We start from the raw sequence: 57,671 nt of genomic DNA on the forward strand, positions 1-57,671 counted from the left end.
TCTTATTGCTCAAGATCTCTTCGTTCACTGGCAGTGATGTAAAACCATGGCCAGACTCTTCGGCACATTGCATTAACGCCGGCAGATCGGCTTCAGTAATAGGACGTATAACCAGCATCGAACTCCCTCCTGATGCAGGTAGCGGCCATCGCCGCTAGCTAATCGTTATCAAACTTAGGATCCCTGTCCCTCCTATCTTGCTCGGGGCCAGGCAATTGTTGGCGGCCAAGCTCCTGCCAGCCGCAATGTGATTTATTGGGACTGATGTAGCTTGGCAATCGCACGTTCAAGACGCGACATGCCTTCAGCAATTTCAGCTTTGTCGATCACCAGAGACGGAGTAAAGCGCACCACGTTAGGCCCCGCAACCAGCACCATCAGGCCTTCTTCGCCGGCAGCTAAAAGAATGTCGCGAGCACGCCCCTGCCATTGGTCATTCAAGGCAGCCCCGAGTAACAAGCCCTTACCACGAACTTCAGTAAAGGTCGGGTACTTGTCATTAATTCGATCCAGCGCTTCGCGGAACCACTGTTCTCGCTGCTTAACACCAGCCAGAACCTCTGGAGTGGTGACTTCGTCAACCACAGCTTCAGCCACGGCACAGGCCAACGGGTTACCGCCATACGTTGAACCATGAGTTCCCACTTTCAGGTGGGTAGCCAGCTCCGACGTCGTCAGCATAGCACCAATAGGAAAACCGCCACCGAGTGACTTCGCGGTACTGAGGATATCCGGTGTTACACCCAGCCCTTGGTAGGCATAGAAATCACCGGTTCGCCCATTACCTGTCTGGACCTCGTCGAAAATCAGCAAGGCATTGTGCTTGTCACACAGTTCCCTTACTCCTTGAATAAATTCCTGCGTTGGCGAAATTATCCCACCCTCACCCTGCAGCGGCTCCATCATCACCGCACAGGTACGCTCCGACATATTTTCGGCCAATCCGGCCAAATCATTGTAGGCAAGATGGGTCACATCTCCCGGTTTCGGACCGAAGCCATCAGAGTATGCCGCCTGCCCCCCGACCGTTACGGTAAAGAATGTCCGGCCATGGAAGCCTTGCTGGAATGAAATGATTTCCGATTTCTCCGGACCGAATTTATCGGCGGCATAGCGACGGGCAAGTTTCAACGCAGCCTCATTGGCTTCCGCGCCGGAGTTGGCAAAAAAGACTTTTTCCGCAAAGCTGTGCTCGGTCAGTTTTTTCGCCAGGCGCAAAGCCGGCTCATTGGTCATGACATTACTCAAATGCCATAACTTCTCGGCCTGCGCCTTCAGCGCACCAACCATCGCGGGATGACAATGACCCAGGCAGCTCACTGCAATACCGCCAGCAAAATCAATATATTCCCGGTCATCCTGATCCCACACGCGTGAGCCCTGGCCTCTGACCGGAATAATCTGCATTGGTGAATAACAAGGCACCATGACCTCATCAAACAACTGACGCCCTACTTTGTGCTCCTTCGTCATCATCGTTTCCTTCTGTGAATTTTACCTTAAGCATAGTATTTACATTTTATTAACCAATTCCAATAGCAGAATATTTTTTTATCCCGCCTTTCGTCTGATTAACTCTCTGAATTAAACATACTTATGCACTGTTTGGGAAAAATTATTAAGCAAAAAACAGAAAACATAGTCTTTCCACTTGGGAAACATAGGATCAAGCCATACAGGCATGCATAAAATTCCCACAATAAAGCTGCGATTAAAAACAAACAAAATGTTAAAAAAAGTGATAAAGATCGCGACAAACTCCCCAATCAATCAATCTGGAAAGCTCTTTTTATGAGGGAAATGTGTAATCTTGTGGGTAGACAAACCACTACTCAGCAGTTTGAAGCAGAATAAAACTCTGCAGAGGTAAGCCAAGTTAGGCTAGCGACGAAGAAAGTTGGCCAGAAGCTGATGTCCTTGCTCGGTCAAAATACTCTCTGGGTGAAATTGCACGCCTTCGATCGGCAGTGATTTATGAGCTATCCCCATGATTTCGTCAAACTCACCATTACGCTCCGTCCAGGCTGTGATCTCAAAACAATCCGGCAGAGTATCGGCTTTCACCACCAGGGAATGATAGCGGGTCACCGTCAACGGGTTATTCAATTCAGTAAAAACACTGCGGCTGGTATGGCTAACCGGTGATGTTTTACCATGCATCACTTGGCGGGCACGCACGACTTCAGCCCCGAAGACCTGAGCTATCGACTGGTGGCCAAGGCACACCCCCAGAATGGGCAGTTTACCGGCAAAATGTTCGATGGCTTGGAGGGAAATCCCCGCCTCATTCGGCGTACATGGACCCGGTGAAATCACCAGATGGGACGGTGACAAAGTTTCAATGCCTGCTATATCGATCTCGTCGTTACGTACGACTTTCACTTCCGCACCCAGCTCGCAAAAGTATTGATACAAGTTGTAAGTAAAAGAGTCGTAATTATCGATGATCAGCAGCATTTGAAACGTCAGCTCCAAGGATGGATTGGCGGTCTATTTTGCTACAGGGAAACAGAAAGGCAAGCAGAAACCATATTTTGTGTCCTGAGAACCGACACAAATAAGAAAGGCCAGCTAATTGCTGGCCTTGATGATTTACTGGTGAACTACATCAAAATCATGAGCGACGGCGACGTGTCCATCCAAAGCCCGCAAGAGCTAATAGAGCACCGAAACCGAAAGAGCCGCCTGAAGAGTTTTCTTCAATTGATTTTGTTGTTGGTGTTGGCGTTGGCGTTGGCGTTGATGAAGACACTGCTTTTTCAACAGAAATAGTGGCAGAACCTAGATCATCCGATTTCTGATCAGATATAGAGCGAGGATCCTGCTCATACAAGGCTAACTTGGCTTGGTAACCACCAACCGCCAGCTCTGCTGGTAGAGCAATGATTGCACTGCCGCTGTCAGCTTCAACCTGGGTCACCAGATGAGTAACCTGAACCGACTCTGTTTGCTCAGAGCCAGAAACATCTCCACTAAATGACTTTAGCTTGGCTGTTGGAGTAACATTTAAAGTAACCTCAAGATACTTACCAGCATCACTGCGTGATATGGCTACAGGTAGAGTTGCAGATTCACCGTCGCGAACAGGTTTCACCTTCACGCCGTCAGCAATACCTTTATAGTCCAATACAACAATAACTGGATCATGGTCGGAAGCGGAGAACGCGTTTTCGGACTTATCTAAATCACCGGTATATTTACCACCGTATTCAAACAGGTTACTTTCCAGCGAGTTGATGTGCCAATCAGTAATGCCTAGGCGTTTATTTACTACGGATACATTACCCAGCACATGGTCAAGGCTTCCTAATTCAGCACCATAATTATATGAGAAAGCGGTAGGATCGTTAAGATTAACCAGGCCAGCGCCTTTTTCCAGCACTCGTCCAACAACATCATATTCTTCCCCATTCAATGTTGTTGAAGATGCCGTTTTTACTTTCCCTTTTCGCGCTTCAGGAATAGTCGTCAACGCCAGCACCGGATCTTCCATACCGTAAGAATTCAAATCGCCAAGAACCAGTACATCGCCTTTTAACTTACTGACGGCCTGACCAACCACTTCTGCTGCTGAAACCCTGAATTCAGTACAGTTACCCTGCAGGTCGTCTGCAGCCTTAACATCTTCAATACAGCCAGATCCTTTTGATTTAAAGTGGTTAACAATCACATGCAACGGCTCTTTTTGGCCCGGCACATTAAAGCCCTGAACCAAACTATGACGCTGGTATTTTTTTAATGATTTTTTGCCGACCTTACCATGTTGTTCCGGGGTTGCGATAACCTGAGCATCGCCGGCTAATGATACGCTGGCAGGGCGATAGAACATGGCCACCATAATCGCATCGGAACCAAAGTATTTGATACCTTCAAAATCCGCACCATCTTTGGCATATTTCTTAGCATCTTCAGCAGAGATTTCAACATAAGTGTAAAAATCAGCAGGATCAGAGAACTCCGCATTCAAAGTATCAACAAGATTCTTAATGGCACTGCCGTCACCAAAGCCATTATTTTCCATCTCCATGATCCCGATAATGTCGGCATCCATGGCTTTCATCGCATTAACAATTTTGGCGCGCTGCAGCGGAAATTCAGCAGTATTTCTGGAACCACGGTTGCACCCTCTGTACTGATTATCTGCATCAGCCTGGTTTTTACAGCTCGCATTAAGCGGACCACCAATCTCACTGAAACTGGTAAAGAAGTTAAGCACGTTAAAGCTGGCAACTTTAATCCCAGATTCTGCTAATACAGGTGCATCCGTGCGCTCATGAGCAACCTCATCATCACGGACAAAATCTGCTTTACCTAGCTGGTTGGTTGCAACTAGGCGGTAGTTCTTATGGCTATAATCAATCACGCCCTCAAGGTTTTCAACCCGATCACCGATTCGGATATACCCATCTTCAGCGTTAAAATCGGCAAAGTAAGGCAGCTCACCATCTTTAGCTTTGTATTCTGATTCAATAAAGAGCTGGTTGGCTTTGTTGTTATCGCGCTCAGCATTAGCTTTGTCTGACTCAGCCGCATAAAGCTGGGTTGGCTTAATAAGAGGCGCCTTATGGGACACCACCATATTATTGCGGTAAGCATCGTAATCCCTACTGAAATTACGAGTGACACGAAGATCAGTCCCAGCATCCAATTCGACTTTCATCCCTTCGTAACGTTCAAGTGCATCACGTAAGGTTTCGCCTTCATTAATAATCAGTGGGTGAAGTGCCGGAACAGGCTCGGTAGATGTCGTCTTATAGCTATAGTAGTCTGAGGCTAGTTGAGTTCGGTTGAATAACTCCTGCACCTTACCTTTAACACAAACTACCGCCCCCGGCTTAATATCATCAGTTGGTGCATAACCGGTATGGATAAACAGACCATCCGAGGTGGAATCGTCATCATCAGCATCAAGAGCCTCAAGGTAGAACCCCTTGAATAAGCCGTCACCACGAGCAGTTACGACACCGCGAACAAAAAAGTCTTCGCTCGTAATAAATGGGTCGCCCTTAATAAATGGAGACGTGTCGCCGGAACCTTGAATTTCATTGATGGAAGTAAACTCAGGCACCTCACCGGATTCAGTTTCACAAACAAAAGCTAACGGTGGCTCCACACCATCCACAGAACCGAGTCCGTCCACATTATCTTTTGCTTCTATCTTCCACTCGTTAATATCAAAGCTAGTAGAAGGAGACAAACTGTTAGAATAACGCTTCAAGGTGACATCTTCACCCCATCCACCTTTAGCTGGAATATCACCAACCACATCAACCAGAACATCATTTAGGAACAATCCAACGGCATCACCACCATTAAAGTTAATATTGCTGTTTTTAACGGTTGTAACCCCTTCAGGTAACAATTCCTTTTTAAATTTTTTGTTAACCACCAGCATCACTTCACCGGCACCTAACGTACCAGTAAGGCTAACATTCTTGTAATACGGTGTATCGCTACCATCTTTATAATTAGCTAATGTATAACCTGCGAGGTCAATACTTCCTGTTTCAGCGTTATTATAAAGTTCAATCGCTTTGTTATTACTAGAACCTTCAACATATTCAGAGATGATGATCTCTGCCTGAGCACTCATAGAAATTACGGAACCGACAGCCAACGCCACCGCTGTACGCGATAAATGTCTCATTATTTAGCCTCTTTGCTTCAGTGCTATACATTATTCTTTGATATGCAACATTCTGGGCATTTGGGTTGCCACATCTAGTCATTCAATTGATAAATGTGACAAGAGGCTGAGTAAATAATCTAGAAAACGATTGCGTACTCGTTTTTCGCGTATTTTCCAACAGGATAGGTCATTTGAGTCAGAAAGAAGTAACTCGTGAGAAATCAAAAGATAAAAAAAAGCCGACATGTCGTCGGCTTTGGCATCATCACAAATAATGAATGTTACGGGCGGGCTACAAAACCCACGGCTTCGTAAGCTTTCTTCAGCGTTACCGCTGCACGCTCTGATGCTTTTTCAGCTCCGGCTTTCATCACAGCATCCATGTAAGCACGGTCTTCACGAATACGTCTGTATTCCGCTTGTACCGGCTCAAGCATTGCTACAATCGCTTCACCGACATCTTTCTTGAACGGGCCATACATCTCAACACCTTTATACTGTGCCTCGATTTCTTCAAACGACTTGCCTGTCGCAGCAGAGTACAGACCCATCAGGTTAGAGATACCCGCTTTGTTCTCGAAATCATGGGCGATACGCGGCGGGTTTTCCGGATCCGTTTGCGCTTTGTTAATCTTCTTGATGATTGACTTCGGCTCTTCCAGTAACGTGATCACGTTCTTACGGTTGTCATCCGACTTAGACATTTTCTTGGTCGCATCTTGCAGACTCATTACACGCGCACCAACTGTTGGGATATATGGCTCAGGTACCTGGAAGATAGCTTCTTCGTTACCGTAAATATTGTTGAAGCGCGTAGCAATATCACGAGCCAGCTCCAAGTGCTGCTTCTGATCACTGCCCACAGGCACTTGGTGAGCGCCGTATAGCAGAATATCTGCCGCCATCAGTACCGGGTAATCAAACAGGCCGACATTCACATCGTTGGCATGGCGCTGTGACTTATCCTTGAACTGGGTCATACGGCTCAGTTCGCCCATCTGGGTATAGCAGTTAAGCAACCAGCCAAGCTGCGCATGCTCCGGTACATGTGACTGAACAAACAGTGTGCTCTTCTTCGGGTCTACACCAACAGCTAGGCAGATAGCCAGTGCATCCAATGTCGCTTCATGTAGCGCTTTGGGATCTTGACGTACTGTGATGGCATGCAGGTCAACAACACAGTACTGGCAATCATAATCATCCTGCATCTGTTCCCACTGACGCAGCGCACCCAAATAGTTACCGATACTTAATTCGCCAGAAGGCTGGACGCCACTCAATACAATGGGTTTAGTCATGATGAGATTTTCCTATGTCACTCAAATAAGCAGCGGCTTTCGCCGCTGACAAAAATCAAAACTCGCTGTCAGCCTATTCGCGGCCGATCGTACTAGCTGCCTAGTTTAACCACTTCTGCCAACTGGCTAAAGTGATCCAGTACAATATCTGGGTCACTGGCACTGATTGGCTGGCCATAGTTGTAGCCATAAGTTAGTCCGACAACATAACATGTTGCCGCTTTACCCGCCAAGATATCATTACGCGAATCACCGACCATCAGCATCTCGGACGCCGCCAGCTGATGCTTTTCCATCAACCAGTGCAGGGCAAACGGATCCGGTTTTTTCTGCGGGAAAGTATCACCACCGATCACGTCAACGAAATAGTCAGCAATGTCATGCTGCTCCAACAAGTGCGGCACGAACTGTGATGGCTTGTTGGTCACAATCGCCATCGGTACACCAGCCTGATGATAAGCCGCGAGCGTCTCTTTTACGCCAGGGTATAGCTTACTTTGCTGATGACCACCTTCTTCGTAAAAACGGTCAAACAGCTGACGAGCTTCTCGGTGCAGCGCCGGGTCTAAACCCGGGTCAATCTCCTGGCTGCGGCTCAGTGCCCGGCCAATCAGGATATCAGCACCATTGCCGATCCAGGTTGTTACCTGCTCAACCGTCACCGCCGGCCTGCCCAATGCCTGCATCGCCTTGTCTGTTGCATCTGCCAGATCAGGAACGCTGTCGAGCAGCGTTCCATCAAGATCAAAGGCAATAAAACGGATACCTTCAAACTGCGCCATTAACGCTCAACCTTTGCCAACTCAGCACGCATTTCATCGATAACGGCTTTGTAGTCTGGCTGACTAAAGATCGCAGAACCGGCAACAAACATATCTGCCCCCGCTTCAGCGATTTCACGAATGTTGTCGACCTTCACGCCGCCATCAATTTCAAGACGAATTTGACGGCCGCTGGCTTCGATACGCTTACGTACTTCACGTAGTTTATCCAGAGTTGCCGGGATGAATGACTGGCCACCAAAGCCCGGGTTAACGGACATCAGCAGGATCAGATCCACTTTATCCATGATGTAGTCAAGGTAATGCAGCGGGGTTGCCGGGTTAAATACGACACCAGCCTGACAACCATGTTCCTTAATAAGCTGCAGGGAACGGTCAAGGTGCTCGGTCGCTTCGGCATGAATCGTGATCATGGTAGCGCCAGCCTTGGCGAAATCAGGGATAATGCGGTCAACGGGTTTGACCATCAAATGCACATCAATCGGCGCGGTAATACCGTAATCACGCAGTGCCTTACAAACCGGGGCACCAAATGTCAGGTTCGGCACATAGTGATTGTCCATCACATCAAAGTGCACGACATCGGCACCCGCAGCCAATACTTTCTCGACATCCTCGCCAAGACGAGCAAAATCTGCAGACAGGATAGATGGAGCGATCAAAAAGTCCTTCATGTTCAGCCTCTATACGGTACATACGAAAACGTTATCGAAATCGGCGCAATTCTACCCGATCCGGCTAATAATGTCTTATCCCAAACAGAATAATTACCTGAGCTGTCAGTAAGAAGGCTTTTAAACACGCTCTTCGTGAATGCGATAAATCAGAGCTATGCTTGAAGAAAATCGGGAGGTGAGATATGGCCAAGCCGCGGGAAGGACAACCACAAAACAGAAACAAGGGAAAGAAAAGCTCTCTCGCTCTCAGCGTTGCTGCTGCCCTGTTCGGTGTGCAGTCCGATCATAATCGTCGAGAGGATTTTAACCAGCAAAGTCCGTGGCCATTTATACTTGCTGGGATTATCGGGATAGGTGCGTTTGTCGGGTTGCTGCTCACCATCGTCATAACAGTCACAACAACCCGCTAGCATCAAGATAATGCCGGTTTAAACAGTGCCAGTAGCTCATCCACTTTGTTGCGGCCACTACCGTTTCGGCTAATCGTACGCTTAACCTTCACTACCGAAAGTTCCGCGCCATGGTACAGACGTCGGGTCAGCGTCGTATCATGGTTTGAAATCAACACCGGGATATCACGCTCTATTGCAGCTTTTTCTGCTACATCAGCCAGCGCCGCCTGATCATCCAGGCTAAAACCATTACCAGCATACGACGTAAAGTTTGCCGTCGTCGACAGCGGAGCATACGGTGGATCACAATAAATCACACACCCTTTTCGGGCGCGAGAGAATGTCTGCTGATACCCTTCACAAACAAAAGTCGCTCGCTTGGCTTTTTCTGCAAAAGCGAACATTTCCTCTTCAGGGAAGTACGGCTTTTTATAAGAGCCAAACGGCACATTAAAGCCACCTTTCTTGTTATAACGACACAGACCGTTAAAACCATGGCGGTTCATGTAAAGGAAATACAGCGAACGCTGATAAGGGTCACGAGTACTATTAAAGGCCTCGCGAATTTCCAGGTATGCCCCTTTTTGATTAAACTCAGGGGTGAACAATGCCTTGGCATCATTAACAAACTGCTCAGGCTGTTCCTTAAGAATATTGTATAGATTGATCAGATCCGGGTTGATATCAGCCAGCAGATACTGCTCAAAATCGGTATTAAGAAAAACCGACCCAGCCCCAACAAAAGGCTCAACTAATTTACGCGCGGGTGGCAGACGACGCTCGATTTCCTCGACCAGAGAGTACTTGCCTCCAGCCCACTTCAGGAATGCACGTTGCTTTTTCATTCAGCTAACCACCACCAATACCGATATTGTTACGAAAGGTGGCGGATTGTACCTCATTTCACACCCAGTCTGATACCAATTCACGTAAATATCTGCTAAGTGCCGAGATTATTTTACCCGATCAATTTCACGGTGAATTTGTGCATAAGATTTCACCCACGGCTGAACCGACTGAAGCTTTTGCGGCAAACGCGTTTCAGCTTTTCTCGCCGAGATCATATCCGGGTAATCACCGGTAATAATAATGAACCACGGCTCGTCATTGCGGCGAGTTTCGTAAATTGTAGCTATCTGGGCAATCTCATACTCAGTAATAAACTGATTGGCAGCTGACATCGACTTCAATGCTGCCAGTTGCAGCGCATAATGACGACGATCAATTGTTTTCAACTCAACTCCCGGTACGCGAGAACGTACTGTCGGTTGCGGTATTGTAGCAACTGGCGCAATAACCTCAGGCTCTTCACGCGGAGTCGATTGCACCGGAGCGGGTGAAGATTCTGGCTCTGCCGCCTCTTCCAGCACTTCAGTCAAGGCTGCATCGACATCAGGGCGCATCGCAATGGCTTGTTCACCGGTCCCACCCTGTTCCTGCTCTGTCAGCATGGCATCAACCACATCCGATGGCACGACAACCCGCTGGCTATCATCACTTCGGCCAACCGTCAGGCCTTCTTTCGACACCGGTGGTAGTAATAACTGTGTATCATCACTTACAGGCTTATCTTGCGATACGCTTTCCGGCAGTTCCGTCGGTTCCTGTAATGCTTGCTCATCAAAACGCCCGGTCGATAAAACCGGCTCAGGCAAGATCTCGAGACCTTGCTCACTTTCACTCTGATCTGTCGCTAGCTCTGCTGGCTCATCACCAGAAAAAAACAGGTATGAGGCCCCTGCGGCAACGAGGGTAAGCAAAACCACCAGCAATGCCATAGGAGATATTTTGCGTGAAGATGAACCAGCCATATTCGTCGGCTCCATTTGCTGTAGCTGCATCAACGCCCCCGGTGTCGGTAGCGATGCTACGGCTTTATCTTTAAGGGATCGTCTTTCTTGTGCATCCAGCCGGTCGCTGGCAAAAATCACTTCGACAAAAGTTTGCACTTCTTGTGCGGTAAGATCAGTAATATCAAGTTCTAGCGGAGCCAGACCCTGACCGTGAGATACCCGGCTCAAACACTTATCAAGCCGACCACTTTGGCTAAACAATAGCACATTGATCTGCCAACCCGGCTGGGTCTGGGCTTTTTGTACCAGAGCCCACAACTCGGCAATCAGCGCAGCGCTTAACAGGTGGGCATCATCAACCACAAGCAATAGATTTATCCTATCGCCAACAAAAAATCGCTCCACACTCTGCTGGAGCGGATCCTGCTCATTAAATACTGCCTTGGCAGCCAACTGCTTAAGAATAATGGAACGGTGTTGGCTGTCTGTCTGACTCGGGTGGCACAATAATAATGCCTGATTACTATTACCTGCCCATTGTTCCAGGTAACGTTGTGCCAACCAGGTTTTTCCAGCACCTTCACGGCCGGAGATCTGAACCAGGTTGGAACTAAAGCGGGTCAAAAATTGAATTCGGGAAAGAAGTTGGATCTGGCTGTCCAGATCCAACATGGCGACCTGCATGTCACGCGTCATAGTTATTCACAGCTTCAAGCATGAATCACACGGCGCAGGATATCATGTGGTACGTCGGCAACGACCTCGGCACTGCCGATAGCAGTTGGCAATACCAGCCTGAGCTGGCCAGACAATACTTTCTTATCCCGCATCATGTGCTTCATAAAACAATCAAAATCCATCGATGCCGGAGCCTCGACCGGCAAATTAGCCCGTTCCAGCAAGCGGGTAATACGCTGGACATCCTCTTCTGACAGCAAGCCGTTAAGACATGCCGTCTGTGCTGCCTGGACAGTTCCTGCTGCTACAGCTTCGCCATGCAGCCAGTTACCGTAGCCCATCTCTGCTTCAATAGCGTGACCAAATGTATGCCCCAGGTTCAACAATACTCGAACTCCGGATTCCTTCTCGTCTGCCGCCACAACATTAGCCTTGATCTGGCAGCAACGACCAATGGCATAAGAGAGAGCGTCATTATCTAACGCCTGCAATTTTTCGATATTCTGCTCCAGCCAGGTAAAGAAATCCGCATCGGCAATAATGCCGTACTTGATCACTTCAGCCATACCGGCAGCAAACTCGCGAGCAGGCAATGTTTTCAAACAGTGATTATCAATCATCACCGCCTTGGGTTGATAGAAGGCTCCTATCATATTTTTACCCAACGGGTGGTTCACTGCCGTTTTGCCGCCAACAGATGAATCCACCTGGGACAGCAAGGTTGTAGGTACCTGGATAAAATCGACACCACGCTGGTAGCTTGCAGCAGCAAACCCCACCACATCGCCAATGACCCCGCCGCCAAGCGCCACGATCACAACATCACGACCGTAATTGCCCTCAAGCAAAAACGTCATGATCTGATTAAATGTTTCCAGGGTTTTATACTGTTCGCCATCTGGCAGCGACAGTAGCGAGACATCACATTGGAGAGAACGGATGGTCGCCATTACCTGCGCAGCATACAATGGCGCCACCGTATCATTACTGACCACAACAACACGTCGTCCAGCACGGATGACAGAGGAAAACAACGCCGGGTCATTAAATAACTCGGCGCCGATTGAGATTGGGTAGCTTCTGTCACCTAAATTGACGTTGATCCGTTCCATGGTCAGCTTCTCTTTGTGATTAACGTTCTTCAAGCATCTTGATGATTTGGTTAGCCACTACTTTAGCACTCTGGTCATCAGTACGTACAACGTAGTCTGCCACTTCTTCATACAGAGGATTGCGTTCCTGTGCTAGAGCTTCCAGAACTTCACGTGGTTCATCTGTCTGCAGCAGAGGGCGCTTTTTGTCACGCTGAGTACGTGCAAGCTGCTTTTCAATAGTGGTTTCAAGGTACACCACAATACCACGAGCAGAAAGGCGGTTACGGTTCTCCTTACTTTTAACGGAGCCACCACCTGTCGCAAGAACAATACCTTGCTCTTGAGTCAGATCATTGATCACGTTCTCTTCGCGAACACGGAAACCATCTTCACCTTCGACATCAAATACCCAGCTAATATCAGCACCAGTACGGTCTTCGATGACTGAATCAGAGTCAAAGAATTCCATATGTAGCTGCTGTGCAAGATGTCGACCAATTGTGCTTTTGCCGGCACCCATCGGGCCGACTAGGAAAATATTTCGTTTTTCAGCCATTTTTAGCAATTTTACGCGCGGTTAATAAAACGACACCGCCCGCAGGCTATCAATAAATAAGCCCGAGGCGCCAACTTCCTCACTTTTAATTCGTGATAAGACCGAAAATTATCTCAGGACTCGATGTCATTTGGCAATAGCTAGTATGACTCATTGCCAATTTAATTCCCCGTCAAGATAAGATAAAGAGCCACAGCGCTGCCTTAACGTGTCATTCAAGATGCTCTCTATTCCTCTGAGTTATAATAAATTAACCGCATCAAACAGGGGTAATACAATGCGGTATACTATTTACGGTTCAAAATAAGAAACTACTGCAAAACGATCTTCGGCGTGACAAAAATCAGCAACTCACGCTTTTGTAACTGTTTCAATTTATGGCGAAACAATGCTCCTAACACTGGCAAATCACCCAAAAGAGGTACTTTTTTCACTGAATTTTTAAGCTCATTTTGGAAAATCCCCCCCAAAACTACTGTCTCACCATTATTAACCAATACCTGAGTCCCGATCCGCTGGGTCTTGATCGATACCGCTTCACCGGTGCCAGTGCTAACGGTGTCCCCTTTACTATCCTGAGTTACCACCAAATCCAGTACCAGCTTATCATCCGGGGTGATCTGCGGTGTTACCATCAAGCTCAACACCGCTTTTTTGAACCCAACGGATACCGCACCGCTCGATGATGCCTCCAGATAAGGGATCTCCGTTCCCTGCTCAATATAGGCCGTCTGTTTGTTCGTCGTTACTAAACGCGGCGTGGAGATAATCTCTGCTTTATCTTCTGCCTGTAGTGCAGACAGCTCCAAATCCAGCAACACATCCCCTAATTTAGCGACCTGGAAAGCAATACTGGATGCCCCCGGCTGAGTCGCGGCCAAGTTCACATTGAGAAAATCTGTCACATCAGCTTTCTTATCCAGCACCCCAATAGAATTCAGATTACTTTCAATTGAGCCGCCTACCGTCGTATTACCGCTGCTGCTGAGGATCCCCCAGCGCACCCCCAATTCTTCGACATCTTTGTCTTCAACCGATACAATCCGAGCCTCAATCTGCACCTGTTTTACCGGAATATCCAACACTTCGACAATATCCCGAACATTCGCCAGACTTTCAGGTATATCATTTATAATCAGAGAGTTAGTTCTTGGATCCACATGCAGTGAACCCCGGCAAGATAACATACTTACCCCATCCTCACTGCCCTGCAGTAAATCTGCCAGGTCCGTGGCTTTGGCATAATTCACCTGGATGATCTCCGAACGTAGCGATGCCAGCTCTTTTTCTTTCCTTTTGGCTTCCAGTGCCAATTGTTCACTCTGCGCCAACTCCTGTTTCGGGGCGATTAGCACCACAGAGCCCTGGACTCGCTTATCCAACCCCCTAACTTGCAAAATAATATCCAGTACCTGAGGCCACGGTACATCATCAAGGCGAAGCGTTACATTCCCTTGCACTGTATCTGATACCACAAGGTTGAAATCATTGTATTCGGCAATTAATTGCAAAACATTACGGACAGGCACATCCTGGAAGTTAATTGAAATGGGCTTACCTTTATAAACCACGGGTTCATCCTGGTTTGCGTGCTTACTATCTGGAGTACCCTCAACCATGATCGTCAGCAATGAACCTTTCAAGGTATAATCATAATTAAAGGCATCAGACATATTGAGGATCAGGCGGGTTCCCTTTTCTGTGCGGAAAGTTTCAACCGATATTACGCTGGTTGCAAAATCAGCGACATCCAATACATACAGCATCTCATCACTGAGTGTCGCGCCAACGATGTCAACATACAGCTGCTTACCGGATCTACGCATATCCACCAGAGACTGAGCTTTAGCCAGCTCGACATTCAACATTCCCTGGCCTTTGCTATTACGCTTGAAATCGATATTAGTTATTTGGTTATCCACCACGACCGCCGCCGTTGCAACAAAGGCTACCGGAAAAGCCAACAAGCAAAAAAACAATAGCCAAATCGCCTGCATTGTAATGGTTGCCGGAAAATTCCTTTTCATCGTTATATTTATTCCTATCTAAACTGCTAATTCTGTAGTAACCAATGACAAGCTCATCGGCCTTTTCAACCAACAGCCAGCACCATCAGGCAACGTTTCTTCAATCTCGATACTTTTCGGACTGACCCGCAACACCTTGCCGTGATTAAGACCGAGGTAATATCCTTCACATATCTTGACCAGTTTTCCCTCAGGGGTATAAATCACGGCCCATAGCTGTTTCCCGTCACCCAGTACTCCTTTCATACTCAGCTGCGTCAACGGATAGCGTTCAAGCGGCATTCGTTCCCGGTGTGTATCTGGCTGCCAACATGTCTTATCAGCCTCCGCTCCATTTCCCGTAGGTTCCGGTCGTGGCCTAAGGAAAGGGATCCTTTCATTAGTCATCACAAACTCATCGGCAACAAATGCATATTCTTCCCGCAAAGGCTCAACCTGAGCTTTTGCATCATCATGAGCTTGCAAAATAAAGTCCTGGATCGGCTCCTCATTTGCCCTGCACCCACACAACAGCATGCTTACTAACATCATGATCATGACTCCATATCGTTTCATGCTACTGTCCCTTGGCTTTCGGCGCTTTAAAACGGTAAGTATTGGCCTGCACTTTCAGCGAAAGCGCCTCTCTCTCTCCTTGCTGCCCTATTAACTTGAGCTCAAAGTCATTAAGCGTCACGATACGTGACAACTTCGCCACCGAGGCTGCAAACTTCCCTATATCTTGATAGCTGCCAGTCAACTCAATATTAATCGGTAACTCATAATAGAGGGGATGCTCGACCCGAGGAGCCCATTCTATTCGCTGAAAATCAAGCCCGTTACGTACACCAATATCATTCACCCCAGACAACAAACTAGCCAACTCCGACTCCTCAGGTAATTGTTTGATTACCTGCTGGTAACGCTCCTTAAGCGCCTCAACTTGCAGTCTCACTTCCGGCAGAGCTGCAACCTGGCTTGCCCGTCGAACCACTTGACTACAAAGCTCATATTCAGTCTGCTTCAACTGCTCTAATTCTCCCTGTTGTGGAATCAGCCAATACCAATAACCAGCCCCACCAAGGAGAATAGCCAACAGCATCGCCACCACACATTGCGGTAGCAACGGCCATTCCGTGATTTCATCTAATTCCAAATCCTGCCAGTCACTCACCCTTTCGCTCCTTCATTGGCGACAGCCACAACCTGTACAGACTCTTTCGGGTGGGTCATGGTAAAAGACGCACGAAACGTCGTAAGGTCCTGTTCTTTTTCCCCTTTAGTTGCCACAATTGAATGCATCGTCACATCTTTAAGCCAGAGCGATACTTCAGCATTAGATAACAGCGTCGCCAAACGACCATTAGAGTCACCAATACCTTTCACCGCAATACGATCCGAAGTCATTACGACATCGTCAAGGTAAACCCCTTGGGGGACCAGGCTGGGCAACATACTCAAAAGATGCGTTACCCGATTCCTCTCCTGCTGAATTTCCGCGATAACACCCAAGCGCTGTTTGAGTGCTTCCCGATTCCGGTCCAAATCCGGCAATAATTCTAACTTTTTCTCCAAGATCGAAATTTCCTGCCGCAGCTGTTGATTACGAATCACCTGCACCATTTTTTGCTGTTCGGTATACGTGGCTACGCCCCACTGCAATAGCGCCGATACCAGTAAAGCGCCCACTAACAAAGAAAAAAAACGCTGCCGGTGCAGCTTTCGCTTCTCGTCCCGCCAAGGAAGTAAATTGACTTTATCTATCATTCAGCAATCCCCCGGATAGCCAACCCTGTTGCGACGGCGTACTGGCTATAGAAGCTATTATCAGCAATCTCGCCCAGTTTTGTGCTGCAAGGGAAATAACGAAACGGATTCATCCACTGCACGTCGATATTCAGCAGCCGTCCCAGCAACTCATCCAGCACCACATGCTGGCTCCCTCCACATAACCAAATTCCTTTCATCGGGGAACGAGGATGAGTGGAATTATAAAGTTGCAACTGTCGCTTAAGCTGATCAGCCAACTGCTTGGTAAAAAACTCGGCCTGCGCCGGATCCGGTGAAAATACCTGCAGGTCATCAATCTCAGCACCATCTGCGATACCGATGTGACTGGTACCGAATGCCATTTCCCTATGGTAGGCAGCAGCCCCGGACGGCTTAATACAAAACTCAGTCTGTCGCTTGCCAACATCCACAATTCCCCACAATTCCTGCAATATTGCGTGCTCAGCGGTATGTTCGGCCAGCCACAACAAGGCATGGGTCTGCAGCTCAACCACTTTTGGCGTTAATCCGGCTTTTTTTATGGTATCCACACGGCTGTCAATGGCATCCTTCCGGGCTGCAATGATCTGGTAAGGGGCCGTCACCACCGCCCCTAAGGCCTCCGCTGATGGTGATAACGGGAAAAAGTCCAGCCGGAGTTCTTCGACCGGGAACGGAGAAGAAGCACTGAGTGCCTGAGCAACTGCAAATTCCGCCTCTTCATCACTCAGGTTTGTATCTAGCTGGATAACCTTGCTGATCACCGCACTATCAGGCAATGCCAGGGCAACTTTCCTGGCTCCGAAAGGCAAGTTCTTTTTTAATTTACGTATTACTGACAATAAAGCAGAGGTATTCACGCTATGCTGGTCATTAATCACCGAGGCTGGCAGCACAGCCTCAGTAAATGCAAACAGTTCTAATCGTTCTTTTTTTTGATTCAGCACGACCGCTTTAACGCTATGATGGCCAATATCAATCCCAATTATTGATGGGTTCCAAAACATACCGTGCTATGCTCCCTGGTAACGGAAAAACCTTTTCCTTTTCCAATAAACACCAATCTTTGGCGTTAATTTTCTTTAAGTTATCTTTATACTATTGGGCGGAACGTATTGAACGGTCGAATAATGGTGTAACAGGAAATCTCAAGTGAAGTTCATAAAGCGATTACTTATCCTTGCAATGATTTGCATAATTTTTGGAGTCAGTACAATCTTTGGCTTTTACCTCTACGTAAAGCCAGAACTGCCGGATGTTGCAACATTAAAAAATGTCGAGCTACAAACGCCGATGCAGGTTTTCAGTGCCGACGGCAAACTAATTTCGCAATTTGGTGAAAAACGCCGAATTCCTCTGGCACTCGACGATATTCCGCCGCAAATGATCAACGCCATCATTGCGACCGAAGACAGCCGTTATTACGATCACCCGGGTATCGACCCTATCGGTATTGCCCGCGCCGCCTTTGTCGTCGCTGTATCAGGCTCGGCTAAGCAAGGAGCCAGTACCATTACCCAACAGTTGGCACGAAACTTCTTTCTCTCTAACGAGAAAAAGATCATGCGAAAAGTCAAAGAGATTTTTATCGCTATCCATATCGAACAACTGCTGAGTAAAGAAGAGATCCTTGAACTTTACCTCAACAAAATTTACCTCGGCTACCGCTCGTACGGTGTCGGTGCCGCGGCACAGGTTTACTTCGGCAAAGAAGTCGGCCAACTGACTTTAAGTGAAATTGCCGTTATCGCTGGCCTACCGAAAGCCCCGTCGACGATGAACCCGCTCTACTCACTCAATCGTGCAACCACCCGTCGCAATGTTGTGTTAAGCCGGATGTTCGATGAAGGCTATATCACTCAATCAGAGCTGAACCAGGCCCGTTCCGAACCAATTGAATCTGATTATCATGGCGCAGAAATCGAACTTACTGCACCGTATTTCGCTGAACGAGCCCGTGCCTGGATGGTAGAACGCTACGGTGAAGACGCCTACACCTCCGGTATGCGAATCTACACGACTGTTAATCCGAAACTGCAACGTGCCGCGCAGCAAGCCGCCATCAACAACCTGCTTAACTATGACCAGCGCCACGGCTTCCGAGGAGCTATTGCAACCTTATGGCAACCAGGGGAAATTGCTTGGGATCTTGGCAAAATTACCGACCACCTGAACAAACAGCCAGGCTATGGTGAATTACAAGCTGCGGTTGTTACAGATGTCAGTGGCCAATCTGCCGAGGTAGTAGTCAAAGACGGTCAACAGCACACGATTAACTGGGAAGGCATGAAATGGGCCCGCCGCTTCATGACCGATGAGCGTCAGGGACCTGCCCCGGAAACAGCAGCTGATATTCTGACAGCAGGTCAGCTGGTCTGGGTCCAGCAAAAGGAACAGGAATGGGTACTGAGTCAGGTGCCAGATGCCAACACCGCCTTTGTAGCCGTTTCTCCGCAGAATGGTGCCGTCAAGGCAATGGTCGGTGGCTTCAACTTTGTTCATAGCAAATTTAACCGTGCGACCCAATCTGTGCGTCAGGTAGGCTCCAGTATCAAACCGTTCATCTACTCGGCAGCGCTCGACAATGGCATGACACTGGCCACACTGATCAACGACGCCCCAATTAACCGCTGGGATCAGAGCATGGGCACAGCATGGCGACCGAAAAATTCGCCACCAACTTACAACGGTCCGACCCGTCTGCGCCTAGGCTTAGCGCAATCGAAAAACGTAATGGCTGTGCGTGTTCTTCAAAGCGTTGGCCTAGACCAGACCATCAGCTACCTGACCCGCTTCGGCTTCAAACGTGAGGATTTGCCGCGCGCCGAAGCCATTGCCCTTGGTGCCGGTAACCTGACACCGCTGGAAATGGCACAAGGCTTCTCCGTTTTTGCCAACGGCGGCTACTATGTCGAGCCTTATTTTATTGAGCGAGTCGAAGACCCGTACGGCAACCTGGTGTATCAGGCCAACCCGAACACAGTCTGTAACACGGATTGCCAGCAGGAACAGCAACAAGCCGGTAATGTCGTTGCAGCCAGCCGCGCCGTCCTAAACGACATTGCCATCAGCGAACAAGAGCTGGGCACTGCCGGTAGCGCCAGTGAGCGGGATCTGCAGCCGACACACTATGCCCCACAAGTGATCTCTGAGCAGAATGCCTTTCTGATTCGCGAAATGATGACCAGTAATATCTGGGGTGGCGGTGACTGGCGCCACGGCAGCGGATGGAATGGTACAGGCTGGCGAGGCCAAGCACTCAAGCGCCGGGATATCGGTGGCAAAACAGGAACCACCAACGGTTCGAAAGATGCGTGGTATTCCGGTTTTGGCCCGAACATCGTCGCAACAGCCTGGGTCGGTTTTGATAATCACAGCCGCGCTCTGGGTAAATCCACCTGGAACAACAACCTGGGCAAAAACCAGATTTCTGGCGGTGAAGCCGGTGCGAAAACCGCACAACCAGCTTGGATCTCCTTTATGAAAAAGGCGCTGGAAGATGTACCGGTTCAACGTAAACAACTTCCGGTGGATATCGTAAAGGTACGTATTGACCGTGATACCGGCAAGCTCAGTAACCGCAACGACTACACCTCGATGTTTGAATACTTCGAGAAAGGGACGGAGCCTAACGAGCAAGTGGGTGAAGGCGCTTCAGAAAGTATCTTCGAAGCCGACAGTTCGGACGAGCTGTTCTAATCGCCTTACCCTTATTATTAACCCAAAGAGCGCCTCCTCGGCGCTCTTTTTTGTTTCACCTGAAGACTACTCCTGCTCCAAACGCCGAGCCACATGCTGATTGATGACCTCCGCAATTTTTTCGTAACGTCCCCGCAATGGTGAACCCGGACGATAGGCTAGCGTTATCAGCCTGGTCGGTACCGGCTCGCAAGCCTTGATATAACTGATCCCATCCCGACTCTTTTCTTTTGGTGTCGCCAACTTGGGTAATAAAGTGATCCCGCCACCTGCCGCTACCATATTACGTAAGGTCTCTAAACTCGTCGCTTTAAAGCTGCCATCTTCATGGGCACCGGCGGCAAAACAGAATCCCATAGCTTGATCCCGAAGGCAGTGCCCATCCCCCAGCATCAGCAAGGTTTCACCATTGAGCTTGGCCATATCCAACGTTTGTCGCCCGGCCCATGGATGCTCATCCGGTACGGCCAGCACCATTGGCTCACTATATAGTGGAATTTCCTTAAACTGCTCGGTCTCTTTGACTGCCGCCAGAATAATGCAGTCCAGCTTGCCACTTTCCAGCTGCTGTACCAGCTGATAAGTCTGAGTCTCATGGAGAAACAATTCAAGTTGGGGAAAAGTGTGCTTAAGAACCGGAATAATATGCGGCAACAGATACGGTCCAACCGTGGGGATAAACCCGATATGCAGTGGCCCAGCCATACTCTCCCCTTGCTGGCTTGCCAGCTCAGTGAGCACCTTGACCTCCAGCAGCACTTTTTGCACCTGGGCTACCAGACTCAGCCCGGCATCAGTAAACAGCACCCGGCGACTGGTTCGCTCAAGCAATGCAACACCCAGCTCTTCTTCCAGTTTACGGATCTGCCCGCTAAGTGTTGGCTGACTGACAAAACATGCTTCAGCAGCCTTTCTGAAATGCTGATGCTCGGACAGCGCCACCAGATATTCAAGATCTCGGATATTCATGCTCGGCAACTCATTTGATAGTTTTTAACTATCGAAACTATAGTTTCAAACGATTAGAGCTATCAAGCTAAAAACGACATAATCATCACATCAAAAGGGAGCAGTGAAGAGTAAGCTCCGGTTGACACAAACAACCTACTAAACATCAACAAGTTTATTAAAGGAAAAGATTATGTTCGCATCTAAAGAAGGTCAGGCAATTCCACAAGTTACATTCCACACTCGTCAGGGTGATCAGTGGGTAGACGTAACCACAGACGATCTGTTTGCCAATAAGACAGTCGTCGTATTCAGCCTGCCAGGCGCGTTTACTCCAACTTGTTCATCAAGCCACCTACCACGCTACAACGAGCTGGCAACAGTTTTCGCAGAGCACGGTGTCGATCACATCCTGTGTGTTTCAGTCAACGATACTTTCGTGATGAATGCATGGAAAGCCGATCAGGAAGCAGAAAACATCACCTTCATTCCGGACGGCAACGGTGAGTTCACCAAAGGCATGGACATGCTGGTCAACAAAGAAGATCTAGGCTTCGGTCCGCGTTCATGGCGCTACAGCATGCTGGTGAAAAACGGCGTGGTTGAAAAGATGTTCATCGAAAACGAAGAACCAGGCGACCCGTTCAAAGTCTCTGATGCCGACACTATGCTCAAGTACATTGCTCCAGAGCACAAACTACAGGAGTCCATCACTGTATTTACCAAGCCTGGCTGCCCATTCTGTGCCAAAGCGAAACAGAACCTAATCGACAAAAGCCTGCAGTTTGAAGAAGTGATTCTGGGCAAAGATGCAACAACCGTCAGCCTGCGCGCAGTATCTGGCCGCAGCACCGTACCTCAGGTATTCATCGGTGGTAAACACATCGGTGGTAGCGAAGAACTGGAAGCATACCTAGGCTAATCCACATAACTAAAAACGGCGGGGCGACATTGTCCCGCCAAATTAACCGGATAAACAGCCAACATAAAAAGACAAGACCTGACTGGAGAGAGTGAAATGAAAACCCTGAATGTTGATGTTGCCGTTATCGGCGGTGGTACAGCTGGCCTTGGTGCATACCGCGCAGCCAAAGCCCATACCGACAGCGTAGTGATGATTGAAGGCGGCCCTTACGGTACCACCTGCGCCCGCGTCGGCTGCATGCCATCCAAACTGTTAATTGCGGCAGCGGAAAGCGTTCACCAGATCGAAAAGGCACCGGGCTTTGGTGTTCACCCGCAAGGCGAAATCGTGATCAACGGTCGTGAAGTCATGGACCGTGTTAAACGCGAGCGCGACCGCTTTGTCGGCTTTGTTCTGGAAGGGGTAGACGAAATTCCGGCAGAAGACAAAATCGCCGGTTATGCCAAATTTGTTGAGAACAATACGATAATGGTTGATGACCATACTCAAATCAATGCCAAGCGCATCGTCATTGCTACCGGTTCACGTCCGGCCTACCCAGCCGTCTGGAACGAACTCGGAGACCGCCTGATCATCAATGACGATGTTTTCAGCTGGGACGATTTGCCTGAGTCCGTCGCGGTCTTCGGTCCAGGTGTCATTGGCCTGGAACTTGGTCAGGCACTGAAACGACTTGGCGTAGAAGTAGTAATGTTTGGCCTGGGCGGCCAAGTCGGCCCGTTAACCGACCCACAAATCATGGCCTACGCTGACAACGCCTTCAACGAGGAGTTCTACCTTGATGCCGACGTCAAGATTGAGAGCATGAAACGAAAAGGTGATGTAGTTGAGATTCAATACCTGGGTAAAGACGGCGAGCTGATAATCATCAGCGTTGATTATGTGCTTGCGGCGACTGGCCGACGCCCGAATGTCGATAAGCTGGCGATTGAAAATACATCCATAGAACTTGATACCCGTGGTGTACCGGTGGCCGATCACTTTACCCTGCAGACATCAGTTGAATCGATTTTCATTGCCGGTGATGCCAGCAATCAACTACCGCTACTACACGAGGCCGCCGATCAAGGTCGAATTGCCGGTGACAATGCAGGACGCTTCCCGGATATCCGCGCCGGACTACGCCGCTCGAAAATTTCGGCTGTCTTTTCCGATCCGCAAATTGCGATGGTTGGCGAAACTTACAAGGAAATCATTGAACGCCTTGGCAACTGCGGCTGTTTCGAAACCGGTGAAGTCTCGTTTGAAAACCAGGGACGCTCACGCGTTATGCTGCGCAACAAAGGGCTGTTGCATGTCTACGGCGAGCACGGCACCGGCCGCTTCCTGGGAGCTGAAATGATCGGTCCGAATGCAGAACACCTGGCGCACCTGCTTGCCTGGGCGCACCAGAACAAGATGACGGTGGCGGAGATGCTAGATATGCCTTTCTACCACCCGGTTATTGAAGAAGGTGTCCGTACCGCACTGCGTGACCTGAACGCCAAGCTGCACCTCGGCCCGGAAATGATCAAACACTGCCTAGACTGTGGCCCGGGCTGCTAAGCAGTATCCTAAATCGGGTAACTAACCAGACATTACAAAAATACAATTTATCACTCTCCTGCACTGCTTATGCCCTCCTCCCGGAGGGCTTTTTTCTGTACAATCCCCCTGTCATTGCCAATACCAAGCAATATCACAAGGAACTGCCATGGGCTGTCGCAACTGTAAAACCAGCAACCTCTTCAGGAAAAAACTTGGCCGTTGTCGCCAGTGTATGACCCAGCTGGCAATCTTGAGCCTGAGCAGCTGGTCGGCTTGGTTTTACTTTTATCTGCCCACCCCAAAAGCCGTTGAATCCATTACCCTGCTCTTTGCCGCCTCCGCCTTCAGCCTGCTACTTATAGCCCATGGCGGCGTTGCGACAATGAGATGGTTTAAGAAAAAAGACCGCCCCCAACAAGCAGCACCATAATACCCAGCGAAACAAAAAATCCGGCAGCAAGCTCCAGCCCACTACCGGTTCTCAATAGCCGGGTATCAATTGTTTCCCGATATTGCTTTACGCCACGTTCACCGTCGCAATCCGCTGCTCCTGATCCAGCCGCACTTCCAGAGCAACTTCATCACAGGCATGCTGACGCGGACAACGGTCGCAATCTTTCATCACTTTTTCCGGCAACAGCGACTTCGAGGTAGGAATAAAGCCCTGCTTCATAAAGAATTCCGGTACCCGAGTCAGAACAAAAACGGTCTTAATTGCCATCTGATCCGCTTTTTCAATCAAGTGCTCAACAATCGCCTTGCCCTGCCCCTGATGCTGCCAGCCAGCCTCAACACCCAGTGAACGGATTTCAGCCAGCCCAGAATCATAAACATACAACGATGCACACCCGGTCACCGTGCCGTGGTGTTCGGCTACCGCAAACGACCCAATATCCCGGACCAGTTCATTCCGAAGCCGAGGCAGGTTCTCGCCCAAGCCCGCCCAGTAAGCCACCATGCCTTCAATGGCATCGAGATCCGTCAGACGGGCACCACGCACCTTCACGCCCGGCGAATAACGTTTCTCTAGGCGCTTCTCAACCTGGCCAATCGCGTAATCAACTTGATTCGGAGCAACGCCCCCCAGCGCACAACGTTTTTCAAGGCAGGAATCAATGGTCAGGATAGAATAAACATCCTCATCAATTACGTCCGAGAATGCCTTCATCTCAGCCAGTGACAGTTCTTCCAGCGCACAGCCCTTATCAATAGCCGCGACCACCGCGACACCAACGATATGGTGGGCTTCACGGAACGGGATCCCTTTAGCAACCAGGTAATCGGCCAGTTCAGTTGCATTCGAGTAGCCCTGCATCGCCGCTTCCAGAGTACGCTCCTTGTTAACCTTGATACCGTCAAAACAAAGCGCCGCCATTTCCATGCAGTCATTCCAGCTGTCCATAGCATCGAACAGGCCTTCCTTGTCTTCCTGCATATCCTTGTTATAAGCCAGCGGCAGCGCTTTGACAGTCAACATCATCCCGGTCATGGCACCATATACCCGGCCACACTTACCCCGGATCAGCTCCAGTGCGTCAGGGTTTTTCTTCTGCGGCATCAACGACGACCCCGATGTCACGGTATCGGCCAGTTCAATAAAGTTCGATTCACCGGAATTGTAGAAAATCAAATCCTCAGCCATCCGCGAGAGGTGGAGCATCGAAATCGATGCCGTCGACAGCAGCTCCATCACATGATCCCGATCCGACACCGAATCGAGACTGTTGCGAGTCGCACGATGGAAACCCAAGCTATGAGCCAGCATTTCACGATCGATTGGATATGCCGTGCCGGCCAGCGCCCCAGAGCCGAGCGGGCAAGTATCAAGACGATGTAGCCCATCCTGCAAGCGAGAATAATCACGTTCGAACATTTCCACATAAGCCAGGCACCAATGGGCAAAGGTCACAGGCTGAGCCCGCTGCAAATGGGTATAGCCCGGCAGAACCGTTCCCTGGTGTTCACGAGCCACAGTCACCAATTGGTTCTGTAGCTTGTCCAGCATCAGCAATAACTGCTGCCCCTGCTGGCGACACCATAGCTTCAGATCCGTCGCCACCTGATCGTTACGGGAACGACCGGTGTGCAGTTTTTTGCCTAAATCACCGACCTTACTGATCAGCTGTTGCTCGACCCAGCTGTGAATATCCTCGGCATCAGAATGCAGGATCTGCTGCGGGTCTTCCATCACCGCCAGCTTGAGTTCATTCAGCGCCAGTTCCAGCCTCTGCTGCTCCTCGTCAGTCAGGACTTCAACCTGACGCAATGCCTTCGACCAGGCAATAGAGCCAACGATGTCTTGCTCCGCCAGGCGATAATCAAAACGTAGTGAATCATTGAACTGCTTGAACCGCGTATCTGCTGCCTGACTAAAACGTCCGCCCCATAATGCCATGGTACTTCTCCTATACTTCGCTACTCGACTTGCTCATCACTTTCTCGTTACTGTTTTTTCTTTTGCTCGTTTAACGCACGAATACGGCTGGCTAGCGAGTACAGGCGGATAAACCCTTCGGCATGGCTGTGGTCATAAACTTCGTCTTCGCCAAAGGTGGCAAACTCTTCCGAGTACAGGCTGTTAAGCGAGCGTTTCTGAACCACTGTAGCTTGTCCTTTATACAGCTTCACCACAACTTCACCGCTCACATCTTTGGCAAGCTCATCGGCAGCTGATAGCAATGATTTGCATAGCGGGGTAAACCAGCGACCATCATAAATAAGGTGCGACGCTTTCAGGCCAATCGTTTCACGGAATTCAAACGACTCTTTATCCAGAACCAGCTGCTCTACCGCTCGCAGCGCCTCATTCATAATCGTGCCACCCGGCGTTTCATAGCAGCCACGCGATTTCATTCCGACCAAGCGGTTCTCTACAATATCGATACGCCCGACGCCGTGCTCGGCTCCTTTTTCATTCAGATAAGTCAGGACATTGAACGGTGACATCGCCTCGCCATCAACTGCGACAATTTCCCCTTTATCAATCAAAAGAGATACGGTTTCAGGTTTTTCCGGCGCGTTTTCCGGATCTTTGGTCCATACCCAACACAACTCGTTCGGCTGATTCCAGGTATCTTCCAGCACGCCGCCCTCGGTTGATATATGCCAGGCGTTGGCGTCACGTGAATAAATTTTCTCCAGCGACGCCGTACACGGGATATTACGCTCTGCCAGATAATCCAACAGGGCCTCACGGCTGCGCAGATCCCACTCACGCCATGGGGCAATCACCGCCAGCTGTGGAGCCAGAGCGGCATAGGCACTTTCAAAACGTACCTGATCGTTTCCTTTACCGGTACAGCCGTGGCAGAGTGCATCGGCCCCCACTTCCAGCGCACACTCCACCTGCGCTTTGGCAATGATCGGACGGGCCATCGAGGTACCGAGCAGGTACTTACCTTCATAGACCGCGCCAGTCTTGAGGCTCGGGTAGATATAATCCGCCACCATCTCTTCTTTCAGATCCGCGATATAACAAGCAGATGCCCCGGAGGCCAATGCTTTTTCCTCAATACCTTCTAGCTCAGCTTCGCCCTGGCCAACATCGGCGACAAAGGCAACCACCTCACAGTCATAATTCTCTTTAAGCCACGGAATGATGGCTGATGTGTCCAGACCGCCGGAATAGGCTAATACAACTTTATTTACCTTGCTCATAATGCTCTCCTCATTGCCCTCTCGACAGTCATCCCGTTCAGGCGAAATATATAGTGAAAAATTGCTACTTCAGTCTTTATTGGTTTGGGCGGTACTGTTTTGCCCGCCTGATACGATTCAAACTGAACTTCAAACCGAAAACTTAGTGCCGATACTCTGGCCTTCGAACAGGCTCGCCAACTTGTCCGGATAACGCCAGCTCGCCACTTCAATCGAGCGCCCCAGGGCTTTTGCTGCTTCAAAAGCGGCGCGGACCTTAACCACCATCCCATCAGTGATCACAGCCTGGGTAATCAGCGCTTCAGCTTCCGCCTCCGTCAGACTGGCAATCAAATGGCCTTTCCCATCAAGGACACCGCTCACATCCGACAGCAATACCAGTTCGGCATCCAAGGCTGCAGCCACCGCCACCGCTGCCTGATCGGCATTGACATTCATCAGTTCGCCGTTGGCATCAAGTCCAATGGAGCTGACAATTGGCAGGTATCCTGCCGCCATAATCTGGCTAACCAGGGCACTGTTACCGGGTGTGGCCTTACCCACCGCCCCCAGTTCAGGATCCAGCTCGCTCACCTGACACAGCCCGCCATCAGCCAGGCTGAGACCAACAGCAGCGACACCCGACTTAATCGCCTGCCCCTGCAAAACCTTATTGGCAGTCCCGGCCAGCGCCCCGGCAACCAGCGGGATTTGTTCTTTCGGAGTCACACGGAGTCCCTCTTTTTTCACGGTTTCAAGCTGAAGCTGCTCCATCAACTGGTCAACCAGAGAACCACCGCCATGTACCAGCAACAACGGACGCTGGGCCTTGGCCTGATAGTCACTAATCGCGCTAAATAACTTCTCAAGCGTGTCCGTACAAGACAGCACAGCACCACCTAATTTAATAACCAAAGGAACCTGACTCATGGTGATATCTCCTAAACCAACGCCGTTAACGGCGAAAAACCATTTCGAATATTTATGCACTGAACAGCCTGAGCCGATGCACCTTTCAATAAGTTGTCAATTGCCACTGTTAAAATTATGTGCTGTTCCTGTATTAGCCAGCCAATGTCACAAAAGCAAGTATTAACAACATTTTGGATGCTCGCAGTCTGTCCGCCTAATAATCTGACCGCATTAGGTTCAATCTGGTTCTGGTAGGCCTGCTGCATCGCGGCAGCCACCTCAGCCTCGCTGATACCATCAGCTAACCGCGCTGTAATAGTGGCCAGAATACCGCGCTTGAAACTGCCAAGATGGGGGGTAAAAATCACATCACAATCCAAGTGGGTGGCAATTTCAGGTTGGTGCCGGTGGGAGAACACACCGTAAGCTTGCAAGCTGACTTCACAGAAACTATTGCCGAGTGTCGCCTTGCGTCCGGCTCCCGAAACACCGCTGACCGCATTAATCACAGGCCACTGTTCTTTGTCGATCAATCCGCCTTCTAACAATGGCTTAAGTGCCAACTGCGAGGCCGTCGGGTAACACCCAGGGACCGCTATAAGTTGGGCTTGTTTTATGGCCTCAGCATTCCACTCAGCCAGGCCATAAACAGCCTGCTCAAGCCATGCGTTGTGCTGATGCTCAAAGCCGTAATACTCGCTATAAAAGCTGTCACGCTGAACCCTGAAAGCACCTGACAGATCAAATACCTGACATCCTGCAGCCAGAAATACCGGTGCCAGATCGTGGCTGACTTCATGAGCGGTTGCCAACAATACGATATCAGCCCCCTCTGCTACCGACTCCGCATCAGCCAGTGGTTGCAACGGCAAATCGACAATGCCTTTTAACTGACCATGCAACTCACTGATCGGCTTATTCGCATCCAGGCTCTGCGCCGACACATACAAGCCAGAAAGGTGAAGATTTGGGTGTACGTGCACCATTTTTGCCAGCTCTGCGCCGGTATAACCGCTGGCACCGATAATCAAGGTGTTCAACATATTTAATTCCGTTTTGTGCTGTAAGTTTTGGGAACTTGCTTATTTAAAAGTGCGCTGCAGGTGCAGCAGTAGAAGGGGTGCACGAGTGCACCAGGCGAATGAGACTTAGCGTCGTCGAAGGGAATTCAGATTGTGAATGCTCGCCTGGTTCATGTTAATAACTTCCTACAATTACCGTCTTTAATCTATCATTTTGACTGACTGTATAACTTTAAATCCAAGATGACAACCAAATAAATTTATATTCACCCTGAATGCATTAATATGTTTACCGTTTGGTTTTTGTGCTGTCAACAATAAATGTAAAAAAAGTTGCTATGGCAGAGTGAGGATAAACAGAACCGAAGCGCGCATAAAGCACACAATGCGAGTGTTTTGCGTCTCATTTTTACGAAAATTTGTTACAAATCGGTTTTGATATCATGACAAAAATCAAGGTAGATTCGATTTTTTATCGGTAAATGTAATCAAAGTTGACCTGAAAGTGGGATCACGGATAGATTGTCACTAACATATAGTGAATTGGATGTAACAAAATTACGAGATGGAAGCGATATGAACGAAAAGTACAGCGCGTTAAGAAGCAATGTCAGTATGCTCGGCCACTTGCTGGGCAATACCATCAAAGATGCGCATGGCGAACCACTATTAGATAAAGTAGAAGCCATACGTAAGTTATCGAAATCTGCCCGCGCAGGAAATCAGGACGATCGCGAAAAGCTGATAGATGAACTACAGAATCTGCCAGATGATCAGCTACTGCCTGTTGCTCGTGCCTTCAGCCAGTTCCTCAACCTCACTAATATCGCCGAGCAGTATCATACCGTCTCCCGCCACTGTGAAGAGCATATCTGCAGTCCGGACTCCCTTGATACGCTGTTTGGCAAAATCAATAACAGCGACATCAGCCAGTTCGATTCTGTTCAGGCCGTCCGTGACCTTAAAATCGAGCTGGTATTGACCGCCCACCCGACAGAAATTGCCCGCCGGACCATGATCCACAAGCTGGTACAAATCAACAAATGCCTGTCGAAGCTGGAGCTGAGCGAGCTGTCCAACAGCGAACGCCAGCGTGTCGAACAACGTCTGGAACAACTTATTGCCCAGGCCTGGCATTCCGATGTGATCCGCAAGCAACGCCCGACTCCGCTAGATGAAGCCAAGTGGGGCTTTGCTGTTGTCGAAAATTCACTGTGGCAAGCCGTACCGGAATTCCTGCGCCAGTTTGACGAAAAACTCACAAACCACCTTAGCGAAGGGCTACCGATTGATGCTGCACCGGTTCAGTTCTCTTCCTGGATGGGTGGTGACCGTGACGGCAACCCGTTTGTCACATCCAATATCACCCGTGAAGTACTCCTGCTATCCCGCTGGAAAGCTGCTGACCTTTATCTTGGCGATATCCAGGAACTGGTGAGTGAGCTGTCGATGGTCAAGTGCAACGAGCAGGTTCGTGAGATGGCCGGCAACGAACACGAACCATACCGCGCCATTCTGAAAGATCTGCGCGCCAAGCTAACCAATACCCGCGATGTACTTGATGCCAAACTCAAAGGACTGAGCGTCCCGAACTTCGGTATCATCGAACATGTCGACCAACTTTGGACGCCACTCCATGCCTGCTACCAGTCACTACACGAATGCGGCATGGGCATCATCGCTGATGGCCTTCTGCTGGATGTACTACGCCGTATCAAATGTTTTGGCATCCACCTGGTACGCCTAGATATCCGCCAGGAAAGCACCCGTCACTCTAATGCAATTTCAGAGCTAACCCGCCACCTCGGCATCGGTGATTACGATCAGTGGAGTGAACAGGACAAAGTGGCTTTCCTGGTCCGCGAGCTGGCATCCAAGCGCCCGCTGCTGCCACGCGACTGGGAACCGTCTCCTGAAGTTAAGGAAGTTATCGAAACCTGCCAGGCCATTGCCGAGCAGCCCCGCGAGGCGCTGGGGGCTTATGTCATTTCCATGGCGCGGACAGCATCAGACGTACTGGCCGTCCACCTGCTACTAAAAGAAGCCGGCTGTACATTCAGAATGGACGTCTGCCCGCTGTTTGAAACCCTGGAAGATCTCAATAATGCCGAGTCAGTTATCCGTCAACTGATGAATATAGACTGGTACCGTGGCTTCATCCAGAACTTCCAGATGGTAATGATCGGCTACTCTGACTCAGCCAAAGACGCCGGAGTCATGGCTGCGGGCTGGGCCCAATACGCAGCGATGGAAGCGCTGGTTGATGTCTGCGAGGAAGCCGGCGTTAAACTGACTCTGTTCCATGGTCGCGGCGGTTCTATCGGCCGAGGCGGTGCACCAGCACACGCAGCCCTGCTATCCCAGCCGCCACGCAGCCTGAAAGGCGGCCTGCGTGTCACTGAGCAAGGCGAGATGATCCGCTTCAAACTTGGCCTTCCAGAAGTTGCAGTCAACAGCCTGAGCCTGTATGCCAGCGCGATCCTGGAAGCCAACCTGCTACCGCCACCGGCACCAAAGCAAGACTGGCGAGAGCTGATGGATGTATTGTCTGAAGTCTCCTGCGAAGCTTACCGCGATATTGTCCGTGGCAACGAGGAATTCGTACCGTACTTCCGTGCAGCAACACCGGAGCTGGAACTTGGCAAGCTGCCACTAGGCTCGCGTCCGGCTAAACGTAATCCGAAAGGCGGCGTAGAAAGCCTGCGTGCCATCCCATGGATTTTCGCCTGGAGTCAGAACCGCCTGCTGCTTCCTGCATGGTTAGGTGCCGGCGAAGCCATCCAGTACTCTATCGACAAGGGCCATGCCCAGCAACTGGAAGAAATGTGCCGTGAGTGGCCGTTCTTCTCGACCCGCCTGGGAATGCTGGAAATGGTGTATACCAAAACGAATGTCGGTATTGCGGAATACTATGACCAGCGCCTCACAGATAAATCGCTATGGCCACTGGGCCAACAGCTACGTGACCAGCTACAAAAAGACATCAAGGCTGTCCTGAATGTTGAAAACAGCGATCACCTGATGGAACAGGATCCATGGGGAGCAGAATCTATTCGCCTGCGTAACATCTACGTCGAACCGCTGAACATGCTACAGGCTGAATTGCTGTATCGTACCCGCCAGCAAGAGCAGGCATCACCAATGCTGGAAGAAGCACTGATGGTGACTATTGCCGGTATTGCGACCGGTATGCGTAACACCGGCTAACAACAAAAACAATCACAACAAAAAGGCCACCTTATTTACAAGGTGGCCTTTTTTCTATCACTTGCTGCAATTATGCACACACACTCATAATTGGAATTATTTTAGCTCCGACTCAACAATGAGACGAAATGTAACTAGTCGCATAGTCTAAATTGGTTACATGCACTGTGAATAAAGGTGAATCTCGTGATATTGCAGTGCACCGAAAGCATTAAGATATAGACAAACATCACAAGATGAACAATTGACCGTTGTCCAAAATGATTATTATCACTTATTAGTGTCGATAAAGATCACATTGATGTGTATGCTACGTGATCTCGATCAGGCACTGCAACAAGACGATTATAACAAACGCCAAAGAGCGAAGGGTAACGTCCGTCTGATTGTTTTTTTATATTTGTAGTATTTTAACGGATAGAAGAGATGTCACTACCACACGTCATTTTAACCGTGCTGAGCAACCGCGATGCAACCGGTTACGATATAACAAAAGAATTTTCACACAGTATCGGCTACTTCTGGAAAGCCAGCCACCAACAGGTTTACCGAGAGCTAAACAAGATGGCCACTAACGATCAGGTTACCTGTAAGTTAGAACCACAGGAAGGTAAACCAGACCGTAAGGTTTACTCAATTACCGACCTAGGCCGTCAGGCACTGTTTGAGTGGTTCAAAGAGCCAGCTCGCAACCCAACCATTCGCGATGAGTTCTCAGCCAAACTACTGGTTTGCGGTGTATACAACTCAGAACCAATGCAACAGCAACTAGAAGCATTGATTGAAGAGTCCCACACCCTGATGAACCACTACCACGAGCTGGAAAAAGTTCATTTCGCCGATTACAAAAACATGGAGCGCCAGTCTCGTCTTGACCGTCTGACCCTTCGCCGCGGTATGCATAACCGCCAGGCATGGATCGACTGGGCTGAAGAAGTACTGGCTGAACTAAAAGACATGGACAGCGCAGACAGCAAAGTTGCCCTGAACAACTAATTGCTGCCAGCTAGCTAAAATACAAAAAGCCGCGATTACAGCGGCTTTTTTTCGTCTTATGCTCCGTAGAAAAATGGAAAGCGGCTAAACAGCAGCCTGTTCCCGTATACCCAGGGTATGACAGATGGCATAAGTCAGCTCGGCACGGTTCAGAGTATAAAAGTGGAAGTCCTTCACTCCCTCACGCCCCAGCACCCGCACCATATCAATGGCATTACTTGCCCCCACCATCTGACGGCTCAGCAAATCATCATCCAGCCCTTCGTATTGCTTTTCCAGCCATCCCGGGATCTTAACGTTATTTGCCAAAGCAAAATGCTTAGCCTGCTTCATATTGGACACCGGCAGGATCCCCGGAACAATTTCTACATCAATACCAGCAGCAACACAGCGATCACGAAAACGCAGGTAACTTTCAACATCGAAAAAGAACTGAGTAATGGCGCGGCAAGCACCGGCATCGACCTTACGCTTTAGGTTCACCAAATCAGCCTGGGCATTCTTGGCTTCAGGGTGTACTTCCGGATAGGCCGCGACTGAGATATCAAAATCCGCCTCAGAACGGAGCAACTCAACCAAATCCGCAGCATACATATCCGGTTTAACGCCCTGCTCAGGTAAATCCCCCCGTAAGGCAACAATATCTCGGATCCCGTTGTTCCAGTAATCTCGGGCAATCGCACGCAGCTCATCACGGGTAGCATCAATACAAGTCAGGTGCGGTGCGGCCACCAGTCCGGTCTGTTCTTTTATGTCTTTGATAATGGAGTGAGTACGATCACGTTCACCGGAGTTGGCACCATAGGTAACCGAGACAAACTTTGGTTGCAGCGTTTTCAGACGATGAATTGAATTCCACAGGGTTTGCTCCATTGTCTCACTGCTCGGCGGAAAAAATTCAAACGAAACGTTGATGTCGCCATCGATATCGGCGATGTTCTGATTAAGCGCATCGATATGGCTCGCGTGAGAATACCCCATAGTTTCTTCCTTCCTGTTTTGGCCCCAGGCCTGCTCCCTAAATCGTGACGCCAGCAAACAACCATTTAGACGTCCATATGTCTACAGAATGTATTGTAACCAATTTGAAGTCAACATCGTGATCATGAATATTTCTCAAGTTCAAATTGCATAATCTTCAACATAGTAAAATGCCAAGAAATAAGCAAAAAACCGTAAGATGCGGTTTTTAGAGACAAATCAGTGGTTAGTTTCACCCTAAATATTCATACCACCTTTAGGCCAACGGAAGTGATCATTCGCTATTTCCATACTAAAGCATAGCTGCAAGACGGTTGATATCTGACAACAAGGCCCCAGCCGTAACATCACGACCAGATCCTCACTACCGGAATGCTCCTGCAATATCGTAGCGACTCAGCGGTAACAATCAGGATCAGCGAGGCTACTGCCGCCAAATTTATGTAACTGTCTCTCTCGGCTGGCTCATCCGGACACCTCCAACGCTTTATTGAAGGCCTGATCAAGATCGGCAATCAAATCTCTCGGATCTTCAAGGCCAACCGAAAGCCGCAGCAATGAAGGCTTGATCCCAGCCTCAGCCTGCGCCTCGTCAGACATCGCCCTATGAGTCATACTGGCAGGATGGGCAATCAAACTTTCTGTCCCGCCCAACGATTCAGCCAGCGAGAAATACTTCAGCTCTTTAACAAACACCGCCAGTCGTTGCTCGCTCCCGGCCAGCTCAAAACTCAGCATCGAGCCAAAGCCTTGCTGTTGCTTCACGGCAATATCATGACCGGGATGCTCCGCCAGACTGGGGTGATAGATCTGACCGACCAGCTGTTGAGTCTGTAAATAAGCCAGGATCTGTTTACTGTTTTCTTCATGCATTTTCATTCTTGGAGCCAGGGTACGCAATCCGCGCAACGTCAGGTAGGCATCAAAAGCCGCCCCGGTCGCCCCGATACAGTTCGCCCACCAGGCCAGCTCCTCGGCCTGCTCGGCCTCCTTGGCAATCAGTACCCCACCAACAACATCAGAGTGCCCATTGATATACTTCGTCGTCGAATGGACAACAAAATCGGCCCCGAGCGCTATTGGCTGTTGCTGTATCGGTGACAAGAAAGTGTTATCCACTGCCACCAGCGCCCCGACCTGTTTGGCCTGGCTGCAAAGCGCAACCACATCGATCACCCTCAGTAACGGGTTAGACGGTGTTTCGACCCACACCAACTTGGGATTTTTAGCCAGAGCGACTGCCAGCGCGTCCTGATCAGACTGGTCAACAAACTCCACCTTAAAGTCTCCCTTCGCAGCCCGGGTATCAAACAGACGATAAGTCCCGCCATAGCAGTCATGTGGGGCAACAATCAAATCCTCCGGTCCCAGCAATGCGGAAACCAGCAGGTTGATTGCAGACGTCCCGCAGTTGGTAACGATACCTCCCGCTCCCCCCTCTAGTTCCGATAATGCTTCGGCCAGCATATTCCGGGTTGGATTGCCTGAGCGTGAATAATCATATTGAGGTACCTCCCCCATTTGTGGGAAGCTATAAGTTGATGTTAAATAAATAGGTGGGACAACTGCATTAAACTGGGTATCGGTCCCGATACCGGCCCGAACGGCAACGGTGGCAAGCTTCTTGTCAGTCATAATTACTTTCCTTGTCTGGGACTGGCCTTGCATTTGAGTAACTTTTAAGCAACAACATTAGCTACAATCATTTAAGACGTCAATGCCTCCAGACGTCCATATGTCTTTGCTTATGGCAGTAAATCCCGCTAAAATTCCCCCATATAACATTTATTGAATCTAACATCGCTGAGAAGGTAAAAAATGGCAGAGTGGAATGGCGAGTACATCAGCCCATACGCGGAACACGGTAAGAAAAACGAACAAGTAAAGAAAATCACTGTTTCGATTCCATTGAAGGTTCTGAAAATCCTGACTGACGAGCGTACACGCCGACAGATCAATAACCTACGTCACGCAACCAACAGTGAACTACTGTGTGAAGCCTTCCTTCATGCCTACACAGGTCAGCCCCTACCGACCGACGAGGATATCCGTAAAGACCGTCCGGATGACCTACCGGCTGAAGCCAAAGCGTTAATGGAAGTGATGGGCATCAAAGTTGAAGACATTAACGAATAAGCCCTGACTTAATTTGTCCTAAGGTCAAAACAAAAAAACCAGCCTGCAGGCTGGTTTTTTCTACCAAAAATTTATTGGCAAAAGCGGTTACTTGTTTTCCATGTAACCTGCTGGCATCGCAATTTGTGCCACACCAGAATCAACGGCAGCCTGAGCTACAGCCTTAGCAACACGAGGAAGCAGACGTGGATCCATTGGCTTCGGAATGATGTACTCAGAGCCGAATTCAAGTTTTTCGGCACCCGCCGCTGCTACCACTTCAGCCGGTACCGGCTCTTTCGCCAGTTCACGGATCGCATTCACGGCTGCCAGCTTCATTTCATCATTAATTCGGCTTGCACGCACATCCAGCGCACCGCGGAAAATGAACGGGAAGCAGATTACGTTATTCACCTGGTTAGGGTAGTCAGAACGGCCAGTACCCATGATCAGATCATCACGTACCGCATGGGCCAGCTCCGGCTTAATTTCAGGATCCGGGTTAGAGCATGCAAAAACAACTGGCTTATCAGCCATCAGCTTCAGCGATTCCGGAGCCAATAAGTTCGGGCCAGAAACACCAACAAAAATATCCGCACCTTCAATCACATCTTCCAATGTACGCTTGTCGGTATTATTGGCAAACAACTGCTTGTACTCATTGATATCTTCACGACGAGTATGGATCACACCCTTACGGTCAAGCATATAGATTTTCTCGCGCTGGGCACCACATTTAATCAGTAGCTCCATACAAGCAACCGCAGCTGCGCCGGCACCAAGACAAACAATCACAGCCTCGCTGATCTCCTTGCCCTGAAGTTCCAGTGCATTCAACATACCAGCAGCCGTCACAATCGCCGTACCATGCTGATCATCGTGAAATACCGGTACCTGACAACGCTCAATCAGACGCTTTTCAATTTCAAAACAATCTGGTGCCTTGATATCTTCCAGGTTAATACCACCAAAGGTATCAGCAATATTCGCAACGGTATCAACAAACTCATCAATAGTGCGGTGCTTCACTTCGATATCAATCGAGTCAAGACCAGCAAAACGCTTAAACAGTAACGCCTTACCTTCCATAACTGGCTTAGATGCCAGCGGACCAAGGTTCCCCAAGCCTAGAATAGCCGTACCGTTGGTAATGACTGCAACCATGTTGCCTTTACCCGTGTACTTATAGACGTTCTCAGCATTATGGGCGATCTCGCGAACTGGCTCAGCCACACCCGGGCTGTAAGCAAGTGCAAGATCTTCAACCGTGTTCGCCGGTTTTGTCAGTTCAACGGCAATTTTGCCTGGTACTGGATAAGCGTGATAGTGAAGTGCTTGTTGGCGAAAATCTTCTGACATAGTGTTCCTGATCCTGAATGAAAATGATGTTCAGTTCGGTAATGAGAGCTAGATCATATTCTATAGTGATACAAAATCCTAGCGCGGCCCAGCTGGTCGAGCCAATAAACTCACCTGAATGTTCAGGTATTGCATATTTTTGATATGACAACAAGAAAATGGGTAGATTTCGTGCTACTTCAGGTGAAAAAAATTAAAGAATGAACAAGATAGGAAGTAAGCGATGGGAAAAACAGTTGAAGCAGATAACAAAAAGGGATGCTTTCGCATCCCTTTTTCTCGGAATTTATCTGGCAATTACTTGCTAGAAAGAGCACCGAAACGCTTGTTGAACTTGTCGATACGACCGCCAGTGCTAACCTGACGCTGCTTACCAGTGTAGAATGGGTGGCACTTGTCGCATACATCAAGGTTGATGTCTTTACCCATAGTAGAGTTAAATACGAAAGTGTTGCCGCAAGAACAACGTGCGTTCACTGCTTTGTATTCTGGGTGAATACCTTGTTTCATGGGATAACCTCAAAAGTAAGGCCGTGTCGCTCTCCCGATCCTAAGCCGGGCACCACACGTCGTTAATAAACAGAATAGCGTATTGGTAATCAGCAAGCTGAACCAATAGGCTAAATTTAGGCGGCATATAATAATCAATCATGTCGCCCAAATCAACCAATGCGCTCCTTTTTTCACCGCTTTGCTGGCTGTCGCCGAGCAAGGTACACTTCTTCATCTTAGTACATGCGGATTATGCGGTTAATTATGACGCCCAAGATTGCCCGAGTGGCCCTCCCAGTTCCCCTGGATAAGCAGTTCGATTATCTGATCAAGCCCGAGACCTATCCGGTGGTCGGCGGCCGGGTCCGGGTACCGTTTGGCCGCCAGCAACTAGTCGGTATTGTTATCGCTATCACCGACAAATCAGATTTCCCGCTCAATCAGCTCAAAGCCATCAGCAGCGTTATCGACGGCGAGCCACTATGGCAGCCACCGCTGTTCGCGCTGCTGACTTGGGCCAGCAACTATTACCAGTATCCGCTCGGCGATACCCTGGCCAATGCCATGCCTACGTTGCTGCGTAAGGGGCGCGAAGCCTCGCCGACCAGCCTGAAAATGTGGCAACTCACCGAAACAGGGCGAGAACAACCGGCTATAGCACTCAAGCGAGCTCCGCGCCAGCTTCAGGTACTTAACACCCTACGCCATGGTAAAAGCAGCCACGAAGCCCTACTGGCAGAAGAAGTCAGCACCGCAACCCTCAAGACGTTAAACGACAAAGGCTGGATTGAAACTATTGAGGAACAGCCCGCCAGTGCCAACTGGCAACAATGCTTTGCCGTCACCGAAGAAAAGCCAAAGCTCAACGATGAGCAGGCGTTGGCAGTCGCTACCGTCAATGCCAACCCAGAATTTGGCTGTTATTTATTAGAAGGCGTAACTGGTTCGGGTAAAACCGAAGTTTATCTCAACCTGCTCGAGCCGATTCTCGCTGCCGGCAAGCAGGCACTGATCCTAGTACCGGAAATCGGCCTGACCCCGCAGACTATCAACCGCTTTCGCCGCCGCTTCAACGTGCCTTTAGAAACCGTCCACTCAGGTCTCAATGATACCGAACGCCTGTCAGCCTGGCTGGCCGGGCGCGATAACCAGGCCGGGATCATCATAGGTACCCGCTCGGCACTGTTCACCCCATTTAGCAGCCTCGGCATTATCATTGTCGACGAGGAGCATGACGCCTCATACAAGCAACAGGACAGCCTGCGCTATCATGCCAGGGATCTGGCGGTAATGCGGGCTAACCGGGAAAATATTCCGGTCATCCTCGGCTCCGCAACTCCGGCACTGGAGAGCCTGCATAACGCCAAAACCGGCAAATACCACCACCTGACGCTGACCCGCCGAGCAGGCAATGCCCAACGCGCCAGACATGGGGTACTTGATGTCAAAGGCCTTTACCTTGAAGCCGGATTATCAGCACCACTGATCGCCCGAATGCGCAAACACCTCGACGCTGGCAACCAGGTGATGTTGTTTCTCAACCGCCGTGGCTTTTCCCCTGCGATCATCTGTCATGAGTGCGGCTGGCTGGCCGAGTGCAAGCGTTGCGATGCCTACTACACATTCCACCAGCAATCCGGCGAGCTGCGCTGCCACCACTGCGCAACTCAGCGACCGGTCATGCACCAGTGCGGCAACTGCGGCTCAACCCAGCTCAATGCGGTCGGGGTTGGCACCGAACAGCTGGAACAACAACTGGCGACCCTGTTTCCGGAATACAAAACAGTCCGGATCGACCGAGACAGCACCCGCCGCAAAGGCAGTCTGGAAAACTACCTCGAAGCCATTCGTAACAACGAGTACCAGATCCTGATCGGCACTCAGATGCTCGCCAAAGGACACCACTTCCCAGATGTCACCCTGGTTGCCCTGATCGATGTCGACAGCGCCCTGTTCTGTAATGACTTCCGTGCCTCAGAACGACTAGCACAGCTATTTGTCCAGGTCGCAGGTCGGGCAGGACGGGCCAGCAAACCCGGCGAAGTGATCCTGCAAACCCACCACCCGGAACACGCCCTGCTCCAGGCCCTGTTACATAAAGGCTATGACCAGTTCTCAGTCAGCGCCCTCAACGAGCGCAAGCAGGCATTTTTGCCACCGTATACCTATTTGACACTATTTCGCGCAGAAGCCAACAGTAGTGACCATGTTGAGCAATTTTTACAGCAAGTTCGTGGCATTTTTGAATCCAGCCCCCTGTACAACCAGGACACCCTGGTGATGGGACCCAACCCGGCTCCGCTATCGCGTCGTGCCGGGCGCTACCGCTGGCAATTGCTGGTGCAGGCACCAAGCAGAAAAACCCTGCAACAGCTACTTTCTATCGCCAAACCGGCAATCCAGCTACTGCCTCTGGCACGGAAAATTCGGTGGTCAATTGATGTTGAACCGCAAGATTTAACTTAAAATGAACAATGCGATAGAAGTCACACAATGAATGTAATTTATGCTATTTTGAGCATGTTTAATCCACTGCAGAGGGCCTACAATAACAGGCTCGCTGGTATAGGTATCTGCCCAATTTGGCAATGATCCTCCGGCAATAAAAGAGAGAAATATATATAGAGAGGAACTGCAATTATGGCGACAATGAAGGATGTTGCCCAGCTCGCCGGTGTATCAACAGCCACAGTCTCCCGTGCGCTGATGAACCCGGAAAAAGTGTCGGCTTCAACTCGAAAAAAAGTTGAGCAGGCCGTCATGGATGCTGGCTATTCCCCAAACTCACTGGCTAGAAATCTTCGTAGAAACGAATCAAAAACCATTGTCACAATTGTGCCGGATATCTGTGACCCGTACTTTACGGAAATCATCCGCGGTATCGAAGAGGCCGCCATGGAGCATGGCTACCTTGTCCTGCTGGGTGACAGCGGCCAACAAAAAACGCGTGAAAACTCGTTCGTCAACCTGGTCTTTACCAAGCAAGCCGATGGCATGTTACTACTAGGAACCGACCTGCCATTCGATGTCAGCAAGCCCGAGCAGAAAAACCTGCCGCCAATGGTCATGGCGTGCGAATTTGCGCCGGAGCTCGAACTGCCAACTGTTCATATCGACAACCTCACCGCAGCCTTCGAGGCCGTAAACTACCTCACCCAAATGGGTCACAAGCGTATCGCCCAGATTTCAGGTCCGGATACCGCCGTCTTGTGCCAGTTCCGATCCCAGGGCTACCAGCAGGCATTGCGCCGCGCCGGTATCGAGCTGAACCCGGCCTATACTGTCAAAGGTGACTTTAGCTTTGCGGCCGGAGCCCGCGCCGTGACTGCGCTGCTGTCACTACCAGAGCCGCCAACCGCGCTGCTTTGCCACAGTGACGTCATGGCGATCGGTGCTATGCAGCAAGCCAAGCGCTTAGGCTTTCGGGTACCGCAAGACCTGTCGATTGTCGGCTTCGATGATATCCAGTTTGCAGAATACTGCGATCCACCACTGACCACGGTCTCTCAGCCTCGCTATGAGATCGGCCGCCAGTCAATGTTAATGCTGCTTGATATGCTCAAAGGCAACGACATTTCCTCCGGTTCCCGCCTACTCGACGCCAAGTTGGTGATCAGGGAAAGCGCCGCACCACCGTCGCATTAATCAGCACCGAACCATTCCGTGAGCTTATGTTTTTGGACATAAGCTCACAAAATTCACTCAAAATAATGCAAGCATTCTCCCGAGATCCGTTCACGGCACTAGTCAGATCTGGCGCAAATTTGTAACATAGCGTGAATTCTTAATCCCGTTATATTGATCATTACTGTGGCCACGAAAGATTATGTAAAACGCGGACGCGCAGCTAAAAAGCCAGCCCGCAACAGCCGTAAAGCCCCGGCATCGGCCGGATTCCCGATCAAATGGGCCATCATAGCCCTATGCTTGGTCGGCGCTCTAGGCTATGGGTTGTATTTCCTGTCGACAACTCCGGCTCCCGAATCTCAGCCGAAGACCGTCCAGCCCAAACCAACACCAAAGCCACAGCCAAAACCTAAGGCTCAGACTAAGCCCCTCCCGCCAAAGCCGGAAGAGAAATGGCGCTACATAGAAGAGCTCGAAAACAAAGAAGTGCAGGTTGAAGCGCCAAAAGCACAAAAGCCCAGCCGCCCTTATCTGATGCAGTGCGGTGCTTACCGAAGTCGCAACCAGGCCGAAGAACGCAAGGCCATGATTGCTTTCCAGGGCCTGACCAGCCAGATCAAAGTCAGCCAGGGCGAAAAAGGCAACTGGTTCCGGGTGATCCTCGGCCCTTACCCGCAAAAACGCAAAGCAGAAAGTGACCGCAATATGTTGCGACGTGCCGGCATCGAGCCGTGTGCGATCTGGTTCTGGGAATAAGAAAATCACTCTCCCTGAAGCTGTTCACAGAAAAGGATGCATTCGCATCCTTTTCTTTTTCCGCTTATTCTTTTTCCAACCCAGATACCTTGAAAACAGAAAACCCCATCCCCAGATATACACTTAATACCGATACCGGCACTGGCCGGAGAGACTCAAAGAGGTAACACCGTGACAACTATCGTATCTGTACGTCGAAACGGTAAAGTCGTTATCGCTGGTGATGGTCAGGTTTCCCTGGGCAACACTGTAATGAAAGGTAACGCTCGCAAAGTGCGCCGTTTATACCACGACAAAGTTCTTGCAGGCTTTGCCGGCGGCACTGCTGATGCCTTCACCCTATTCGAGCGTTTTGAGCGCAAGCTGGAAATGCACCAAGGCCACCTGCTTAAATCAGCTGTGGAACTAGCCAAAGACTGGCGTACCGACCGCATGCTTCGCAAGCTCGAAGCTCTACTGGCGGTTGCTGACGAAAACAGCTCGCTGATCATCACCGGTAATGGTGATGTCGTTCAGCCTGAACATGATCTTATTGCTATCGGCTCCGGTGGTAACTTTGCCCAAGCAGCGGCAATCGCCCTGCTGGAAAACACAGATCTAAACGCCCGTGACATCGCCGAGAAGTCACTCAATATTGCCGGCGATATCTGTGTCTTCACCAACCACCACCACACCATCGAAGAGCTTGAGACCAAGTAAGGAAGCCGAAATGTCCGAGATGACTCCACGCGAAATCGTCCATGAACTTGATCGCCATATCATCGGTCAAGACAAAGCCAAGCGTGCCGTAGCGATTGCCCTGCGTAACCGCTGGCGCCGTATGCAGCTTCCTGAAGAGCTGCGCGTAGAAGTTACCCCGAAGAACATCCTGATGATCGGCCCGACTGGTGTCGGTAAAACCGAGATTGCCCGTCGCCTGGCCAAACTGGCTAACGCGCCGTTCATCAAAGTCGAAGCGACTAAATTCACCGAAGTAGGCTACGTCGGTAAAGAAGTCGAGACAATCATCCGTGATCTTACCGATGTCGCTGTAAAAATGACCCACCAGCAGGCGATGGAGAAAGTCCGTTTCCGCGCCGAAGAGCTGGCTGAAGAGCGTATTCTTGATGTCCTGATCCCGCCGGCTCGTGATGCCTGGGGCCAGAACGAAGAAGCCGATACCGGTTCGGCAGCCCGCCAGTCCTTCCGCAAAAAATTGCGTGAAGGCAAGCTGGATGACAAAGAAGTCGAAATGGAAATCGCTGCGCCGCAAATGGGTGTCGAGATCATGGCTCCTCCTGGTATGGAAGACATGACCAACCAGCTACAAGGCATGTTCCAGAGCCTGGCTGGCAACACCACCAAAAAGCGCAAGATGAAAATCAAAGATGCGATGAAGGCGGCAACTGAAGAAGAAGCTGCGAAGCTGGTCAACCAAGACGAGCTGAAAGAGCAAGCAATCTTCGCCGTAGAAAACAACGGTATTGTCTTCCTTGATGAAATCGACAAAATCTGCAAACGCGGTGAGTCCTCAGGCCCAGACGTATCGCGCGAAGGTGTCCAGCGTGACCTGCTTCCGCTTGTCGAAGGCAGTACGGTATCAACCAAGCACGGTATGGTAAAAACCGACCACATCCTGTTTGTAGCCTCCGGTGCTTTCCAGGTTGCCAAGCCGTCAGATCTGATCCCTGAACTGCAAGGCCGCCTGCCTATTCGCGTTGAGCTGGAAGCCCTGAACAGCAATGACTTCAAACGCATCCTGACCGAGCCTAATGCCTCACTGACCGAGCAGTACAAAGCACTGATGGCAACAGAATCCGTTAACATCGAATTTACTGAAAACGGCATCAGCAAGCTGGCCGATGCAGCATGGCAAGTGAACGAGCGTACCGAGAATATCGGTGCGCGCCGCCTGCACACCGTCATGGAGCGCCTGATGGAAGAGCTGTCATACGATGCAACCGAGAAATCCGGCGATAAAATCATCATTGACGAAGCTTATGTCAACGAGCGTCTGGGCGAACTGGTCGAAGACGAAGATCTGAGCCGCTTCATTCTGTAAACGCTCGATTCCTAAACTGAATATTCCCTATCCAAACGGTGCCTTCTGGCACCGTTTTTTTGTTTTTAAACAAACAAAGTGGCGATAAAGTTGCCCATCTCTGTAGTTGCGCCATAATACGGATTCGACTGGTTCCAACATAAGCACACTATGAAATCATCTTCACTCGCAATCTGGCTTGATGCTGCAAGGCCTAAAACCCTGCCATTAGCCATCGCATCCATTGTATGCGGCAGTGCAGTGGCAGGATGGCAAGGAAGTTTCTCTGCTTTAGTCGCAGGCCTGGCCCTGCTGACCGCACTCCTACTCCAGATACTATCTAACTTAGCAAATGATTATGGCGATGCCGTCAAAGGTACGGATAACGACAATCGCCTTGGCCCGCAACGCGCTATCCAGTCCGGACTGGTCACCCCGGCGGCAATGCGCAACGCGATGATCCTCAATATTATCTTAACCGCAGGTAGCGGCCTGAGCCTGATATTCATTGCCTGTAATAATCTCCAGGATATCTTCGGATTCATGCTGCTCGGCCTGATGGCGATAGCAGCCTCGATTGCCTATACTGTCGGCAACAAGCCCTACGGTTACCGTGGCTTGGGCGATTTGTCTGTACTGATGTTCTTCGGCTGGCTTGGTGTGGCGGGAACCTATTACCTCCAGGCCGGACAGATTGATTCCATTATCATGCTACCGGCAACCGCATGCGGTCTGCTGGCCGTTGGCGTACTGAATATCAATAATCTGCGGGATATCGACAATGATCGCGCCTGTGGCAAGCTAACCCTGGCGGTACGAATGGGCCCGGACTGGGGCCGCAAATATCACCTGTTTCTACTGGCCGGCAGCGTACTTTGCTTGTCCTTGTTTGCCGCGCTGGAATTGCACTCTCCATTTGGTTGGCTGTTTGCCCTGAGCCTGCCCCTGCTATTCAAGCATGGTAAGCAGGTCTTGCAATCAACCGACGGTGCCGCTCTTCGTCCGATGATGGCGACCATGGTCAAATGCGCCCTGATCACCAACCTGTTATTTGCTGCCGGAGTCGTGCTGGCTTCGTCCTAGCACCCTGAGAGTGATTTGGCCCTGCTTATGTGAGGGCCATTATTGCAATGCCTTTCCGGCTGGTTATACTTTCAACAGGTTATCTCCTTTTCAACTGCTACAACAAGAAGCGAGCCTATGGAATACAATACGTCCGAACTCTGCGATATCTACCTCGACCAGGTAGATGTCGTTGAACCTATGTTCAGTTCTTATGGTGGTCGCAGCTCCTTTGGCGGCCAAGTAACTACCGTTAAATGCTTCGAGGACAACGCCCTGATCCGCTCTGTTCTGGATCAGCCGGGGGCTGGTCGCGTATTGCTGATCGATGGCGGTGGCTCGCTAAGACGTGCGTTGGTTGATGCTGAGATTGCCCAATTGGCAGCAAACAATGAGTGGGAAGGATTGATTGTCTATGGCTGTGTTCGCCATGTCGATGATCTGGATGAACTGGATGTCGGCATCCAGGCAATGGCCTCGATCCCAGTCGGTGCCGACCAGCAAGGCGTCGGCGAAGTGGATGTCGCGGTCAACTTTGGCGGCGTGACCTTCCTGCCGGAAGACCATATCTATGCCGACAATACTGGTGTCATTCTGTCACCGGAACCACTCGATATCGAGTGATCCCAGTTCCGGAAGGCTCTAGCCACAGCTGTGGCTACAAGCAACCAGATAAAAAACAGAGCCTGACGGCTCTGTTTTTTTATTCAACGTGATCCATCTTACCCAGAAGGTTGCGAACACGCTCCTGCCAAGCCTGGTGATCATTGCGCAGCTGCTCGTTATCCTGCTCTAGCGCTTCACGGCCCGAACGTAGCTCTTGTGCTTCATTTGCCAGAGCATCGTTCTTTTCTTTTAGTTCTTCAATTTCCATTTGCAGAAGAGAAATTGTATCAACAGCCATTTGTACTTTGGCTTCCAGCTTTTCCAACATTTCTAATGACATATTGTCCACCTGATCTAAGCCTATCTTCTTACCTTAAACCGTTAAGGTAATATCACACAGGCATGTTTACGTTGCGGTATGCGCCTATTCTAGCGAGGCTGCCGCCTTCTAGCATCTACAAATCTACCGCTTTACAACAAATGGGGAAAAAATGCGCAATTCTGATGGTTAATTGACTTGCCGCCAACGACAAACCTACATCCCAAACACTTAAGAGCACCAATGGCTACAGCAGGCTGAATAGAGTACGCCCTGACAGCAAAGATGTTGCACCACTGTAACGGAGAACTGAGCTAAGACTCGGAAAAGCTATGGCCGAGCAAAGCAGAATGCGTAGAATTGCGATCTAACTCTATTTTAATGCAAGGTTGCCATGCTAATTTTGAAAATGATCGTATCTCTCTTGGATAAATCCAAGACTTGCCCCTCTGGCACATCCGACCTACTCCAGGTCGGATTTTTTATTTCAGTATCAGTAAATTAACAGCAAAAAACCGCAACCAATCAGTCATAAAATTGCATTGCAACACATAAGCTCGATCTCAACCAAAAGATCGCAACCGTTTGCGAACTCACTCAAAAGTGAACTCGTTTTATGCTCGAACACACATTTTTTAGCTGGCAACATTTTAAATAGAGTGAAATCGCGTACATTAAATCACGCATAAAAAATAAATAAGAAATACCCCCCTACAACATTCGACAAAAGGACTGAAAGATGACTAACCCAAAACAACATACGTTGCTTGGCGAATGCATCGCTGAATTTATTGGTACCGGGCTACTAATATTTTTCGGTGTGGGATGCGTCGCAGCACTTGTACTGACCGGAGCAAACTTCGGTCAATGGGAAATCAGTATCGTATGGGGCCTTGGCGTTGCCTTGGCTATCTACTGCACCGTCGGCGTTTCCGGTGCCCATATCAACCCTGCTGTTACTATCGCTCTGGCGCTGTTCCATGGCTTCGACAAACGTAAAGTAGCCCCATACATCATTGCCCAAATGCTCGGCGCCTTCTGTACCGCAGCGCTGATCTACAGCCTGTACGGCAACCTTTTTACCGAGTATGAAGCAGCCCACCAAATCATTCGCGGCAGCGAAGCTAGCCTGGCAACTGCCGGTATCTTCTCGACCTACCCCAATGCAGCCCTGTCTTTCGGTGGTGCCTTTGCAGTGGAATTCGTGATCACCGCAGTACTCATGTTTGGCATCCTCGCTATCTGTGATGACAAAAACGGTGCGCCGAACCGCGCAATGGGACCTTTGCTGATCGGTATCCTGATCGCCGTGATCGGTGGTTCGCTTGGCCCGCTAACCGGCTTCGCGATGAACCCTGCCCGTGACTTCGGTCCTAAGTTCTTTGCCTTTCTGGCTGGCTGGGGCGATATCGCACTAACTGGCGGTAAAGACATCCCGTATATGATTGTGCCTATCCTGGCGCCAATCTTCGGTGCGTGCTTCGGTGGCTGGCTATATCCAAAAGTGATTGGCATCTATCTACCGGGCAACGCCGAAGCCAATCAGAACGAAGCCGCTGACGATAAAGAAGCAGCAAAAGCATAAAATAGTCTCAACTACCCTTATCCAATAACGAATAACAGAGGAAACCATCATGACAACTGAGCAAAAGTACATTGTTGCACTTGATCAGGGTACGACCAGCTCACGTGCCGTTGTGCTGGATCACAACGCCAACATTGTGTGCTCGTCACAGCGTGAATTCACTCAAATCTATCCAAAAGCCGGATGGGTTGAACATGATCCTCTCGAAATCTATGCCACCCAGAGTTCAACACTGGTTGAAGCCCTGGCCAAAGCAGGGATCCGCTCCGATCAGGTTGCGGGTATTGGTATTACCAACCAGCGTGAAACCACCATCGTGTGGAATAAAAATACCGGCAAACCGGTATACAACGCCATCGTCTGGCAATGCCGCCGAACTGCAGATATTTGCGAAGGCTTAAAAGAGCAAGGTCTGGAAGAATATATCCAGGACAACACTGGCCTGGTCGTCGACCCTTACTTCTCAGGTACAAAAATCAAATGGATCCTGGACAACGTTGAAGGAGTCCGTGAAGAAGCCGAAGCCGGCAACCTGCTGTTCGGTACCGTAGATACCTGGCTGATCTGGAAGATGACCCAAGGACGTGTTCACGTCACCGACTACACCAACGCCTCCCGCACCATGGTATTCAACATCAATACCCTGGAATGGGATGAAAAACTTCTCAAGGCGCTGGATATCCCGCTATCCATGATGCCTGAAGTGAAGCCGTCATCTGAAGTTTACGGCCAAACCAACATTGGTGGTAAAGGTGGTACCCGTATTCCAATCGCTGGTATTGCCGGTGATCAGCAAGCCGCCCTATTCGGCCAGATGTGTGTCGAAGCCGGTCAGGCGAAAAACACCTACGGCACAGGCTGCTTCCTGCTGATGAATACCGGCAAGGAAAAAGTCTCTTCAAGCAACGGCCTGCTCACTACCCTGGCCTGTGGACCCGAAGGGGATGTAGCCTATGCCCTGGAAGGCGCTGTCTTTATGGGGGGAGCATCCATCCAGTGGCTACGTGATGAAGTAAAGCTGCTTGATGATGCAAAGGACTCCGAATACTTCGCAGAGAAAGTCGGCAGTGCCAATGGCGTTTATGTTGTTCCTGCCTTTACCGGCCTTGGCGCACCATACTGGGATCCGTATGCCCGTGGTGCTGTGGTCGGCCTGACCCGCGGTGTAAACGCGAACCATATCATCCGTGCAACCCTGGAAAGTGTGGCTTACCAGACTCGTGATGTACTGGATGCGATGCAAGCGGACTCTCATATCAACCTGGCCTCACTGAAAGTTGATGGCGGCGCCGTTGCCAACAACTTCCTGATGCAGTTCCAGTCAGACATTCTGGCAACTGAAGTACACCGCCCGGTTGTAACCGAAGTCACAGCACTGGGTGCCGGCTATCTGGCAGGCTTGGCGGTTGGATTCTGGAACAGCATTGATGATCTGAAAGACAAAGCCGTGCTGGATCGCAACTTCATCCCTTGTGATGACGAGCAAAAACGCAACCGTCGCTACAAAGGCTGGAAACGCGCTGTTGAGTGTGCCAAAGGCTGGGCTGTCGAGGAAGACGACATCTAATCATAATCATCAGATTTTAAGTTAACCGAAGGCCTGCCATTGCAGGCCTTCTTTTTGTCATCCACCAGTCCATCACCGCTACCGAACCCTCTGTTTCTGCGAAAACATATTTTACGCAAACGTTTACTATAAGCTGTGATAGAATCGCGGCCAGAATTTATTGCCCACTGATTTTCATTTTCCGGAGTAACCATGAAACGCGATTTAGCAATGGCATTTTCCCGTGTCACTGAAGGTGCAGCACTGGCTGGCTACAAATGGCTTGGCCGCGGCGACAAAAACGCCGCTGATGGCGCAGCCGTTGAAGTTATGCGCACCCTGCTGAACCAGACTGAAATTGACGGGGAGATTGTTATTGGCGAAGGCGAGATTGATGAAGCGCCTATGCTGTACATCGGTGAGAAAGTTGGAACCGGTGGCGATGCGGTTGATATCGCAGTTGACCCTATCGAAGGTACCCGCATGACCGCAATGGGCCAGAATAATGCCCTGGCTGTACTGGCTGCAGGCGAGAAAGGTTCTTTCCTCAAGGCACCAGACATGTACATGGAAAAACTGGTTGTCGGCCCGGCAGCAAAAGGTAGCATCGACCTGAGCCGCCCATTAGCTGAAAACCTAGAGCACATTGCTGCCATCTTAGGAAAACCCCTGAGCAACCTGGTTATTACTACTCTGGCTAAGCCTCGTCACGATGAAGTGATTAACCAGATGCAGGCTATGGGTGTCCGCGTCTATGCCTTCCCAGACGGTGATGTAGCGGCATCGATCCTGACTTGTATGCCAGACAGCGAAGTTGACGTTATGTACTGCATCGGCGGTGCGCCGGAAGGGGTGGTCTCAGCAGCGGCTATCCGCGCACTGGGCGGTGATATGCAAGGTCGTCTTCTGCCTCGCCATCAGGTTAAAGGCGATACAGAAACGAACCGTGAACTGGGCCAGACTGAAATCAACCGCTGCCGCGAAATGGGCATAGAGCCAAATACTGTCTTGCGTATGGAAGACATGGCACAGAGCGACAACGTCATTTTTGCCGGCACAGGTATCACTAAGGGTGATCTGCTGGATGGGATCAGCCGCCAGGGTGACATCGCGACCACGGAAACCCTCCTTATCCGCGGCAAATGCCGTACTATCCGCCGCATTAAATCAACCCATTACCTGGAGCGCAAGGACGACGCCATCAAAAGCCATATCCTGTAATCTCTCCCGTTATAGCTTTATCAAGGCGCGTAAACTAGCGCGCCTTTTTCCTCTTCCATTCACGGAAAATACCATCCCCTTTGTTACCGACCCGGTGTGACCCGCCAAACTTTACTTTGTAAGGTAGTTGCTTTATTTACTTCGCTGACTACATAATAAAAATGGTGAAGAAAAAAGCAGTAACTATGAAAACCATCGACAAAATACTCTACCGCATGAAACGAGACGGCCCGGTGACTGCCAAAATGCTGGCCGAGGAATTCAAACTCACCACTATGGGCGTGCGCCAGCACATGCAAGGGCTAGAAGAAGAAGGCCTGGTTGATTATGAAGATATCAGGGCTAAGGTCGGTCGACCGACTCGGCACTGGGCTCTCACCGGCAAAGGGCATCGCCGTTTTGCTGACCGCCATGGCGAATTTATTATTCAAATGCTTGATTCTGTCGAGGAGCTTTTTGGTAGCAGCGGATTGAGCCAGGTGGTCGAACGCCGGGAGAATCAGACCTTTGAACAATACCAAAAAGCATTAGCCAACTGCGTAAATATAAAAGAAAAACTAGAAAAACTGACTACACTGAGGGAGCAGGAAGGCTACATGGCCGAGCTATCCCAAGATGGGAATGACTTCATTCTGGTAGAAAACCACTGCCCGATTTGCCATGCCGCCAATCGCTGCCCTTCATTATGCAACTCTGAACTTGCTGTCTTCCAACGCCTGGTCGGCAGCGAATTCCAGGTAGTGAGAGATGAACACATTATTGCCGGAGAGAGGCGCTGCGCTTATCGAATACAAAAAATAGACTAGGAGAATATTATGGCTGACTGGATCCCTGCAGAGGTTATCACCAATCGTCACTGGAACAGTGATTTGTTTAGTCTTGTCCTACGCGCCAATATCGAGCCCTTCAAGGCCGGGCAGTTTACCAAGCTAGGACTGGAAATAGATGGGAAAATGGTCCAGCGAGCCTACTCCTTCGTCAACCCGCCCAGCGACAGCAATATCGAAATCTACGCCACTCGGGTGGCCGACGGCCTGCTTTCTCCGCGTCTGCATGGACTCGACGCCGGTGATACGGTACTGATCTCAGCCCGAGCCAATGGCTTTTTCACCCTCAACGAAATACCCGACAGTGAACACCTGTGGATGCTGGCAACCGGTACGGCTATTGGCCCCTACCTCTCTATCCTGCGCGAGTCCGATGTCTGGCGCAGGTTCCGTAAAGTTGTTCTGATCCATGCGGTCCGTTATTCCGCTGATCTCAGCTACCAAGGTGAAATCAATGACTTACTGGAACGCTACCCTGAACAGCTGATTGTCCAGCCCTTCGTTAGCCGCGAACCAGCCCCGCTGTCATTACCGGGACGAATTCCCCAGGCAATTGCCGACGGTATGCTGGAACGCCATATCGGCCTGACACTCCACCCCGATCAAAGCCAGATCATGTTGTGCGGTAATCCGGAGATGGTCAAAGAAACCAAAGCCATCCTTGAGACAATGGGCTTTACCAAAAACCTTCGCCGCAAAGCTGGCCAAATCACCATGGAACACTACTGGTAAACATCCTCGCCCGCCGCTTGGCGGGCACCCGCAATTCGGGAACCCATTTTCCCTCGCCAATTCCTCTCTATCTCAAAAATGAGCCAGTCGACCACGGCCTGGCTAACTAACTTTAACAACATAACTCTTATTAAGCACATTGCGTATATAGCGTGATTGCCAAGCAAAGCGCATAAACATGCATGCGCATATTTTGAGATATTATGAGGGGTAACGTCTGATGCAAACATTACCACCGTTTGACGAACTGAAACGCATGGCTGAGCAAGCCCCAGAAGATCTGGAAGCACTCCGGTTATCCATGAGCGAAGAAATCATTAATAATGCCAGTGAAGACATGCAACCACGGCTGCGCGCCCAAATGAGCCACATCAACCAGGTTATCGACAAAGGAAAAAACCCGAACCACACCAACATCCTGCTGATGGCAGAACTGCAAAATCAGCTCAAACGCTTTGCCCTGGCCCTAAATGATCCAGACTCTTTGACTGCGCATCAGGCTGAGATCAAACCTTTTGTTCGACCGCAGCCACAGAGTAAAAGTGATGTGACCGGCCCAGTTGATCAGCAAAACTAGCGTTTATACCAACATCACCAGCGCCCTCGAAAAGAACTGAGTATCGCGTGCGACATCAATGCGAGGTTTTGAGAAAGCTCTCGCGATCCATATCGCTGATATCCACCGTGAGGCTATGAATCGTACTGGCATGCTGTTCCAATACCGTCATCAGGCTTCGGGACAACGACCGTTTTTGCTCTGCGCTGCGACCAGATAGCATGCGCAGTTCAATATGAATAAAGGTCTTCAAATCACCTTCCGGCCCCACCAGCCATGTATGGCAGGGATAGCTGCGGGACTTTACTGAGTTGTCCTCAAACAAACCACATGACAGCAAGACCAGGTGTAAATCTTCCAGTAACCCCGGCACATTGACGCGCTCAGCAACGGGATCGGCGTATTCCATAACAAGATTTGGCACAACTTCCTCCATGATGCGAATAACACACTGTGAGTAATTGAAAATACAGCACATTTGTATAACTGCATGGTCAACTTACCCGAACAACTGCTGACAAGCCAAACAAATAGACTATATTTCAATCATCGATCACTGTCTTTTTTCGTCTTAATCTCCGGGCAAAATGAAATATTTAAAAATATTCCAAGCAAGGAGTTCACTTTTGACGATGAAAAAGGTACAACCAAGCACAGAAATGATTTTGGACAGTAAAAATATCAACTTAAACTGTTATATTTTTACAAAATGGCTGGATACCAAACAGCATAGTTGTCTGAGCAGATCAGAGAATTACGCTTTTTGGTATTATTTTTTACATCAAATTGATTTGGAGAAAAGCTATGCGCCATCCTGTGGTTATGGGTAACTGGAAGCTAAACGGTAGCAAGGAAATGGTATCTAACCTACTTAAGGGCCTTGATGCTGAACTTAAAGGTGTTGAAGGTGTTGACGTAGCAGTAGCTCCACCAGCAATGTACCTAGACCTGGCTGAGCAGCTAATCGGCAAAGGTGAGAGCAAAATCATTCTTGGTGCACAGAACGTTGACGTAAACGCTAGCGGCGCATTCACTGGTGACATCTCTCCTGAAATGCTGAAAGACTTCGGTGCAAGCCACATCATCATCGGTCACTCTGAGCGTCGTGAATACCACAGCGAATCAGACGAGTTCGTCGCTAAGAAATTTGCCTTCCTGAAAGAGCACGGCCTGACTCCTGTTCTTTGTATCGGTGAATCAGAAGCACAAAACGAAGCTGGTGAAACTGTTGCAGTTTGTGCTCGTCAAATCGATGCTGTAATTAAAACACAAGGTGTTGAAGCACTAAACGGTGCAATCATCGCTTACGAACCAATTTGGGCAATCGGTACTGGTAAAGCAGCGACAGCTGATGATGCACAGCGCATCCATGCAGCTATCCGTGCTCACATCGCAGAGCAAAGTGAAGAAGTTGCTAAGAACGTTGTAATCCAGTACGGCGGTTCTGTTAAACCAGAAAACGCAGCAGCATACTTCGCACAGCCAGACATCGACGGTGCTCTAGTTGGCGGCGCAGCGCTAGACGCAGCAAGCTTTGCAGCTATCGCAAAAGCAGCAGCTGAAGCAAAAAAATAATCATTACCTGATGTAATGATCGCGATAAAGGTCACCTCCGGGTGGCCTTTTTAGTCTCTGATACCCATAGGGATAGGAATCTCATCTACTTATCCCAAACTGAATAATAATCTGACCGATTTAATAACAAGCGCACTGACTTTTATATACAACTGGCTTTTCACTTGTCGAGCACGATGCTCCAGTAAGGGACGTATTTAATAATCCATTATTGATGGTTGAAAGATCATTGTGCAAAAGGGAGTGAGTGATGACAGAGATAATAACTCAGCACTTCACTTTATGACAAAACCAGATTTTGTCATAAAGTGAGATATTGTGTGAAAAATAAGATGGTTAACAACATGATATAAAGCATACCAATCAAGTATCATTGCGAAAATTTCATAACATATAACTTGGAGTTATAACTAGATGCTTGATATAAACAAAGTGCTAATCACTTTGGCGCTTGTACTTACGATGACTGGTTGCGGAGGGGGTAATGATAATCCTACGCCTAACCCAGAAAATATTGAACAATTTCAAGAACTTCAACAGAAAGTGCAATTCAATCCCACGTTCGCCGCACAATTTTTTGAACGGTCTCAAACAGCAGCCCCTCAAATTCAAAAACGTCATGCGCGGAGCTTTGAGAATGTTACGGCAGCGGATGCGCCGACGACAGATATCCGTTACAAGGGAAAGATGACAATCACAGATACCCTGAACAATCAGACTCGACAGCTGGAATGGCCGCTGACGCTTAAATCAGACGGTACAGTGGTTTCTCACCGAACTTTGGCACTTGAACCAGGTAATTATGACTTTGTTGTGCTGCTGGAACACAATGGTCATCAATATACAGCGCAATCCCTCGCTGTTGATGTCGTTCATAACCAGCCCCTGATTGTTGATCTAAAACTGCAACCGCACCTCGGGGATACACTTATCAACTTAGATGATATCGGGGGTCTATCCAAACTAAACTTCAGTTATCCGGCTGAAGAACTGAAAAGCCTGAACAATCCGAAACTCGGTATTGCGATTGGCGACGGAGATGAATTAATTTTCGATCTCAACAAAGAAACCGGTTTAAGTGAAATCACCCTAGCCTACAAAGAAGGCGATTATCCACTGGCATTAAACCTGTACGATGACAATCGGTTAGTTGGAGTGATCCAACAGGCAGACACTGTCATTAATCTTCATTCAGGTGAAGCCAGCGAAGTAAACTTAATTCCTTTGCAAGCCGATGTCGATTTTCGCCTTAATATTAATGATCATGACAACACCAGCAAATTTAATTTCACTGTGCCGCAAGCCTTGGTTGAACGTGTGGGTGGTGCTGAAAAATTGGCTATGGTTCTGCGCCTGTCTTCAAGCACTGAAACGCAAGAAACGTTGCGATTTTTCCATGAAGAGAATGACCGGTACATCAGCACAGATGGCACACCATTGCGATTTGATACTCAGGGGCAAGAGCGGGTATCGGCTTATCTTACTTTTTATCCAAAGAGCCAGGATAACCAATACAATGAAATGCCACTGGCTTCGTGCACTTTCTTCGTCGATGTAGGCATTAACCAAAACCTGAGCTGTAAATTAAGTGTGGATGCCTCGCATCGTATTCATGGTCATATTTTGGCCAGCCTGATGCTAAACGTTCAGCACAGCGATCTGACAATGGCCAAAGGGGCTAAAGTTTATATCGACGATAAATTGATTGGCCTAACGGGCAGTGAGTACAGTACCTCTTCACTGAAAACCCATCTCCTTGCGGGTGAACACAAAGTTAAGATTGAGAAAGAGGGCAGCATAGCCGAGTTAACGCTAACCTTGTCGCCACTGGATGTGGTAAATAAACTGGTGTACTTAGAGGAACGCCCAAAAGGCAGCGGCGTTTTTGTTGATAGTGGTCAAAGGTTTAGCGATACTGGCTCTGTTGAAGCAGTCGCCCTTGGTGATGTAAATGGCGATGGCTTTCTCGATATTGTCCAAGCGAATGCATACAATGAACCCAATTATATCTTCCTTAATGATGGCACGGGCAAGTTCACCGACAGCGGGCAAAGACTGGGTAAAAATCACACGACCTCTATCGCCTTGGGTGATATGAATGGAGACGGCCATCTGGACATTGTGGCGGGAAATAGTGCCCGCTTTTCAGACGATGGAAATGTTAATTACATCTACTTCAATGATGGCCGAGGGAACTTCACTGACATCAAGGGAGTATCGGGCAATAATAATACCGCCTCTATCGCACTGGGCGATATGAATGGGGACAGCTATCTCGATATTGTCGAAGGAAATTCAGGCAAAGCACATGATAAGATCTACATTAATGATGGTCAGGGAAAGATGACCCATATCGCTACTCCTTATGGCACCGACAAAAATACAAAGTCTATCGCCCTGGGTGATATGAATGAAGACGGGTACTTGGACGTTTTTGTGGGGAATATTGGGGGAGCATCCGTGAAAGATTACGTTCTCCTTAATGATGGCAAGGGCAATCTTCGCGATAGCGGACAAAAATTAGGTGGCGGGTCTACACATACATCTTCTTATGGTCTTGGCGATGTGAATGGAGACGGTCACCTGGATATAGTCCCATCTAATTCAGATCGAGCCTACCTCAATGATGGCAAGGGTAAGTTCACCTACAGTGAACAAAAAATGAGCCATCGCACTTATATGGAAACCGTTTTAGGCGATATAGATAATGATGGCGACCTGGATATAGCAACAGCACAGTCTTCC

At 49.5% G+C, this 57,671-nt stretch carries 51 protein-coding genes (2 of these 51 running past the window's edge); 23 read left to right on the forward strand and 28 right to left on the reverse strand.

Annotation, left to right across the window (positions count from 1 at the left end):
• The 7 genes from astA to rpe form a co-directional block, all read right to left on the reverse strand.
• A protein-coding gene (gene astA / locus Q0852_RS08230; protein ID WP_299016841.1) for an arginine N-succinyltransferase crosses the window boundary here: on the reverse strand, nucleotides 1-118 show its 5' portion. 914 nt of this gene lie to the left of the window's left edge; the window shows 118 of its 1,032 coding nt (coding positions 1-118); it begins with the start codon at nucleotides 116-118; its stop codon lies beyond the left edge, outside the window.
• Nucleotides 119-252: 134 nt separating this feature from the next.
• On the reverse strand, nucleotides 253-1,473 hold the full coding sequence (locus tag Q0852_RS08235; protein ID WP_299017391.1) for an aspartate aminotransferase family protein: 1,221 nt from the start codon (nucleotides 1,471-1,473) through the stop codon (nucleotides 253-255).
• 408 nt (nucleotides 1,474-1,881) lie between these two features.
• Nucleotides 1,882-2,457, reverse strand: a complete 576-nt coding sequence (locus Q0852_RS08240; RefSeq protein ID WP_299016843.1) for an aminodeoxychorismate/anthranilate synthase component II — start codon at nucleotides 2,455-2,457, stop codon at nucleotides 1,882-1,884.
• A gap of 157 nt (nucleotides 2,458-2,614) precedes the next feature.
• Nucleotides 2,615-5,647 carry an ExeM/NucH family extracellular endonuclease gene (locus Q0852_RS08245; protein ID WP_299016845.1) on the reverse strand — a complete coding sequence of 1,011 codons (3,033 nt, stop codon included), beginning with the start codon at nucleotides 5,645-5,647 and terminating at the stop codon, nucleotides 2,615-2,617.
• A gap of 263 nt (nucleotides 5,648-5,910) precedes the next feature.
• Nucleotides 5,911-6,927, reverse strand: a complete 1,017-nt coding sequence (trpS, locus tag Q0852_RS08250; protein WP_299016847.1) for a tryptophan--tRNA ligase — start codon at nucleotides 6,925-6,927, stop codon at nucleotides 5,911-5,913.
• Nucleotides 6,928-7,019: 92 nt separating this feature from the next.
• Entirely contained in the window at nucleotides 7,020-7,709 is a 690-nt protein-coding gene (locus Q0852_RS08255; protein ID WP_299016848.1) for a phosphoglycolate phosphatase, read from the reverse strand.
• Nucleotides 7,709-8,383, reverse strand: coding sequence for a ribulose-phosphate 3-epimerase (gene rpe / locus Q0852_RS08260; protein WP_299016850.1), 675 nt, complete (start codon nucleotides 8,381-8,383; stop codon nucleotides 7,709-7,711). The genes Q0852_RS08255 and rpe overlap by 1 nt, the downstream gene beginning before the upstream one ends.
• 185 nt (nucleotides 8,384-8,568) lie before the next feature.
• Between rpe and Q0852_RS08265 the strand changes: the two genes are divergently transcribed.
• Nucleotides 8,569-8,796 (forward strand): DUF2970 domain-containing protein, encoded by a 228-nt coding sequence (locus Q0852_RS08265; protein WP_299016852.1) that lies wholly within the window; start codon nucleotides 8,569-8,571, stop codon nucleotides 8,794-8,796.
• Between the two features lie 2 nt (nucleotides 8,797-8,798).
• On the opposite strand, the gene Q0852_RS08270 is transcribed toward Q0852_RS08265, so the two are convergent.
• The 9 genes from Q0852_RS08270 to pilM all read right to left on the reverse strand — a co-directional run bounded on the left by Q0852_RS08270 (nucleotide 8,799) and on the right by pilM (nucleotide 17,682).
• A complete protein-coding gene (locus Q0852_RS08270; RefSeq protein WP_299016854.1) occupies nucleotides 8,799-9,623 on the reverse strand; it encodes a Dam family site-specific DNA-(adenine-N6)-methyltransferase in 825 nt (274 codons plus the stop codon).
• Nucleotides 9,624-9,731: 108 nt separating this feature from the next.
• The gene (locus Q0852_RS08275) at nucleotides 9,732-11,267 is read right to left on the reverse strand and encodes an AAA family ATPase (protein ID WP_299016857.1); all 1,536 of its coding nucleotides are present in this window, start codon (nucleotides 11,265-11,267) and stop codon (nucleotides 9,732-9,734) included.
• Nucleotides 11,268-11,281: 14 nt separating this feature from the next.
• Nucleotides 11,282-12,361, reverse strand: a complete 1,080-nt coding sequence (gene aroB / locus Q0852_RS08280) for a 3-dehydroquinate synthase (protein ID WP_299016859.1) — start codon at nucleotides 12,359-12,361, stop codon at nucleotides 11,282-11,284.
• Between the two features lie 19 nt (nucleotides 12,362-12,380).
• Entirely contained in the window at nucleotides 12,381-12,899 is a 519-nt protein-coding gene (aroK, locus tag Q0852_RS08285; RefSeq protein ID WP_299016861.1) for a shikimate kinase AroK, read from the reverse strand.
• 311 nt (nucleotides 12,900-13,210) lie between these two features.
• Nucleotides 13,211-14,926: a type IV pilus secretin PilQ gene (locus Q0852_RS08290; protein ID WP_299016863.1), complete on the reverse strand. Its 1,716-nt coding sequence runs from the start codon at nucleotides 14,924-14,926 to the stop codon at nucleotides 13,211-13,213.
• Between the two features lie 18 nt (nucleotides 14,927-14,944).
• Nucleotides 14,945-15,481: a pilus assembly protein PilP gene (locus Q0852_RS08295; RefSeq protein WP_299016865.1), complete on the reverse strand. Its 537-nt coding sequence runs from the start codon at nucleotides 15,479-15,481 to the stop codon at nucleotides 14,945-14,947.
• A gap of 1 nt (nucleotide 15,482) precedes the next feature.
• Nucleotides 15,483-16,079, reverse strand: a complete 597-nt coding sequence (locus Q0852_RS08300; protein WP_299016867.1) for a type 4a pilus biogenesis protein PilO — start codon at nucleotides 16,077-16,079, stop codon at nucleotides 15,483-15,485.
• The gene (locus Q0852_RS08305; RefSeq protein WP_299016869.1) at nucleotides 16,076-16,672 is read right to left on the reverse strand and encodes a PilN domain-containing protein; all 597 of its coding nucleotides are present in this window, start codon (nucleotides 16,670-16,672) and stop codon (nucleotides 16,076-16,078) included. The genes Q0852_RS08300 and Q0852_RS08305 overlap by 4 nt, the downstream gene beginning before the upstream one ends.
• On the reverse strand, nucleotides 16,669-17,682 hold the full coding sequence (pilM, locus tag Q0852_RS08310) for a type IV pilus biogenesis protein PilM (protein WP_299016871.1): 1,014 nt from the start codon (nucleotides 17,680-17,682) through the stop codon (nucleotides 16,669-16,671). Before pilM ends, Q0852_RS08305 begins: the two co-directional genes overlap by 4 nt.
• A gap of 145 nt (nucleotides 17,683-17,827) precedes the next feature.
• Here pilM and Q0852_RS08315 point away from each other — a divergent pair, with 145 nt between their 5' ends.
• The gene (locus Q0852_RS08315; protein WP_299016873.1) at nucleotides 17,828-20,374 is read left to right on the forward strand and encodes a penicillin-binding protein 1A; all 2,547 of its coding nucleotides are present in this window, start codon (nucleotides 17,828-17,830) and stop codon (nucleotides 20,372-20,374) included.
• A gap of 66 nt (nucleotides 20,375-20,440) precedes the next feature.
• Here the strand turns inward: Q0852_RS08315 and oxyR are convergent, their stop codons facing one another.
• Nucleotides 20,441-21,343, reverse strand: coding sequence for a DNA-binding transcriptional regulator OxyR (gene oxyR, locus Q0852_RS08320; protein ID WP_299016875.1), 903 nt, complete (start codon nucleotides 21,341-21,343; stop codon nucleotides 20,441-20,443).
• A 172-nt stretch (nucleotides 21,344-21,515) separates the two neighbouring features.
• Here oxyR and Q0852_RS08325 point away from each other — a divergent pair, with 172 nt between their 5' ends.
• The 3 genes from Q0852_RS08325 to Q0852_RS08335 all read left to right on the forward strand — a co-directional run bounded on the left by Q0852_RS08325 (nucleotide 21,516) and on the right by Q0852_RS08335 (nucleotide 24,204).
• On the forward strand, nucleotides 21,516-22,244 hold the full coding sequence (locus Q0852_RS08325; protein ID WP_299016877.1) for a glutathione peroxidase: 729 nt from the start codon (nucleotides 21,516-21,518) through the stop codon (nucleotides 22,242-22,244).
• A 96-nt stretch (nucleotides 22,245-22,340) separates the two neighbouring features.
• Nucleotides 22,341-23,792 (forward strand): dihydrolipoyl dehydrogenase, encoded by a 1,452-nt coding sequence (locus tag Q0852_RS08330; protein WP_299016881.1) that lies wholly within the window; start codon nucleotides 22,341-22,343, stop codon nucleotides 23,790-23,792.
• Between the two features lie 148 nt (nucleotides 23,793-23,940).
• Nucleotides 23,941-24,204, forward strand: coding sequence for a DUF3624 domain-containing protein (locus Q0852_RS08335; protein ID WP_299016884.1), 264 nt, complete (start codon nucleotides 23,941-23,943; stop codon nucleotides 24,202-24,204).
• Nucleotides 24,205-24,291: 87 nt separating this feature from the next.
• On the opposite strand, the gene argH is transcribed toward Q0852_RS08335, so the two are convergent.
• The 4 genes from argH to argC all read right to left on the reverse strand — a co-directional run bounded on the left by argH (nucleotide 24,292) and on the right by argC (nucleotide 29,365).
• A complete protein-coding gene (gene argH / locus Q0852_RS08340; protein WP_299016886.1) occupies nucleotides 24,292-26,169 on the reverse strand; it encodes an argininosuccinate lyase in 1,878 nt (625 codons plus the stop codon).
• A gap of 47 nt (nucleotides 26,170-26,216) precedes the next feature.
• On the reverse strand, nucleotides 26,217-27,431 hold the full coding sequence (locus Q0852_RS08345) for an argininosuccinate synthase (protein ID WP_299016888.1): 1,215 nt from the start codon (nucleotides 27,429-27,431) through the stop codon (nucleotides 26,217-26,219).
• A gap of 129 nt (nucleotides 27,432-27,560) precedes the next feature.
• Entirely contained in the window at nucleotides 27,561-28,346 is a 786-nt protein-coding gene (gene argB, locus Q0852_RS08350) for an acetylglutamate kinase (RefSeq protein WP_299017394.1), read from the reverse strand.
• A 5-nt stretch (nucleotides 28,347-28,351) separates the two neighbouring features.
• Entirely contained in the window at nucleotides 28,352-29,365 is a 1,014-nt protein-coding gene (argC, locus tag Q0852_RS08355; protein WP_299016891.1) for an N-acetyl-gamma-glutamyl-phosphate reductase, read from the reverse strand.
• A gap of 555 nt (nucleotides 29,366-29,920) precedes the next feature.
• Here argC and ppc point away from each other — a divergent pair.
• Together ppc and Q0852_RS08365 are read left to right on the forward strand one after the other, a co-directional pair.
• On the forward strand, nucleotides 29,921-32,551 hold the full coding sequence (gene ppc, locus Q0852_RS08360; RefSeq protein WP_299016894.1) for a phosphoenolpyruvate carboxylase: 2,631 nt from the start codon (nucleotides 29,921-29,923) through the stop codon (nucleotides 32,549-32,551).
• A 426-nt stretch (nucleotides 32,552-32,977) separates the two neighbouring features.
• Nucleotides 32,978-33,547 (forward strand): PadR family transcriptional regulator, encoded by a 570-nt coding sequence (locus Q0852_RS08365; RefSeq protein WP_299016897.1) that lies wholly within the window; start codon nucleotides 32,978-32,980, stop codon nucleotides 33,545-33,547.
• An 84-nt stretch (nucleotides 33,548-33,631) separates the two neighbouring features.
• Here Q0852_RS08365 and metF read toward each other — a convergent pair whose 3' ends face one another.
• Nucleotides 33,632-34,528: a methylenetetrahydrofolate reductase gene (metF, locus tag Q0852_RS08370; protein WP_299016898.1), complete on the reverse strand. Its 897-nt coding sequence runs from the start codon at nucleotides 34,526-34,528 to the stop codon at nucleotides 33,632-33,634.
• 465 nt (nucleotides 34,529-34,993) lie between these two features.
• Nucleotides 34,994-36,163, reverse strand: a complete 1,170-nt coding sequence (locus tag Q0852_RS08375) for an O-succinylhomoserine (thiol)-lyase (RefSeq protein WP_299016900.1) — start codon at nucleotides 36,161-36,163, stop codon at nucleotides 34,994-34,996.
• A gap of 183 nt (nucleotides 36,164-36,346) precedes the next feature.
• Here Q0852_RS08375 and metJ point away from each other — a divergent pair, with 183 nt between their 5' ends.
• Nucleotides 36,347-36,664: a met regulon transcriptional regulator MetJ gene (metJ, locus tag Q0852_RS08380; RefSeq protein ID WP_299016903.1), complete on the forward strand. Its 318-nt coding sequence runs from the start codon at nucleotides 36,347-36,349 to the stop codon at nucleotides 36,662-36,664.
• A gap of 87 nt (nucleotides 36,665-36,751) precedes the next feature.
• On the opposite strand, the gene Q0852_RS08385 is transcribed toward metJ, so the two are convergent.
• The 3 genes from Q0852_RS08385 to Q0852_RS08395 form a co-directional block, all read right to left on the reverse strand.
• A complete protein-coding gene (locus Q0852_RS08385) occupies nucleotides 36,752-38,002 on the reverse strand; it encodes a malic enzyme-like NAD(P)-binding protein (protein ID WP_299016906.1) in 1,251 nt (416 codons plus the stop codon).
• Between the two features lie 297 nt (nucleotides 38,003-38,299).
• Nucleotides 38,300-38,512 (reverse strand): 50S ribosomal protein L31, encoded by a 213-nt coding sequence (gene rpmE, locus Q0852_RS08390; protein ID WP_299016909.1) that lies wholly within the window; start codon nucleotides 38,510-38,512, stop codon nucleotides 38,300-38,302.
• A gap of 40 nt (nucleotides 38,513-38,552) precedes the next feature.
• Nucleotides 38,553-38,729, reverse strand: coding sequence for a hypothetical protein (locus tag Q0852_RS08395; protein WP_299016912.1), 177 nt, complete (start codon nucleotides 38,727-38,729; stop codon nucleotides 38,553-38,555).
• A 29-nt stretch (nucleotides 38,730-38,758) separates the two neighbouring features.
• Between Q0852_RS08395 and priA the strand changes: the two genes are divergently transcribed.
• The 7 genes from priA to rraA all read left to right on the forward strand — a co-directional run bounded on the left by priA (nucleotide 38,759) and on the right by rraA (nucleotide 46,583).
• Complete coding sequence (gene priA / locus Q0852_RS08400; RefSeq protein WP_299016914.1) at nucleotides 38,759-40,960, forward strand: primosomal protein N'; 2,202 nt, start codon at nucleotides 38,759-38,761, stop codon at nucleotides 40,958-40,960.
• Between the two features lie 174 nt (nucleotides 40,961-41,134).
• On the forward strand, nucleotides 41,135-42,139 hold the full coding sequence (gene cytR / locus Q0852_RS08405) for a DNA-binding transcriptional regulator CytR (protein ID WP_299016917.1): 1,005 nt from the start codon (nucleotides 41,135-41,137) through the stop codon (nucleotides 42,137-42,139).
• A 165-nt stretch (nucleotides 42,140-42,304) separates the two neighbouring features.
• On the forward strand, nucleotides 42,305-42,877 hold the full coding sequence (locus tag Q0852_RS08410; protein ID WP_299016920.1) for an SPOR domain-containing protein: 573 nt from the start codon (nucleotides 42,305-42,307) through the stop codon (nucleotides 42,875-42,877).
• A 171-nt stretch (nucleotides 42,878-43,048) separates the two neighbouring features.
• The gene (gene hslV, locus Q0852_RS08415) at nucleotides 43,049-43,576 is read left to right on the forward strand and encodes an ATP-dependent protease subunit HslV (protein WP_299016923.1); all 528 of its coding nucleotides are present in this window, start codon (nucleotides 43,049-43,051) and stop codon (nucleotides 43,574-43,576) included.
• Between the two features lie 10 nt (nucleotides 43,577-43,586).
• On the forward strand, nucleotides 43,587-44,918 hold the full coding sequence (gene hslU / locus Q0852_RS08420) for an HslU--HslV peptidase ATPase subunit (RefSeq protein ID WP_299016925.1): 1,332 nt from the start codon (nucleotides 43,587-43,589) through the stop codon (nucleotides 44,916-44,918).
• Nucleotides 44,919-45,068: 150 nt separating this feature from the next.
• The gene (locus tag Q0852_RS08425) at nucleotides 45,069-45,980 is read left to right on the forward strand and encodes a 1,4-dihydroxy-2-naphthoate polyprenyltransferase (RefSeq protein ID WP_299016928.1); all 912 of its coding nucleotides are present in this window, start codon (nucleotides 45,069-45,071) and stop codon (nucleotides 45,978-45,980) included.
• Nucleotides 45,981-46,097: 117 nt separating this feature from the next.
• Complete coding sequence (gene rraA / locus Q0852_RS08430) at nucleotides 46,098-46,583, forward strand: ribonuclease E activity regulator RraA (protein ID WP_299016931.1); 486 nt, start codon at nucleotides 46,098-46,100, stop codon at nucleotides 46,581-46,583.
• A gap of 79 nt (nucleotides 46,584-46,662) precedes the next feature.
• On the opposite strand, the gene zapB is transcribed toward rraA, so the two are convergent.
• Nucleotides 46,663-46,905, reverse strand: coding sequence for a cell division protein ZapB (zapB, locus tag Q0852_RS08435; protein ID WP_299016933.1), 243 nt, complete (start codon nucleotides 46,903-46,905; stop codon nucleotides 46,663-46,665).
• Nucleotides 46,906-47,623: 718 nt separating this feature from the next.
• On the opposite strand from zapB, the gene Q0852_RS08440 reads away from it, so the two are divergent.
• From Q0852_RS08440 to Q0852_RS08465, 6 genes are all read left to right on the forward strand, one after another.
• Complete coding sequence (locus Q0852_RS08440) at nucleotides 47,624-48,469, forward strand: MIP/aquaporin family protein (RefSeq protein ID WP_299016936.1); 846 nt, start codon at nucleotides 47,624-47,626, stop codon at nucleotides 48,467-48,469.
• 49 nt (nucleotides 48,470-48,518) lie between these two features.
• Nucleotides 48,519-50,036, forward strand: a complete 1,518-nt coding sequence (gene glpK, locus Q0852_RS08445; protein ID WP_299016938.1) for a glycerol kinase GlpK — start codon at nucleotides 48,519-48,521, stop codon at nucleotides 50,034-50,036.
• Between the two features lie 192 nt (nucleotides 50,037-50,228).
• Nucleotides 50,229-51,236, forward strand: coding sequence for a class II fructose-bisphosphatase (gene glpX / locus Q0852_RS08450; protein WP_299016941.1), 1,008 nt, complete (start codon nucleotides 50,229-50,231; stop codon nucleotides 51,234-51,236).
• Nucleotides 51,237-51,421: 185 nt separating this feature from the next.
• The gene (locus Q0852_RS08455) at nucleotides 51,422-52,042 is read left to right on the forward strand and encodes a metalloregulator ArsR/SmtB family transcription factor (RefSeq protein ID WP_299016944.1); all 621 of its coding nucleotides are present in this window, start codon (nucleotides 51,422-51,424) and stop codon (nucleotides 52,040-52,042) included.
• A 9-nt stretch (nucleotides 52,043-52,051) separates the two neighbouring features.
• Nucleotides 52,052-52,795, forward strand: a complete 744-nt coding sequence (locus Q0852_RS08460; RefSeq protein ID WP_299016947.1) for a ferredoxin--NADP reductase — start codon at nucleotides 52,052-52,054, stop codon at nucleotides 52,793-52,795.
• A gap of 220 nt (nucleotides 52,796-53,015) precedes the next feature.
• Nucleotides 53,016-53,372, forward strand: a complete 357-nt coding sequence (locus Q0852_RS08465) for a DUF3135 domain-containing protein (RefSeq protein ID WP_299016950.1) — start codon at nucleotides 53,016-53,018, stop codon at nucleotides 53,370-53,372.
• Nucleotides 53,373-53,427: 55 nt separating this feature from the next.
• Here Q0852_RS08465 and Q0852_RS08470 read toward each other — a convergent pair whose 3' ends face one another.
• Nucleotides 53,428-53,775 carry a 5-carboxymethyl-2-hydroxymuconate Delta-isomerase gene (locus Q0852_RS08470; protein ID WP_299016953.1) on the reverse strand — a complete coding sequence of 116 codons (348 nt, stop codon included), beginning with the start codon at nucleotides 53,773-53,775 and terminating at the stop codon, nucleotides 53,428-53,430.
• Nucleotides 53,776-54,155: 380 nt separating this feature from the next.
• Here Q0852_RS08470 and tpiA point away from each other — a divergent pair, with 380 nt between their 5' ends.
• Nucleotides 54,156-54,926, forward strand: coding sequence for a triose-phosphate isomerase (gene tpiA, locus Q0852_RS08475; protein WP_299016956.1), 771 nt, complete (start codon nucleotides 54,156-54,158; stop codon nucleotides 54,924-54,926).
• Nucleotides 54,927-55,340: 414 nt separating this feature from the next.
• Nucleotides 55,341-57,671, forward strand: the 5' portion of a protein-coding gene (locus Q0852_RS08480; protein ID WP_299016960.1) for a VCBS repeat-containing protein. 192 nt of this gene lie beyond the right edge of the window; 2,331 of the gene's 2,523 nt are visible here — the first part of the coding sequence; it begins with the start codon at nucleotides 55,341-55,343; the stop codon falls past the right edge of the window.

Source organism: uncultured Photobacterium sp. (assembly GCF_947502415.1).
Lineage (GTDB): Bacteria > Pseudomonadota > Gammaproteobacteria > Enterobacterales > Vibrionaceae > Photobacterium.

Excerpts from the sequence above, each read along its gene's own strand:
- Q0852_RS08235 (WP_299017391.1), bottom strand. The coding sequence starts at position 1,473 with ATGACGAAGGAGCACAAAGTAGGGCGTCAGTTGTTTGATGAGGTCATG.
- Q0852_RS08240 (WP_299016843.1), bottom strand. The coding sequence starts at position 2,457 with ATGCTGCTGATCATCGATAATTACGACTCTTTTACTTACAACTTGTAT.
- Q0852_RS08245 (WP_299016845.1), bottom strand. The coding sequence starts at position 5,647 with ATGAGACATTTATCGCGTACAGCGGTGGCGTTGGCTGTCGGTTCCGTA.
- trpS (WP_299016847.1), bottom strand. The coding sequence starts at position 6,927 with ATGACTAAACCCATTGTATTGAGTGGCGTCCAGCCTTCTGGCGAATTA.
- Q0852_RS08255 (WP_299016848.1), bottom strand. The coding sequence starts at position 7,709 with ATGGCGCAGTTTGAAGGTATCCGTTTTATTGCCTTTGATCTTGATGGA.
- rpe (WP_299016850.1), bottom strand. The coding sequence starts at position 8,383 with ATGAAGGACTTTTTGATCGCTCCATCTATCCTGTCTGCAGATTTTGCT.
- Q0852_RS08265 (WP_299016852.1), top strand. The coding sequence starts at position 8,569 with ATGGCCAAGCCGCGGGAAGGACAACCACAAAACAGAAACAAGGGAAAG.
- Q0852_RS08270 (WP_299016854.1), bottom strand. The coding sequence starts at position 9,623 with ATGAAAAAGCAACGTGCATTCCTGAAGTGGGCTGGAGGCAAGTACTCT.
- Q0852_RS08275 (WP_299016857.1), bottom strand. The coding sequence starts at position 11,267 with ATGACGCGTGACATGCAGGTCGCCATGTTGGATCTGGACAGCCAGATC.
- aroB (WP_299016859.1), bottom strand. The coding sequence starts at position 12,361 with ATGGAACGGATCAACGTCAATTTAGGTGACAGAAGCTACCCAATCTCA.
- aroK (WP_299016861.1), bottom strand. The coding sequence starts at position 12,899 with ATGGCTGAAAAACGAAATATTTTCCTAGTCGGCCCGATGGGTGCCGGC.
- Q0852_RS08290 (WP_299016863.1), bottom strand. The coding sequence starts at position 14,926 with ATGAAAAGGAATTTTCCGGCAACCATTACAATGCAGGCGATTTGGCTA.
- Q0852_RS08295 (WP_299016865.1), bottom strand. The coding sequence starts at position 15,481 with ATGAAACGATATGGAGTCATGATCATGATGTTAGTAAGCATGCTGTTG.
- Q0852_RS08305 (WP_299016869.1), bottom strand. The coding sequence starts at position 16,672 with ATGATAGATAAAGTCAATTTACTTCCTTGGCGGGACGAGAAGCGAAAG.
- pilM (WP_299016871.1), bottom strand. The coding sequence starts at position 17,682 with ATGTTTTGGAACCCATCAATAATTGGGATTGATATTGGCCATCATAGC.
- oxyR (WP_299016875.1), bottom strand. The coding sequence starts at position 21,343 with ATGAATATCCGAGATCTTGAATATCTGGTGGCGCTGTCCGAGCATCAG.
- Q0852_RS08325 (WP_299016877.1), top strand. The coding sequence starts at position 21,516 with ATGTTCGCATCTAAAGAAGGTCAGGCAATTCCACAAGTTACATTCCAC.
- Q0852_RS08330 (WP_299016881.1), top strand. The coding sequence starts at position 22,341 with ATGAAAACCCTGAATGTTGATGTTGCCGTTATCGGCGGTGGTACAGCT.
- Q0852_RS08335 (WP_299016884.1), top strand. The coding sequence starts at position 23,941 with ATGGGCTGTCGCAACTGTAAAACCAGCAACCTCTTCAGGAAAAAACTT.
- argH (WP_299016886.1), bottom strand. The coding sequence starts at position 26,169 with ATGGCATTATGGGGCGGACGTTTTAGTCAGGCAGCAGATACGCGGTTC.
- Q0852_RS08345 (WP_299016888.1), bottom strand. The coding sequence starts at position 27,431 with ATGAGCAAGGTAAATAAAGTTGTATTAGCCTATTCCGGCGGTCTGGAC.
- argC (WP_299016891.1), bottom strand. The coding sequence starts at position 29,365 with ATGTTGAACACCTTGATTATCGGTGCCAGCGGTTATACCGGCGCAGAG.
- ppc (WP_299016894.1), top strand. The coding sequence starts at position 29,921 with ATGAACGAAAAGTACAGCGCGTTAAGAAGCAATGTCAGTATGCTCGGC.
- Q0852_RS08365 (WP_299016897.1), top strand. The coding sequence starts at position 32,978 with ATGTCACTACCACACGTCATTTTAACCGTGCTGAGCAACCGCGATGCA.
- metF (WP_299016898.1), bottom strand. The coding sequence starts at position 34,528 with ATGGGGTATTCTCACGCGAGCCATATCGATGCGCTTAATCAGAACATC.
- Q0852_RS08375 (WP_299016900.1), bottom strand. The coding sequence starts at position 36,163 with ATGACTGACAAGAAGCTTGCCACCGTTGCCGTTCGGGCCGGTATCGGG.
- metJ (WP_299016903.1), top strand. The coding sequence starts at position 36,347 with ATGGCAGAGTGGAATGGCGAGTACATCAGCCCATACGCGGAACACGGT.
- Q0852_RS08385 (WP_299016906.1), bottom strand. The coding sequence starts at position 38,002 with ATGTCAGAAGATTTTCGCCAACAAGCACTTCACTATCACGCTTATCCA.
- rpmE (WP_299016909.1), bottom strand. The coding sequence starts at position 38,512 with ATGAAACAAGGTATTCACCCAGAATACAAAGCAGTGAACGCACGTTGT.
- Q0852_RS08395 (WP_299016912.1), bottom strand. The coding sequence starts at position 38,729 with ATGAAGAAGTGTACCTTGCTCGGCGACAGCCAGCAAAGCGGTGAAAAA.
- priA (WP_299016914.1), top strand. The coding sequence starts at position 38,759 with ATGACGCCCAAGATTGCCCGAGTGGCCCTCCCAGTTCCCCTGGATAAG.
- cytR (WP_299016917.1), top strand. The coding sequence starts at position 41,135 with ATGGCGACAATGAAGGATGTTGCCCAGCTCGCCGGTGTATCAACAGCC.
- hslU (WP_299016925.1), top strand. The coding sequence starts at position 43,587 with ATGTCCGAGATGACTCCACGCGAAATCGTCCATGAACTTGATCGCCAT.
- Q0852_RS08425 (WP_299016928.1), top strand. The coding sequence starts at position 45,069 with ATGAAATCATCTTCACTCGCAATCTGGCTTGATGCTGCAAGGCCTAAA.
- rraA (WP_299016931.1), top strand. The coding sequence starts at position 46,098 with ATGGAATACAATACGTCCGAACTCTGCGATATCTACCTCGACCAGGTA.
- zapB (WP_299016933.1), bottom strand. The coding sequence starts at position 46,905 with ATGTCATTAGAAATGTTGGAAAAGCTGGAAGCCAAAGTACAAATGGCT.
- Q0852_RS08440 (WP_299016936.1), top strand. The coding sequence starts at position 47,624 with ATGACTAACCCAAAACAACATACGTTGCTTGGCGAATGCATCGCTGAA.
- glpK (WP_299016938.1), top strand. The coding sequence starts at position 48,519 with ATGACAACTGAGCAAAAGTACATTGTTGCACTTGATCAGGGTACGACC.
- glpX (WP_299016941.1), top strand. The coding sequence starts at position 50,229 with ATGAAACGCGATTTAGCAATGGCATTTTCCCGTGTCACTGAAGGTGCA.
- Q0852_RS08455 (WP_299016944.1), top strand. The coding sequence starts at position 51,422 with ATGAAAACCATCGACAAAATACTCTACCGCATGAAACGAGACGGCCCG.
- Q0852_RS08460 (WP_299016947.1), top strand. The coding sequence starts at position 52,052 with ATGGCTGACTGGATCCCTGCAGAGGTTATCACCAATCGTCACTGGAAC.
- Q0852_RS08465 (WP_299016950.1), top strand. The coding sequence starts at position 53,016 with ATGCAAACATTACCACCGTTTGACGAACTGAAACGCATGGCTGAGCAA.
- tpiA (WP_299016956.1), top strand. The coding sequence starts at position 54,156 with ATGCGCCATCCTGTGGTTATGGGTAACTGGAAGCTAAACGGTAGCAAG.